The organism is Mesorhizobium sp. M4B.F.Ca.ET.214.01.1.1 (assembly GCF_004791545.1).
GTDB lineage: Bacteria > Pseudomonadota > Alphaproteobacteria > Rhizobiales > Rhizobiaceae > Mesorhizobium > Mesorhizobium abyssinicae.
Map to the genome: position 1 here is coordinate 166,678 of NZ_SRUX01000012.1, position 54,291 is coordinate 220,968.

Here is a 54,291-nt window from a genome sequence, read left to right on the forward strand (position 1 = left end):
ATGCGTCATGAGTTGGGAGCTGCCGCCGCTAGGCGCCATCCGCGTGTTTGAGGCCGCGGCGCGGCTGGGCAGTTTCACCAAGGCGGCCGAAGAACTCGGCATGACCCAGTCGGCGGCCAGCTATCAGATCAAGGTGCTGGAAGAACGCGCGGGAACGCCGCTTTTCATAAGAAAAACAAGACAGATCGCCCTGACCGAGGCCGGACAGCAGTTGGCGCCGCACGCATCAGGCGCATTCTCGGCCCTGGCCGATGCGTGGGTCGCGACCAAGGGCGGCGCGACCGGCGTGCTGTCGGTGACGACCATGGAGACCTTCGCAACGAACTGGCTGGCCGTATGGCTTGGAACATTCCAGTTGATGCATCCCGATCTCGCCGTGAAGGTGAACACATCGCCCCGCCTGGTCGATTTCACGCGCGAGGACATGGATGTCGGGATCCGCACCGGCACCGGAAAATGGCCCGGCCTGACGGCGCACTATCTCTTCAAGGCTGACTATACGCCGATGCTCAGCCCGCGACTGGCCGAGAGCGTGGGCGGCATCCACCGTCCCGAGGATCTCTACAAGGTGGCGCTATGCTGCGCCGACGATCCCTGGTGGAAAATCTGGTTCGAGGCGGCCGGCGTGCCGTTCGAGCCCGATCGCGTCATCGCGGGTCCGACGCTGGGGTCGCAGGCCTACGATGCAATGGCAGCGCTGACCGACCAGGGCGCCGCGATCCTCACCCGCAACATCTATAGCGCCCTGCTGGCCAAGGGACAGCTGATCCAGCCTTTTGAAGTGCTTGGATCCGATGGCGACGGCTATTGGCTGGTGCATCTGGAAAGCCGCCGCAATGCACCCAAGATCAAGGTGTTCCGCGACTGGGTGCTGGCCCAGACGGCCGAGATACGCGAGCGCGAAAGACGCGAGGCAAGGTAAGGCTAGGGTCAAGCTCGAGGATGACGACCGCGCGGGGTGCGACTCTCCTCCTCTCGGGGGAGTCGGATCAATCCTTGAAGGTGATGCCGTATTTCGCGGCCTGTTCCTTCGGCATGTCCGCAAACGCCTGGCGCACGGTATAGCCGCCGTAAACCTCGCCGCCGTTCTTGACCATCCAGTCCTCGACGTCGGCTTCCGCCACCGTCATGCGGTCGCCCATCTTGTATTTGGTGCCGTTGACCGGCTCGTCGGCGAGCAGGCCGATGAAGGTGCCGTCGCCCAGGCCGGTGAGCTGCATCCAGATGTGCTCGGTGGCGCCGTTCTGGGTCAGCGGGAACTTCACCGTGTAGGTGCCGGGCGTGCCGGCGGCCATCAGCTCGTGGAAGCGCGGCAGCGTCGAGTGGCCCTTGTTCTTGGCGGCCTGCATCGCCTTGTCTTCGGTGGAATAGGCGACGACGTTCTCCGTCATCGCGCGAGGCGCCGTCTGCGAGGCGCCCGGCGCCGCGGCCGGAATGGCCATCGGCTTGTCGCTCCGCCCGTGCCCGAGCGCATTGAAAAATCCGTAGCCGACAGCGGCCACGAAGACGATTGCCAGAACCGGATTGCGCATCGACCCCTCCATGCCCATTCATGCCGGGCCGCGCGGCGTTGCGCGCGGCATGCATGATCACGCGGATGTTACCAGCCGGGCATTGCAGGACCACTAAGGAAAAAGGTGAGTGGATCCTTAGCAAATCGCTGAAAATGCCGCCGGGGGATGGGGACGACGGCGGCCTGCCGGTAGTCGCGCCAGCCGGAACGCTCAGTCCGCGTCGGCGACGGTCGTCTGTCCGCCGGCCCATGCTCGCCAGGCGCGCTCGTCGCCATGGAAGACGTTGAGGTCGATGCGGCCCCTCACCCCGTGCGAAAGGCCGGAGCCGGAATACTGCCAGAACACCCATTTGCGGCCGGGATAGACCTTTGACGGATGGCGCGCCACGGCGCGCAGCCAGAACGGATAGTCGGGGAAGGCGCCGCGCAGATTGTCGCGATAGAAGTCGGGGCTGGTGTAGATGATCGGACGCTGGCCGTAATAGCGTTCAAGCTTGTCCATGAACACCTGCATCTTCTCCAGCACCGTGTCGCGCGACGGCCGCCGCTTGCAGGACGACTCGCCGTTCCATTCGACGTCGATCACCGGCGGCAGCGCGCCCTCGACCCGCGGCACATTGCGGATGAACCAGTCAGCCTGCTCGCCGGCGGTGCGGCACCAGTAGAAGAAATGATAGGCGCCGCGCTTCAGCCCGGCAGAGTCGGCGTTGCGCCAGTTGGTCCTGAACATCGGGTCGAGATGATCGCCGCCGTCGGTCGCCTTGATGTAGGCGAAGTTGGCGCCCTGGGCGCGCAGCTTTTCCCAGTTGACGTTGCCTTGCCAGCGCGAAACGTCGACGCCGTGCACGGCAAGGTGCCGGGGCGAGGCGCGGCCGAAATTGATCGGCTTGGCATCGCGGAAGCCATAGCGGGTGACGGGACCGGCCAGCATCGCGGGCGCCGCCCGCGACAGACGCTTCGGCGGCGCCATAAGGGCTGCCGGCTGGACCGGCGGCTCGACGCTGTCGGGCAGGTTCGGCGCGGGGAACGCGACCGTCTCTTCCTCGGCAAGACTGAACGGAGGCGCATTGTCGTCGGCCACCGGCTCCGGTGGCCGCATGCGCGCGTCGCCTGCCATCGATGTGGTCTCGAACGTCGTTTCCGTTTCGGCCGTGGCCTCGGCCGCCGCGACGGGCGCGCGCGGCCTGACGACGGAACTGGTGGTTTCGTTGGACGGCACCTGCAAGGCGTCCATGCCCGATGTGGACGAGCAGCCGGCAAGGCACAGCGATGCAAGCACAAAACTGACGACGCCTGAGAACCGCATCTGGACCTGTACACAAAACAAAACAGGCCGAGGGCGGATTGCCACCGGCAGATCCGATTCCTAACGAGAAATTACCAATAAAGTTTGAATCAACTTGTTAGGGATAAATGGCGGCTCGCCGGCGGCATCATCGGAATGTCCTCGGGGCAACGGTGTTTCCCACATCCTGCTTGACAAGCCTCGCCATGATATTATCCTCCACTAATCTTACATCGTAAGGTTAGGCTTTCGGGAGGAGAAGCCATGTCGTCCGCCCTGTCGGAACTGGAACCCGTCATAGTGCCGGTGCCGCATCCGCCGGCCATCGCGATCGAGGATGTGTCAGGCGATTTCAGCCGCGCCATCGAGCGCGCCGAGGTCAGTGCCTGGCTCGACCTCTACGCCGCGGCGCCGGCCGATTTCGCCGCGCAGCAAGGGCTTTCGATGGCGGCAGACGGCGACCTCGCCTGGACGACCTGCACGACGATCCCGTTCATCCATTTCAACTGCGTGAAGAATCTCGGCGTCGACAGCCCGGCTACCGAAAGCCAGCTCGACACGCTGCTGGCGCATTACCGCGCTGCCGGCATTTCGCGGCCCTGGTTCTACGTCAATCCGCACACCGAACCTTCCCGGCTCAGATGCTGGCTCGAAGCGCGCGGCCTGCAGCGCCAGGGCGGCTGGGAGCGTATCTATCGCGAAGCGGAGCCACTGCCATCCGAGCCGCTCTTCGCGGCCGACGGGGTTGCTGTCGAGCGCGTTACGAAATCAACGGCGGCGGAATGGGCCGGCTTCATCGACCGTCAGTATCGGCTGGCGACCTCACCCTGGCTGCTGGCGCTGGTCGGCCGCAAGGGCTGGCATCATTACATGCTGAAGCGGGACGGCGCGGTGGTGGCGGTGCGCTCGCTGTTCATCGGCGCCGACGGCGCGGCCTGGAGCGGCATCGACGCACCGGTGCCCGGCATCATGGCGCCGAGCTTCGATCTCGACGCGGTGCTTGGCGAAGCGCTGGTCCGCGACGGCCTGGCGGCCGGCGCGAAACTGTTCGTCGCCGACATCGAAGCGCCGCATGAGGAGCGCGACGGCCCTGCCTATCGCAACTATGCGCGCCTTGGCTTCAGGATCGCCTATTTCCGCAGCCATTACAGCTATTTGCCGGCTACTTCCAACTAAAGGATTCAGCTTGTTCTTGGAATTGCTTTAGACCCGCAGCCATTGCCGGAAACAGTTCTTGGCGACCATGTGGGCCGGCGGCACCATCGGCTGGCCGGCGCGCATGTCGTCAGCCGCGCCGCCGCGAGCCCTCTCGAGCAGGGTGCGAAGCTCCGCCGGCTGCACGCGGTCGCGCTCCATCACGAGCCGGACCATCGGGTCGTTCAAAAGCTCGTCCAGGGTGTTGATGCTCTCGCTCATCCGTCGCCTCCTCGAATGCCGGCCCGCGCACGATAGATAGGCAGCCAATGATGGCCCGCCAATGACGCTTTGCCGGCTATGTCGTGAATCGAAGATGAAATTTTTGTGCAGGACTGCGTCGAAATGAGTCAGGCCGGTGGCAGGCCCTCATATTGCGGCAGGCCGTCGTCCAACCGTACCCAGGGCTGCTTCGAGGCCGTCCAGAAATGCATGTCGGGCTTGAACAGGGAAGGATCGTCGAGCGAGCCCGAGGTGATGCCAAGAATGCCCCTGGAATCGCGCCTGGAAAACAGCGTCGCACCGCAGGCCGCGCAAAAGCCGCGCTTGAGGTCCGGCGAGGAGTTGACGGTCGCCACTTCGCCCTCGACGGTCACGTCGTCGATGCGAAACAGCAGCCGCGCGTTGAACGCCGCGCCGATCGCCTTCTGGCAGATCCGGCAGTGGCAGACGCGTTCGTTGATCGGCGCCACCTCGGCGCGGTAGCGCACCGCTCCGCACAGGCAGCCGCCCTGATATTTCGTCATCGCCGGTATCCGTTCGCTCGGGAAGAATGCCGGAACCGTAGCCGGGCGGGTCGCTGCGTCAATTCAAAAGCTTTTATGGAATGCCATCGTTTGCGATGATGCGACCGGCGCAGATGGCAGCGCGTCCAAAAGCACGCGGCCGCCTCCAGGGAGACGGCCGCATGAGATTGCCGACCCGCTATTCGGTTGCGCCGAGCATCTCGTCCCAGCTCTTCACCTTAGTCACACCGTCGAGGAAGGGCAGTGCGGTGGCGGGCAGTTCCGGCGCGAAAAAGATGTCGTAGTGGGTGCGGTTGGGGATGATCGCCAGCCGGTTCTGCGACAGGTTCTCGCGCATCCAGCCGGCATCCTTCTGGCCGCCGCCGAGCATCTGGAAGAACTTGATCTCGTGCTCGGGCTTGTACATGTCGCTGTCGCCGTAGACGAGCATGACCGGCATGTTCAGCTTCGGCACATCGGCCGAGAAGTCGCGCTCGTTGCGCATGAAGTTGCCGAGCGTGTCGAGCAGTCTCGGGAAATCGTCCGGATGCGGCGCCACGGCGACGTAGGATTTGTACATCGGCGTATCCTTCATGAACGGGGCCGCCGCCGCGCTCACCTGCGCCTGCTGCGGGCGCATCTCGTCGTAGAAGCCGTTGGTGGCATAGCCCGTCGACACCATCACCAGCCGGCGCACCGCCTCCGGGTGCTGGACAGCCATGCGGAAGGCGACGCCGCCGCCCAGCGAATAGCCCATGACGTCGACCTGGTCGTAGCCAAGCGCCTTGACGATCGCCGCCATGTCGTCGCCCATCGCTTCGACACTGAACGGCCGCTCGCCAAGCGCGGTGCGGCCATGGCCCTGCAGATCCACGGCGATCACGGTGCGATGCGCGGCGAATTGCGGCAGGACCGGCGCGAACATGTCGGTGGAACCGAGGCCGCCATGCAGCAGCAGCAGCGGCTCGCCCTTGCCGTAGATGGCGTAGTAGTAATTCAGGCCGTCGATCGGCAGCAGGCCGGATCTCTCCGGCTTCACAGCGGCTTTGGTGGCAGCGGTCATGGCAGGCTTTGTCTCCTCGGATTGTGCATCTGGCGCGGTAATCAGGGCCACGGCCGAAGCGAGCATGGCGAAAAACAGGTTCTTGGGCATTCGGTCTCCTCCAGTTGTGCCCCAAGGACGCGACGGCAGAGCGCAAGCCGACATGGCCGCGAGAAAATTTGCAGCAGATGTGAAATTGGCTAGTGGCGCTTGGCCTGCACCAGATAGGCGTCGATCTCGGTCTCGCCGAGCCATTTGGCGGCTTCCAGCCGGTGCAGGCCTTCAACCAGAATGTGGCGCTTGCCGTCATGGCGGACCTGGATCGGCATTTTCATACCGTTTTCGAGAATGTCCTCGGCCAGATGGCGGACGGTTTCCGGGTGGAGCGTCTTGCGGCGCGCGGCGGGCACATAGATGTCGTCGACCTTGACCTTTTGCACGCGCAGCATCTTGGCTCCCGGCGCTGAAAATTCGCCCTGACATGAGATAGTCTGTTTGCCGGATATGGCCAAGGGCAAGCGGATGCTGGCCCGATCGTTTCCAATTGACGCTTGGCCGGCCAATGGTCTCAATGGCGGCCTGTTGGTTTCAGGTGTTCATTGACGCGACTGCCGACCGAATTCCCCGATTTCGGGCTGACGCCCGAGCAGCGCCGCGAGGCGGTGCGTGGCCATTACTACGAATGGCCCGGCATGGACGGCGCGCGCGGCGAGATCTGGTGCTACAGCGACCGTTTTTCGTACCGCCCCGGCGAAACGGTGGCGTTACATGTCAGCGCGACGGCGCCGCAATTCGGCATCACGATTGTTCGCGACGGCGGCGCCGAAACAAGGGTGTTCGAAAAAACCGGCATCGCGGCGCGCTGGCAGGAGACGCCCGACCAATGTTCGGTCGAAGGCTGCGGCTGGGACACTTCCTTCGAGTTCCGCATCGGCGATGCCTGGCCGTCCGGCGCCTACCGCGTCACGCTCACGGCCGAGGGCCGCGACGGCACGCCGATCCAGAGCCATCACCTCTTCATCGTCACGCCCCTGCCCGGCAAGAAACCCGGCCGCTTGCTGCAGGTCGCGGCGACGGGAACCTGGCTCGCCTACAACACGTGGGGCGGCTCCAACCACTATCAGGGCATCACCGGCCCGAACCGGGACCAATACGCCACGATGGTGTCGACGCAGCGTCCCTGGTGCCGCGGCTTCGTCGTGCTGCCGAAGGAGGCCCCGCGCGTACCGCTGGAGATCGCGGTGCCGCCGAAGACCGTGCCGCGATATCCGCACATGGAATGGGCCTTCGCCACCGGCCATTCGAAGAAATACGCCTCGTCCGGCTGGGCGAGCTATGACAGCCATTTCTTCCGCTTCACCGAGCGCGCCGGCTACGCGATCGATCTCGCCAGCCAGCACGACTTGCACTTTGCGCCCGATATCCTCGACGGCTATGACTGCGTCGTCTTCGTCGGCCATGACGAATACTGGACCTGGGAGATGCGCGACGCGGTCGACGCCTATGTGGAGCGTGGCGGCCACGCGGCACGCTTTGCCGGCAATTTCATGTGGCAGACCAGGTTGGAAGACGAGGGGCGGCGGCAGGTCTGCTACAAATACCGGGCGCGTGCCGAGGACCCGGCCTATCGCGGCGGCGACGTGACCCGCGCAACCAACTCCTGGGAAGCGCCCGAGATCGGCCGGCCGGGTTCGGCAACCTTCGGCCTCAATGCCACCAGGGGCGTCTATGCCGGCTGGGGCGGCTGCGCGCCGCGCGGCGTGCGCGGCTTCCCGGTCTATCGCCCCGAACACTGGGCCTTCGCCGGCACCGGCATCTATTACGGCGACCTGCTCGGCGCCGACAGCCATGTCTACGGCTATGAGGTCGACGGGCTGGATTTCGAGATCCGCGGCGGCCTGCCCTACCCGACCGAGCAGAGCGGCGCGCCGGACGGCCTGCAGGTGCTGGCGGTCGGCATGGCGAGCCAGGTCGAGGAAAGCGCGGACATCCCGATCGAGGACCAGTTCCTCACCGACGAGGATGGTCGCTTCACCGCCGAGACGCTGTTCGGCGAAGCCAGCGACGCCAATCTCGACAAGGTCAAGCGCGGCAACGGCATGATCGTCAATTTCCCGCGCGGCAAGGGCGAAGTGTTCCATGCCGGAAGCTGCGAATGGGTCGCCGGCCTGCTAAGGCAGGACGCGATGGTCGAGCGCGTGACCAAAAATGTCCTCGACCACTATCTCGGAAAGTCCTGACATGCCGAAACCGCAAGTCCAGAATGCAACTGACGCCGAAGCGCGGCCGCCGTCGCATCTGTTCTATCTGTCCAGCCTGCGCCGGCCGCTCGTCGAGCGTGCCGAGGGCATCTATTTCTGGACCAAGGACGGCCGCCGCTTCATCGACGGATCGAGCGGACCGATGGTCGCCAATATCGGCCATTCCAACCGCAATGTGCTCGACGCCATGAAGCGGCAGATGGACAAGACCACCTTCGCCTATCGGCTGCATTTCGAGAACGAGCCCGCGGAAGAGCTGGCGCGGGAGCTGGCCGGCAAGCTGCCCGCCGGCATGGACCGCATCTTCTTCGTCTCCGGCGGCTCCGAGGCAACGGAATCCTGCATCAAGCTTGCCCGGCAATGGGCGGTTGCCACCGGCCAGCCCAAGCGCTGGAAGGTGATCGCCCGCTTCCCTTCCTATCATGGCGGCACGCTGGGCTCGCTCGCGGTCACCGGCGACGATGCGCTGGCCGAGACTTTCCTTCCGATGATGCGGGCGATGCCGACGGTGCCGGCGCCGACGGCTTGGCGCGACCGCGACAACCTCTCGCTGGAACAGCGTGGCATCCGGTATGCCGACATGCTCGAAGAAAAGATCCAGGCCGAAGGGCCGGAGAGCGTGGTCGCCTTCATCATGGAACCGGTCGGCGGGGCGGCAACGGCCGCTCTTGTCGCGCCCGACAGCTACTATCCGCGCATCCGCGAAATCTGCGACCGCTACGGCATCCTTCTGATCCATGACGAGGTGATGAGCGGCGCCGGCCGAACCGGCAAATTCCTCGGCGGCGACCACTGGAACTGCAAGCCGGACCTGGTCGCGCTGTCGAAGGGGCTGGGCTCGGGCTACGCGCCGCTCGGCGCGCTGGCCGCACCGAAGCGGCTGGTCGAGCCGCTGCTTGCCGCCGGCGGCTTCCAGCATGGCCACACCTATGCCGGCAATCCGCTCGCCTGCGCCGCCGGGCTCGCAGTGCTCGGCGAGATGGATCGTCTCGACCTTATCGCGAACGCCGCCGCCATGGGCGACGTGCTGATCGGCGAACTGAGGGCGTTGCAAAAGCGCTTTCCCTTCATCGCCGACGTGCGCGGCAAGGGCCTGCTGCTCGGCGCTGAGATGGTTGCCGATCCGGAGACGCTGACGCCGATCGCGCCGGGCAAGAAGGCGACGCAGCGCCTGCTCGACCTCGCTTATGAACGCGGCCTCATCATCTACGGCCGCAAGGTCAAGGGCGGCGTCGACGGCGACAATTTCATGGTCGCGCCACCAATGATCATCACGCGCGAGCAGATCGGCGAGATGATCGCCATCATCGGCGACTCGCTGGCAGCGCTCGCCGCCGAACTCGACCTGCCGGTCGAAAGCTGAAGGGGTAGAACAAGATGGCGACGAGAAAAGTCATCATAACCTGCGCCGTCACCGGCTCGGTGCATACGCCGTCCATGTCGCCCTATCTGCCGGTCACGCCAGACCAGATCGCCACGGACGCCATTTCCGCCGCCGAAGCCGGCGCCTCGATCCTGCATCTGCACGCCCGCGATCCGAAGGACGGACGGCCGACCGCCGACCCGGAAGTGTTCATGCAATTCCTGCCGCGCATCAAGCAGGCGACCGATGCGGTGATCAACATCACCACCGGCGGCTCCTCATTGATGACGCTCGACCAGCGGCTCGCCGCACCGCTCCGGGCCGAGCCGGAAATGTGCTCGCTCAACATGGGCTCGATGAATTTCGCCATGTTCCCGATGCTCGACAAGCCGCGGGAGTGGCAGCACGAATGGGAGCCGAAACTGCTCGAGGCTACCCGCGACACGATCTTCAAGAACACGTTCGCCGACATGGAGACGGTGCTGGAAAAGCTCGGTAAAGGCTGCGGCACGCGCTTCGAGTTCGAATGCTACGACGTCGGCCACCTCTATTCGCTGGCGCATTTGCGCGATCGCGGCCTGGCGTCTGGGCCGCTGTTCCTCCAATTCGTGCTCGGCATTCTGGGCGGCATTGGCGCCGATCCCGACAATCTCATCCACATGAAGCGCATCGCCGACAAACTGTTCGGCGACAGCTACCAATTCTCGGTTCTCGCCGCCGGCCGCCACCAGATGCCGCTGATCTCGATCGCCGCCGCCATGGGCGGCAATGTCCGCGTCGGGCTGGAGGACAGCCTCTACGACGGGCGGCAACTGGCGAAGTCGAATGCCGACCAGGTGCGGCGCATACGCTCGGTGCTGGATGGCCTGTCGCTGGAGGTCGCGACGCCCGCGGAAGCGCGCGCAATGCTGGCGCTGAAGGGCGGCGACCGGGTGGCGTTTTGAAGTGCGGGGGGTGAGATGATAGCGCCCAGCCCTACCCCCCTCTGGCCTGCCGGCCATCTCCCCCTCAAGGGGGGAGATTGGCAGCTTCGACGTGTCTGCCTCTTCTCCAGCTTTGGCGATTGGCGAAAGCCTCGGCGACATCCGATCTCCCCCCTTGAGGGGGAGATGTCCGGCAGGACAGAGGGGGGTGCCTTGGCGCCCCGTCTATCGTGAGCAAGGCAATCACCCTTCGCCCGGGCACAATCGACGACGTCGACACCATTTACGCCGCGCTTCTCAAACTCGGCACCCATATCGGCGCGCATCAGGAGATCACCTCGACAGCGGATGACCTCCGCCGCTACGGCTTCGGCGAAAAACCCGCCTTCTCCACCTTGATCGCCGAGGTCGACAGCGAATTCGCCGGCCTCTGCCTGCACTTCCCGATATTCTCGACCTGGATGGGGCGTCCCGGCGTCTATGTGCAGGACCTCTATGTCGAGGACCCCTTTCGCGGCCGCCGGATCGGCGAAAAACTGTTGCGGCGCGTGGCGAAGGAATGCCGTGCTGCAGGCGGCGTCTATCTCAGGCTCTCCGTCGACACGGACAACGAAACCGCCAAGGCCTTCTATGAAAGGCTGGGCATTGGCTGGTCGAGCTACGAACAGACCCAGAAGATCGTCGGCGACGCCTTCTTCGCCTTTGCGGATGCACCAGAGGACAGCGCATGAAAACCTATTATGCCGAGGAACAGAAGCGCCACGATCCCAAGGCTTTTCTCTCCAGCGGCGCCCAGCAGCCCAATCCGGAAAAACCCGAGCGCATCGAGAGATTGCTGGCCGGCGCGAAAGCCGCCGGTTCGGCGATCGAACGGCCGCGGAACCATGGGCTGGGTCCGGTCGCGGCGGTGCACACGCCCGAATATCTCGACTTCCTCGAGCATATTTTCGAGCGCTGGCAGCGTATCGAAGGCGCCTCGGCGGAAGTGATCCCGAACATCCATCCGATCGCCCGTGGCGGTTCTTATCCTGCGTCCGCCGTTGGCCAGGCCGGCTACCACATGGCGGACACAGCGTGCCCGATCTCGGCCGAAACCTGGAACAGCTCGCTGTGGAGCGCCTGGAGCGCCGTGGAGGCGGCCGAAGCGGTGATGGCGGGCGCGTCTTCGGCCTACGCGCTCTGCCGTCCGCCCGGCCATCATGCCTTCGTCGACGTCGCCGGGGGATTTTGCTTCATCAACAATTCGGCGGTCGCGGCGCAGGTGCTGCGAAGGAGCGCGGCACGGGTGGCGATCCTCGATGTCGACCTGCATCACGGCAACGGCACGCAAGGTATCTTCTATGCAAGGCCGGACGTGCTCACGGTGTCGCTGCATGCCGATCCGGTGCGCTTCTATCCGTTCTTCTGGGGGTATGCGGACGAGCGCGGCGAAGGCGCCGGCCTCGGCTACAATCTCAACCTGCCGCTGCCGCGCAAATCCGGCGACGCTGCGTTTCTCGAAGCGCTCGCGACCGCCTTCCGGCGCATCCGCGCCTTTGCGCCGGAGGCGCTTGTCGTGGCGCTCGGGCTCGATGCTTTCGAGGGCGACCCGTTTGGTGGCCTTTCCGTCACGACGCCCGGCTTCTCGCGCATCGGCGAGGCCATCGCCGGGCTCGGCCTGCCGACGGTGATCGTCCAGGAGGGCGGCTATCTGTGCGACGCGCTCAGTGACAACCTCACTGCTTTCCTGACCGGCTTTGGCGGCAAGCAGCGATGAGCAATTCCAGGAAAAGTGCGTAGCGGTTTTCCGTCCGGAATTGCGTGAAGGCAACGTGGCTCAGGCTCGCTGCTGCCTCAGCATGGCCACGACTCGGCGCACGCCTTCCAGCGTCTCGTCGATCTCGCCCGCCGTGTTGTAGTGCGCGATGCCGATGCGCACGACGCCCTCGCCGGCCGGAATGCCGAGCTGGTGAACGATCTCCCAGGCATAGTTGTGGCCTGACCAGAGGAAGATATTTTCGGCGTTCATCTGCCGCACGATCGTCTCCGGCGCGATGACCTCGACGGTAAAGGACACGGTCGGCACGCGCTCGCCGATCCGCGCCGGATCGGTGATGCCGTGGATGGTCAGGCCGGCAATGCCAGACAGGCCGTCGATTAGCTTTTGCGCCAGCGTGTTCTCGTAGGCGATCGACACTTCGAACGCCCTGGCGATCCGCTGCCGCCGCGAGCCGCCCTCGCCCGCCGCCGCGCCGAGATCGGCGAAATAATCGACCGCCGCGCCGAGACCGGCCATCAGTTCGATCTGCGGCGTGCCGAGCTCGAAGCGTTCCGGCAGGCCGTTGGACGAGCAGCGGCATTTGTAGGGTTTCAGCGCATCAATGAGGTCGCGGCGCCCCCACAGGATGCCCATATGCGGGCCGAAGAATTTGTAGGCCGAGCAGACGAGGAAATCGCAGCCGAGCGCCTGCACGTCGACCAGGCCATGCGGCGCGAACTGCACGGCATCGACATAGACCAGCGCGCCTGCCTGCTTGGCTACGGCCGTCAGCGCCTTCACCCGATTGATCGAGCCGGTGAGGTTCGAGGCATAGTTCAGCGCCACGAGCCGCGTCTTTTCCGAGAGCAGCGCACTCAACGCCGCTTCCTCGACCTGCCAGCTTTTCTCGTCAAACGGCAGGAAGCGCACGACGAGGCCAAGGTCCTCGGCAAGCTGCAGCCAGGGCGAGACATTGCCCTCATGATCCATGCGGGTGACGATGATCTCGTCGCCTGGCTTCATCGCGCGGCCGAGCGTGCGCGACATGTGGTAGGTCAGCGTCGTCATGTTGGCGCCGATGATGATCTCCTCGGCGCTCGCGGCACCGAGGAAATCGGCCATTGCCGCATGCGCGCCGTCGACCACTTCCTGCGCCGCCAGCGTCGTTTCGAAGAAGCCGCCGAGATTGGCGTTGGTGGTAAGCAGGCAGCGCGACACGGCGTCGGCCACCGCCTGCGGCACCTGCGTGCCGGCCGGGTTGTCGAGATAGATGCGGCGGCGGTCCTTGTCGGTCAGCGACAGCGCCGGAAATCTTCCCCGCACGGTTTCGATTGGAAAGTTCATTGCCGTCCCCTCCCTTTTGTTATCGTTGGACAATTCTGGTCAAGGGCACGGATTGCCGACGCGCTGATGAACCCCATCGATCGCCTTCTGCATCTCCTCGGTCCATCTGACCTCGGCCGAGGACAACGCCGTTTCCAGCTGCCAGATCGCCGTCGCGCCGATGATGTTCGAGGTGACGAAGGGTCTGCTCGAGACATAGGCATTGGCAAACAGCGCCGGCTCCATGCCGAAGGAGCGCGCCAGCTCGTTGTATTCGAGCAGGACTTGCGCCGCATTCGGCGTCTCGTAGCGCTGGCCACGGTTGAAAAGCTGCGAGCGCGAGCCTTGCGGGCGCGCGCCATGGTCGTATTTGCCGGTCAGATAGCCCTGCGCCAGCGGCGAATAGGGCAGGAAGGCGATCTGCTCGCGCTCGCAGACCTCGGCGAGGTTCACCTCGAAGGTGCGATTGACGAGGCTGTAGGCGTTCTGCAGCGAGACGGGCCGCGGCCCGACGCCCTTGTCGGCCTCGCCAAGGAAGCGCATGACGCCCCAGGAGCTTTCGTTCGACAGGCCGAAATGGCGGATCTTCCCGGCCTTCACCAGTTCGTCGAAGACGCCAAGCGTCTCGGCGATCGGCGTCTCGCCTGCCGGCGCGCCTTCGGTGTCGGCGCGTCGCGCCACCGCGCCGACGCGCGTCGGGTTGGCGCCCCAGGGAATGTCCCGTTCCGGCCAATGGATCTGGTAGAGATCGATGTAGTCGGTGCCGAGCTTGGTCAGCGACTTCTCGACGGCGTCGAAAATGTCGGCGCGCGCCAGCTTCGACGGGCGGTCGCCGCGAAACCAAATGTTGCCGGTGCGACCGACCACCTTCGAGGCGATGATCACCTTGTCGCGATTGCCGTTGGCCTTCATCCAGCTGCCGATGATCTTCTCGGTCCGCCCCTGCGTCTCCGCCTTGGGCGGGATCGGGTACAGCTCGGCCGTGTCGATGAAATTGACGCCGCGCTCAAAGGCCAGGTCCATCTGCGCATGGCCTTCGGCCTCGGTGTTCTGCTGGCCCCAGGTCATCGAGCCCAGGCAGATTTGAGACACAAGAAGATCGGTCCGACCGAGACGGCGTTTATGCATGGGAATTTCTCCGGCGGGGAACTTTTTTGCGCGAAGCGCAGGAGGAAATCCGACCATAAAGCAAAGGGCGGGTGTTCTCCAAGCCCGGCCCGGACGACTTTTGCGTGAACTTGTAGAGGGCTAGCGCCGGGCTCCGGCCACGGCGCGCCGCTTGGCTTCATCGATCAGCATGTTGGCCACCTGCATGCGGATCATGGCGCGCTGGCGCAGATGCGGGGCAACGCGGTCCGGGTGGTTGGCGAAAGCGAAGCTGCGCCGCATGCGGCCGAGGTCGGCGCTCTTCACCGGATGATCGAGGCCAAGCTCGGCGGCGATCGCGTCGGGGTCGATCGGCGGCAGTTTTTCCTCCGGCCTTGCCTGCTCGCCGGCCAACGCCAGCTTGGCCTGATCGAGCAGCGCGGCGAATTCGGCGGCGAGATCGGCGCCTGCCTCCCGGTATTCGGCCGCGAACGTCTCGCCGGCAACCTTGATGCGGCCGGAATGAAGCTCGTCCGCCACCGAGAGATAGTCGAACGGAATTGTCGGCCGCGCCGCCGCCTCATCGCCTGCCTCGGCCTTGTCGGAGGCAACGAAGAGATCGTCGAGCAAGGACGCGAAATCCCGCTTGGCTCCGGTGCCGATGTCAGCCTCCCGTCTCGTCAAGCACATATGTGAGACGGTCGCACCATAGAGCTTGCTCGTTAAAAATGAATGCCTTCGACGTTAACCAGTTTAGCCGTTCGCCAGCGCCATAGCAAAAAAGCCGGACTGCATTTCATGCAGCCCGGCAAGGTCGCCAGGAGTGGCGAGGAAAAAGCCGGCCATGGGCCGGCACCACGCCTACGTTCGACAGACCGTAAAAGTTTCAAAAAAAATCGATTGTGACGAAAAAAATCGTCCGGGCATGGCTGCCATGCAATTGCTGCACTGCACAATTTTAATATTCGCCCTATATGTTTGAGTCGGGAGGACCAACTAGGGGCCATGGATCATGGGGTTCTTCACCGAAATGTTCGCGCGGCCGCGGCCGCAGGACCATCAGCGCTACCGCGCAGCCTTGGCGCTGCTGCATTCAATGAGCAATGCCGACCGCGCCGACATCGGCATCAAGCCAGCCGATTTCCCGCGTATCGCGCGCGAAATGTCCACGCGCTGAGTCTGTCCAGCAAGAGGTTTCCCGGCAGCACCGGGAAACCTCAAGACTTTCAACGTCCCAGAAAAACCGCCTTGCCGAGTGGCACGCCGTTGTGCCGCAGGATGTCGTAGGCGGTGGTCACGTGGAAATAGAAGTTGGGCATGGCGGCGTGGAGCAGGTATAGCAAGCCCGGCATCGAGACTTCCCGCCCGCCGAGCCGGAGTTCGATCGTGCGCTCTTCCGAGTTATTCAGGTCGGCTGCCGAAAACGTCGCCAGATGATCGACCGTCTTGGCGATGCGAGCCTGCAGGTCGGCGAAACTCGCTTCATTGTCCTCGTATTTCGGCACCTCGCGGCCGGCGAGCCGCGACGGCGCGCCCTTGGCGTGATCGGTGGCGATCTGCACCTGCCTGGTCAGCGCGAACATGTCGGGGGCCAGCCGCGCGGTCAGAAAGACCTGCGGGTCGATCTTGCGATCGGCCGCGTTCTGTTCGGCCAGCGACAGCACATTGGAGAGTGACTTCAGCCTGGCCGAAAACACGGGCACCGAGGCGTCATACATCGAAATCGTCATCTTGCTTTCTCCCAGTCGAGCGACGGGAGCTAGCGCTTCCACAAGCGATTCTTCAAGCGTCACCGCGCCGCCGCAATCACCATGCTAGGTGTTTCCATCTGGAGTGGAGGATCCCGATGAGATGCGCCTTTCTTGCAGCGACCGCCTTCTTCGCCATCGCCGTAACGGGCCAGCAGGCGCTCGCCGCCGACCCACCCTATATCGACGATCGCTCGGACGCTGCCGCTGTCATCCGCTCGCTCTACAGCGCCATCAACCGGCATGAATTCGCCCGCGCCTGGGGCTATTACGGCGATACCAAGCCGGCAAAGGATTTCGACGCGTTCGTCAAAGGCTATGACGGCACCGATACGGTCGAGGTGAAGACGGGCGCGGTATCCGACGAGGGTGCAGCCGGCAGCATCTACCACAATGTCCCGGTCGCCATCCAGGCGACCGACAAGAAGGGCGAGGCCAAGGTCTTTGCCGGCTGCTATACGCTGCGCCAGGTCAACCGCCAGATCCAGGAACCGCCGTTCCAGCCGATCGTCATCGACAAGGGCGCACTGAAGCCATCGACCGCCGATTTCGAAGAGGCCGTGCCGGCAAGCTGCGGCGACGGCCCGCCGCCGCCGAAGAAGGACGAGGCGCTGGAGCAGGCGAAGCAGGCGTTCGCTGCCACCTATGCCGGCCAGTGCGACAAGGAGCTGTTCGAGCAGGAGCCCGAGCTGTTTTCGATCAAATACAAGGACAAGAGCGCGGCCGAAGGCGACCCCGAGCGGGAAACGCGGCTCTTCCATTTCGCCTGCTCGGCCGCCGCCTACAATGAAAGCTCCATCTACTACATCTACGACGACGTCTCGGGCGTCAGGCAGTTGCAGTTCGCCGAGCCCGAAATGGACATCCGCTACGCGAACAACGACAGCGACGGCAAGGTGGAGAGCATGCACGTCGTCGGCTTCCAGGCGACAGGCTGGGCCGTCAATTCCGCTTACGACGACGCCACCAAGACGATCACCACGTTCAACAAGTGGCGCGGCGTCGGCGATGCCTCGTCGTCGGGAACCTACCTGTTCCGCAACGGTGATTTTTCCCTCGTCCAGTACGACGTCGATGCATCATACGATGGCGAGCAGAACCCGCAGGCCGTCGTCGACTACAACACCGCGCCCTGAGGCAATCCCGGTTTCACGTCACGGCGCCTTGGAGAGCATCCAGTTGAGCGTGCCGCGCCAGTCGGTCATGCGGATCGGCGTGCCGTGCGTGCCGGTCTCGAAGCGGACGAAGCGGGTCGGATAGGGATAGGCTTTTGACTTTGCAATGATGGAGCGGAAGAAGGCTTCCTGCTTTTCCACGGGAAATACCGGGTCCTTGCTGCCCTGACCGAAGAAGACGGGCACATGGCGCCTGAAGGCGGGACTGGCGAGAAAGCTTTCGTCCCACAGCGAACCGAGCAGCAGCAGCCCGTCGATGCGTCGTCCGGTGTCGTTGCGCGCGGCAAGCTTCCAGCACAGCGATCCGCCCATCGAGCCGCAGGCGACGAAAATCTTCGCGCCCGGGGACTTCTCGGCGTAGTGATCGATCAGCGCCGCAACCTGGGCGGCGCCCTTGTCGCCGAAATCGGGGAAGTCCGGCGACAGATAGAGGCCGCCATTGGCGGCCATCAGATTCTTGAGGCGGTTGAAATTGCCACCGAAGGTAAAGTCGTCGACACCTTGCTTTCGGCTGCCACCCTGCCCGTGCAGGTAGAGCACGATGATGCCGGCGCCCTCGGTCTTGCCGACGGCAACATGCCTGACATCGCCCGCGTCCGTCTTCAGCATCAGGTCCTGCTGCAGCTTGCGCACGCCGGTGTCGGTATATTCGCCATGGACGCGCTTTTCCGGCACCTCGTCGCGCTGGTTGATGTCGCGCATCTCGCGATAGTCGATGACGGTGTAGGCGCCATTGTCGCCGGACGACAGCGTCGCCGGATAGGCGAACAGATCGTCCTTGTAGGGTTTTAGCTCGAGCGCGCCGGCATCAACAGCGGACAGCGAAAGAGCGATCGAGGTTAACAGCATGCGGGAGACTTGAAAGCGATTGGCCATGCCGCAGGCATGCGTGCTTCGGCTTCGCTTTGTCAATCCTGCAGCACGCCGCCGGCGCCTTCCAGCGCCTCGCGCGTATCGACGTCGACCGAGGCGGCGTTGCCGATCTCGACATCGACGACATCAAGGCCCCCGGCCTCGACCAGGTGGCGCGCGCCGGTGTCGCCTTCGAGATGGGCGATGGCCCCGAACAGCGAACGAGGCAGCAGCACCGGATTGCCGCGCCGGCCATCGTGCGCCGCGCGCACCACCGAGCGGCCGCCGGATCTGCGGAAGGCTTCGATAAGCCGGTCGAGATCGGCGGAGGACACGCCGGGCATGTCGCCGAGGACGATCATGGCGCCGGCGGCATCGGCCGAAACCTTGGCGATGCCCGCCTTCAATGACGAGGACAGGCCGTCGGCGAAATCGGGATTGTCGGCCAGGATGACATCGAGACCGCTTAAAGTGGCGAGCACCCGCTCGCGCTGATGGCCAGTGACGACAATGGTGCTGGATGCCCTGGAGCCCAGTGCTCTCTCGGCGGCGCGGCGGACCAACGGCTTGCCGTCGAACAGTGCCAGCAGCTTGTTCGGCCCCCCCATGCGGCTGGAGCGGCCGGCTGCCAGAAGCACGATCTCGACCTTCGGCCCGGCTCCCTCGCGCTTTGGCGACGGTTCGCGCGGCTGCGGCCGGGTCGGTATCTCCATCAACAGCCCGCCGACGCCCATGCCGGCGATGTCGCCGGCCGTCACGTCGAGGCCGGCGATCAGCCGGTCGAGCACCCAGTCGAAGCCGTTCTCCTTGGGGCTGCGAGCGCAGCCCGGCGCGCCGATGATGCGCTTGCCGGCAAGCGTGCCGAGCACCAGCAGATTGCCGGGATCGACCGGCATGCCGGCGCGGACCACGCTGCCCCCCGCGTGTTCGATCGCTGCAGGGACGACGTCGGCGAAATCGCTCATCGCGGAGGCGCCGAAGATCACCACCATATCGTTGTCACGGACGAGCGCAGCAGCCGCTTCCGCGACGGGCGCGACCTCGTGCGGCGTGCGGCGCTCGGCGGTTAGATGGCTGCCCGAGCGCGTCAGGCGCGCTTCGGTGATGCGCAGCGTCTTGTCGAGCACGCTCGGTTTGACGCCGGGCAGCATTGTCTGGATGACGCCGATCCGCATCGGCCGATAGGCGTTGACGGCAAAGATCTCGCCATCGGCGCAGATCCTTGCCACCCGATCGACCAGGCTGCCGGCGACGGCGAAGGGAATGATCTTCACCGTCGCAACCATCTGGCCTTTCTCGACCGGCGCATGCTGCGCCAGCGTGGCGATGGTGATGGTCGGATCGACGGCATTGATGGCGTCGATCATCGCGCGGTCGACGGTGAAGACGCCGGCCGCCTCGGCGTGCAGATTGACCCGGCCGGTCGCGGCGGGCCTGGCCTCCACGTTGCGATGGCTCATGCCGGCGGCGATCCGTTCCGCCGCCGCGTCCTCGCCGAGATCGTCGGGCGCCAACACGGCCGCGACCACCTCTGAAATGCCGGCCGCTTTCAGCGCCGACAGATCATCGGCGCTCAGCCTGTGCGCCTTGCGGAAGCGCCGCTCTCCGGCCTCTGTGGCGTGCGCCAGCACCGCGCCTTCCGCCTCATCGATCGGAACCGGACCGAATTTCACGCCACGGCGCCTTTTGCTTCGAGGCCGCGCGAGCGGAAGGCGTGGATGGTCTGGGCGAGCACCGCGACGGCGATCTCGGCCGGACTTGCCGCGCCGATATCGAGGCCGATCGGCGCATGGATGCGGGCGATCTGGTCGGCGCTGGCGCCGAGCGCCAGCAGGCGTTCCACGCGCTTGGCATGCGTCTTCCTGCTGCCGAGCGCGCCGACATAGAAGCACCTGGCGTCGAGCGCTGCCTTCAATGCAAAATCGTCGATCTTGGGGTCGTGGGTGACGGCGGCGAGCGCCGTGTAGCTGTCGAGGGGCTGGCGCGCCAGCACATCCTGCGGCCATTCGGCATGCAGCACGACATCGGGAAAACGCTCCGGCGTGGCGAAAGCGGTGCGCGGGTCAATAATCTCGACGGGGTAGCCGGCGATCCTGGCCATCGGCGCCAGCGCCTGGCTGATATGGACGGCGCCGATCACCACGAGGCGGGGCTGCGGCAGATGCGCGTTGAGGAAGAAGGTGCGCCCTTCCGCCTCGACAGAGCCGGAATTACCGGTGCGAAACGCCCTGGCGATCGCCGCTCCCAATTCGCCGGCGACTGGATCGCCCTCGCGCACGATGCGGTCGCGACCGTCGCCGAGGTCGGTGACCAGGATCGCCGCGCGGCGGGCGCGGCGTTCGGCATTCAATGTTTTCAGCACATACGGGTCCATGGCACCCTAACCAAGCCGCTCGACATAGACCTTGATGCGGCCGCCACAGGAGAGACCCACCTGCCAGGCGGTCTCGTCGGCGACGCCGAACTCCAGCATTCTGGCCTTACCCGAGCCGATGACATCGATCGCCTCGGTCACCACCGCGCCCTCGACGCAGCCGCCCGAGACAGAACCGTGGAAATTGCCGTCGGCGTCGATGACCAGATGGCTGCCGACCGGGCGCGGCGCCGAACCCCAGGTCTCGACCACGGTCGCGATGGCGACATCCTTGCCGTCCTTCATCCAGCCCTCCGCGATGATCAGGGGATCGCGGGCCTCATCGAGATAGATGCTGTTTTCCATGACTGCTTCTCTTGGAGTCTGTTTATGATCTGGGCAGTTCGCGCAAATGCATGCTCAATCAATCACTGCGAACGCGTCAACCTCGATCAGATAGTCGGGGGACAGGCTCGCCACGCCAAGCACCACGTCGGCTGGTTTGTGATCTCCGAACAGCTCTACCCGAGCCTTTTCGATGATCGGCAGACATTCGTCGCGATTGTAGTTGACGACATAGATCGTGATCCTGCTGACCTGCGAAGGCGCCGCACCGGCGGCGGCGAGTGCTCGGCCGAGATTGGCAAACACCTGGCGCGCCTGCGTCGCAAGATCGCCACGGCCAACAAGCTTGCCATCCAGGTCTTCTGGCTCCTGGCCCGAGATGAATACCAACTTGCTGCCTGTCGCAACGACAACCTGGCTATACGTCTGCGGAACTGGCAGGTCCTTCGGGTTGATGCATTGCAGCGGCATTCATCGGGTCTCCTGTATGGTGGTCTCAATTTTCTGGGAGTCTGTTCTTCCGATGGATAAACATATGGCTATGCGGCGTGCCTGTCGCCAGCCCGCAGCCACCGACGCGGATCGACCGAAGCGGCCGGCCGCTGGTCGAGCGAGGCGCAGAGATCAGCCAACGCCTCGAGATTGTGCACCGGGCGGAACTCGTCGACATGCGGCAGCATCGCCTTGACCCCGCGGGCGCGCGCCTCGAAGCCGTCGAAGCGCAGCAGCGGGTTCAGCCAGATCAGCCGCCGGCAGGATTTGTGCAGCCGCTCCATTTCCTCCGACAGGCCGGCGATCTCGTCGCGCTCCAGCCCGTCGGTGATCAGCAGCACCACGGCCCCCTGCCCCAGAACGCGTCGCGACCACAGGCGATTGAACTCGGCCAGCGTGTCGCCGATGCGGGTGCCGCCGGACCAGTCCTTCACCGTCGCCGAGCTCTCGGCGAGCGCGGCGTCGGGATCGCGATGGCGCATCTGCCGCGTCAAATTGGTCAGGCGGGTGCCGAAGACAAAGGCATGCACGCGCCGGCGCTTTTCCGTCAGCGCGTGCAGGAAATGCAGGAAGATGCGCGTGTACTGGCTCATCGAGCCGGAAATGTCGGCAAGCACCACCAGCGGCGGGTGGACCTCGCGGGCAGAGCGGAATTTCGGCAGGATCAGCGCGCCGCCGGTGCGGGCGGCCGAACGCATCATGGCACGCGGATCGATGCGCCTGCCCTGCGCGTCCGCCCTGAAGCGGCGCGTGCGGACCATGTCGAAGGGCAGTCGCAAGGCGGCGATCGCCTGCTTGGCCTCGGCCAGCTCGGCGGCGTTCATCTGGGCAAAGTCCTTGCCGCGCAACACCTCGTTGCCGGAAAAGGTGAAGCGGGCATCGACCTCGATCTCCGGGATTTCCTTGGCCGGCTGGTTTTTCTGATGGCCCTCGAACATCGCCTGGCTGACGCGGGTCTCGGCCGCGCGCGGTTTCTGCTTCTCGCTGGTATCGAGGGCGACAGGCGAGAACATCGCCAGCATCTTTTCGATCAGCTCGCGCGATTTCCAGAACAGCCGGAAAGCTTCGTCGAAGACCGGATGGTCCTCATGCCGGGAGACCAGCACTGCATGCAGCGTCCAGTAGAAATCGTCGCGCGATCCGATGCCGGCGGCAAGCACCGCCTCGATCGCATCCTTGACCGAAGCCGGTCCGACCCGCATGCCGGCCTTGCGCAAGGTACGGGCGAAATAGACGATGTTGTCGGCGAGGCGCCCGTCCTGCGTGGCCTCAGCGGGATCGGGGCGCGGCGACTTCATCGGCCTATTCCGCAGCAGCGAGCTCGGCCTTGACCTCGTCGAGGATGCGCCGGCCCTCGCCCGCGCCGATGCGGGCGATGTCGTCCTGGTACTTCAAAAGCACGCCGATCGTGTCGGAGACCGTTTCCGGATCGAGCGCGACCTTGTCGAGCTCGGTCAGCGCACCAGCCCAGTCGATGGTTTCGGCGACGCCCGGCGCCTTGAACAGCTCGACCTGGCGCAGCTTCTGGATGAACGACACAACCTCGGCCGAAAGCCGGCTGTTGGCCCGCGGCACCTTGCGGCGGACGATCTCCAACTCGCGCTCGGCATTGGGATAGTCGACCCAGTGGTAGAGGCAGCGCCGCTTCAGCGCGTCATGGATCTCGCGCGTGCGATTGGTGGTGATGATGACGATCGGCGGCTCCTCCGCCTTGATCGTGCCGAGCTCCGGCACCGTCACCTGGAAGTCCGAGAGGATTTCGAGCAGGAAGGCCTCGAAGGCCTCGTCGGTGCGGTCGAGCTCGTCGATCAGGAATATCGGAGCAGCGCCCGCCTTGCCGGTCAGCGCATCGAGCACCGGGCGGCGGATCAGGTATTTTTCGGAGAAGACGTTGCGCTCCATGTCGGAGCGCACGACCTTGCCGGCTGCCTCCTCCATGCGGATCTCGATCATCTGCGCGGCGTAGTTCCACTCGTAGACGGCGGAGGAGACGTCGAGCCCCTCATAGCATTGAAGGCGAATCAGCCGGCGGCCGAGCGCATCGGCCAGCACCTTGGCGATCTCGGTCTTGCCGACGCCGGCCTCGCCCTCGAGGAAGAGCGGCCGCTTCATGCGCAATGACAGGAAAAGAACGGTCGCCAGCGAGCGGTCCGCCACATAGTCCGCGCCGGTCAGGAGATCGAGCGTCTCGTCGATCGTCCCCGGCGCCGGGCGCGGTTTCAAGCCGGTCATTCCATCTCCGTGGAGTCAGCCATCAAGGCACCTACAAGGCGCGATAGCCGCGATCATGATAGATCAGCGGGCGCAAATTATCGCCGATGCGCAGGCCTGTCACCTTGCCAAAAAGCACACGGTGGGTGGCGAGATCCTTGGTGTCGATCAGCTCGCAATCGAACACGGCAAGCGCGCCTTTCAGGGTCGGCGCACCGGTCGAGATCACGTCCCATTCGCCAAGCGCAAACCGTTCCTCGACCGGCAGGCCGGTCATGCCGGAAAAGCCGACCGAGAGCGGCTCCTGATGCGAGGCCAGCGTGTTCAGCGCGAACCTGCCATTCGCAACGAAAGGCTCGTTCTTGGGATTTTCCCGGTTGAGGCAGACGAGCACGGTCGGCGGCGTGTCGGACACCGAGCAAGCGGCGATAACGGTCGCGCCTCGCCTGCCGGCCGGACCGTCGGTGGTCACCACATGGACCTGGCCGGCAAAATGGGCCATCGCGTCGCGATAGGCCTGCGGCCCGATGTCGTTCTTCTTCAGCACAGATGATTTTCCTCAGAACCCATCGTTATATATGGCGGCATATTGCATGCCACAAGCGAAGTGCTTGACCCATATCCGGAAATTCGCGTTGCACCGGGGCCGGCCAGCCTTTAGGTCTTGGCGAAGCGGATGCCGGCAACCCTACCGCCGGCACGGGAGGAATGCTTCGCTCACATGCGACCCCTGATGACGACATTGGCGGTGCTGGCCTCGATTGCTTTCGCCGGCAATGCGGGCGCCGAAGACCTCGTCGTCGGCGTCGCGGCGCCGCTCTCCGGCCCGTCAGCGATCCTCGGCAAGCAGGTCGAAGCCGGCGCCGTGCTGGCGGCCGACACGAACGGCGCGACGATCAAGACGGTCGACGATGCCTGCACCGCCGACGGAGGAGCCGCCGCGGCGCGCGACTTCGCCGCCACCAAAGTCAATGTGGTGGTCGGTTTCCTCTGCACCGAGGCGATCGAGGCGGCGCTGCCGATCCTGAAGGAGGCCGGCATTCCCGTCATCACCGTCGGCGTGCGCACCGAAAGCCTGACCGACCGGCGCGCCAAGACCGGCTGGCCAGTCTACCGGCTGGGCCCGCGCGGCGACGACGAGCGCTACGCCGTCGCCAGGATACTCACGCGTCTGTGGCAGAAAGAGCTGTTCGCCATCATCGACGACGGTACGATCTATGGCCGTGAAATCGCGGAGACTTTGCGAGCCGCGGCCGAGCAGGCGGCGCTGAAGCCGGCGTTCGTCGACACGTTCCGGCCGCAGCTCGACAACCAAATCGGACTGATCGGCCGGCTGAAGAAGGCCGGCGCGACCAAAGTATTCGCCGGCGGCGACGGCGACGACATCGCCATCATGGGGCGCGATGCCGCCCAGCTCGACGCCGGCATCACCTTTGCCGGCGGTGAAAATCTGCGCACGCCGGCCGGTGACGTGCGCTATGCCATGGGCACGTTGATGATCGCGCCACCCGAATGGGCCGCGGTCGCCGATCCCAAGGTGGTGCAGACCTTCACGGACAAGAACATCGTGCCGGAAGGCTACACGCTGCCTGCCTATGCCGCGGTCGAGATCGCCAGGGCCGCAACGGCGGAGGCGGCAAGCTCGGGCAAGCCCCTTGCCGAAGCGCTCACCGGGCATGAGTTCACGACGGCGATCGGGCCCGTCCGGTTCGACAACAAGGGCGATCTCAGCCAGTCTCCGTTGCGTGCCTTCCGCTTCGACGGAACACGCTTCGTGCCGCTGGAGGCCAACTGATGTTTCACAGCGGCCCGCGCAACCTGATCACCGATGTCGCCGGCCTCAAAGTCGGCAACGCCGCCGACGCCAGGCTGAAGTCGGGCGTGACGGCATTGCTTTGCGACGATCCGTCGGTGGCAGCCGTGCAGGTGCTGGGCGGCGCGCCAGGCACGCGCGAGACCGACCTGCTGGAGCCGCAGAATTCGGTTCACGAGATCCATGCCGTGGTGCTGTCGGGCGGCTCGGCCTTCGGCCTCGACGCCGCTTCGGGGGTGCAGGCGGCGTTGCGCGAAAGGAATATCGGTGTCGAAGTCGGCGGCTTCCGCGTGCCGATCGTGCCGGCTGCGATCCTGTTCGACCTGCGCAATGGCGGCGACAAAGGTTGGGGCCGCTACCCGCCCTATCGCGAGCTCGGCTACCAGGCGGCACAAGCGGCGGAGGCCGACTTTGCATTGGGCACGGCAGGCGCCGGCATGGGTGCGCTGACGTCGGGCCTCAAGGGTGGACTGGGTTCGGCCTCTACCGTGCTTGAAACGGGCGTCACCATCGGCGCGCTCGCCGCCGTCAACCCGACCGGCTCGGTGACGGTCGGCAGGACCCGCCACTTCTGGGCGGCGCCTTTCGAGATCGGCGACGAGTTCGGCGGCCTCGGCTACCCTTCGCCGATGCCCGCTGAGGCCAGGCGGATCCTGCTGAAATACCGCGACAAGCAGTTCGGCGGGCAAGCGGAAGCCGGCGGCAACACCACCATTGCCGTCATTGCCACCGACGCCGTTCTGACCAAGGCCGCCGCCAAACGGCTGGCGATTTCGGCACATGACGGCTTTGCGCGCGCCATCTGGCCGGCGCACACGCCGGCAGACGGCGATCTGGTTTTCGCGCTGGCGACCGGCAAGAGCGGCGTCGAGCTTAGCGCCGACGCGGCCATCGATCTCTACGCCGCCGCCGGCGCCACCATGGCGCGCGCGATCAGCCGCGGCGTGCATGCCGCAACAGCGGCCGAGGGCGATCTGTTTCCGGTGTGGTCGTCGCGCTGAGCCGGCGGATCAGGTGGGATCGGACTTTTCTTCCTCGAAGCTCACCGCGACATCCGAATTGGCAGACAGCCAGACCTTCTTGCCGTCGACCTCGGCGACGAGGCTCAGGGGAATGTAGTGGTGGTGACCCTTGTGCGAGCCCATGCCGCTGTCGGCCTTGGTCAGCTTGATCCGCTGGCCGTCGACCTTGTCGACAGTGCCGATGTGAACGCCGTCGGCGCCGATCACTTCCATATGCTCGCGAATCTTGCTGGTGTCGATCATTGTGGTTCTCCATTGAAGCTGCCGACAACAACAATCGACGGCCGGATTGGATGCATTGCCGCCGGAGGGCACGTCCTGTTCACCATGACGTGATAGGCATGATCCAATCCTGCCGGCTGGAGCGACAAGTCCATGCGAATTCCCGTTCTGATTTGCACATGGCTGCTCGCGCAGCTCGCCACCGTCGCCACGGCCGACGCCGGCGACGTCGCGGAGCTGGAAATCCTCGGCTTCAGCCAGGATGGCGGCGTCTTCGCCTTTGAGGAATTTGGCGTGCAGGATGGATCGGGCTTTCCCTATGCCAACCGCTACTACATCGACACCAGCGGCGACAGCTTTCTCAAGGACACGCCTATCAGGGTGCGCCTCGACGACGAGGCCGCGACGCTCGACCAGGCACGCCTGCAGGCGCGGCAGAAAGGTGAAGCCATTGTCGGCCAGGCGGAACTCGCGGCCAATCGCGGCATCACCGCTGGCTTCAACGCCATAACCGAGCTTTCCGCCGATCCCTACCGCATGGCGGTCAATCCGCGCCCGATATTCTCTCCGGTCGACGAGCCGCTCGAGTTCCGGCTGGACGAAATCCCCTGGAACGACACCGAGGGCTGCCAGAGCCAGGGCGAGATCAACGGCTTTCGCCTGCTGCGCATCGAGGCAAAGGATGGCGGCAAAACGGAACTGGTGCACGAGGACAAGTCCATCCCGAAAAGCCGCGGTTGCCCGAACGGCTACCGCATTGGCGCTGTGCAGACGTTCTCGATGCAGGGCTTGAGCGCCTATGCCGTGCTGATCGCAGTTCGGCAATACGGCTTCGAAGGTCCCGACTTTCGCTGGATCGCGGTGACAGGCCGGCTGTGACACCGCTCTCCCAACCCACGGCGCGCAGTCGCATCGGCGACCATTTCCGGGCCGCCCTGCCCTCGGCCCGCACCGCGTTTGCCGGCGCGCTGGTCTGGGGCCTGACGATGGGCGCCAGCGCGCTCGTCAATCTCCTGCTCTACGACTGGGAGACGCCGGCAAAGATCCGCTTCGTCACGCTCATTTATGCCGCCGGCGGCGCGCTCGCCTTCCCGGTCGGCCTGTTCCTGGCGCGGCTCGTCTCACGCGGCCGGCACTGGGAGGTTGCCTTCGCCGCCGCTTTCGTCGCGCTGCTGGTCGCTACGCTCGCCTTCACCGGTGGATTGTTCGCGCTGCAATACCGCTCCTACTATGCCGAATGGCACGCGCCGGCCTTCACCATCCGGTGGGCGTTCGAGTTGGTGTTCACCATGCTGACGGCGCTCTACCAGTTCGTCGTGCTCGGGATCCGGCTCTATTTTCCGCTGGGATTCATTGCGCTGGTGGCCGCCGGCATCTGGTTTGCGCGGCAGCGGCGTTGAGCATTTCGTCGGCCTCTGTTAGGAGGCGGGCGACAAGCCCCCAAGTCAGGACCGATTGATGATCCCTCGCTATTCCCGGCCGGAAATGGTCGCCATCTGGTCGCCAGAGACCCGTTTCCGCATCTGGTTCGAGATCGAGGCGCATGCCTGCGACGCGCTGGCCGAGCTCGGCGTCATCCCGAAGGAGGCGGCCAGGACGATCTGGGAAAGGGGCGGCGCGGCGAAATTCGACGTCGACAAGATCGACGAGATCGAGCGCGTCACCAAGCATGACGTGATCGCCTTCCTCACTCACCTCGGCGAGTTCGTCGGGCCGGATGCCCGGTTCATCCATCAGGGCATGACCTCATCGGACGTGCTCGACACCTGCCTTGCGGTGCAGCTCACCCGCGCCAGCGACATCCTGCTTGCCGACATCGATGCACTGCTGGCGGCTTTGAAGCGCCGCGCCTTCGAGCACAAGGACACCGTCACCATCGGCCGCAGCCACGGCATCCATGCCGAGCCGACCACGTTCGGCGTCAAGCTGGCGCAGGCCTATGCCGAATTCTCGCGCTGCCGCGAGCGGCTGGTGCATGCGCGGGAGGACATTGCGACCTGCGCCATCTCCGGCGCGGTCGGCACCTTCGCCAACATCGAACCTTATGTCGAAGAGCATGTGGCGCAGAAGCTCGGGCTGAAGCCGGAGCCGGTGTCGACGCAGGTGATCCCGCGCGATCGCCACGCCATGTTCTTCGCCACGCTCGGCGTCATCGCCTCGTCGGTGGAGCGGCTGGCGATCGAGATCCGCCACCTGCAGCGCACCGAGGTGCTGGAAGCGGAGGAGTATTTCTCTCCGGGGCAGAAGGGCTCGTCGGCAATGCCGCACAAGCGCAATCCGGTGCTGACCGAAAACCTCACCGGCCTTGCCCGCATGGTGCGTTCCTTCGCCATGCCGGCAATGGAGAATGTGGCGCTCTGGCACGAACGCGATATCTCGCACTCCTCGGTCGAGCGCATGATCGGACCGGACGCCACCGTGACGCTCGATTTCGCGCTGTCGCGGCTCACCAGCGTCGTCGACAAGCTGCTCGTCTATCCCGACAACATGCTGAAGAACATGAACAAGTTCCGCGGCCTGGTGCACTCGCAGCGCGTGCTGCTGGCGCTCACCCAGGCCGGCGTGTCACGCGAGGACGCTTACCGCCTGGTGCAGCGCAACGCCATGAAAGTGTGGGAACATGGTGCTGATTTCCTTGAGGAATTGCTGGCGGATAGGGAAGTGACCGCAGCGCTCCCCGAAGCCGATATCCGCGAGAAATTCGACCTCGGCTATCATACCAAGCATGTCGACACGATCTTCAAGCGGGTGTTTGGCGAGGCGTGAGGCAAGCGTCCTTCTCCCCGTCACCATACGGGGAGAAGGTGCCGGCAGGCGGATGAGGGGCGGCGCCGACTTCGGCGATGATCGCACCCATAGGCGCTGCGGCTGAACGGACAATCTCGCAAACTTGGCGCTGCCCCTCATTGCCCTGCCGGGCATTTCTCCCCGTATAGTGACGGGGAGAAAGGGGCTGTCGCTAACGCCTCATCACGCCTTGCCGGGAATGGTCCTGATCACCGTGCCCCACGGATCCTCCCTGGACGTCTCGCCGGCCACGTTGTCCGAGCGCATCTCGACCCAGGCGAGACCCGAACGGGCCGGATCGCGGCGGCCGGAGCCGGCGCTGCGCCAGGCATTGGCGCCGATGTGGTGGTGGTAGCCGCCCGACGACAGGAAGACGGCCTGGCCGCCGTATTTCGCCACCGTGTCGAAGCCGAACTCGTCATGCCAGTAGGCTTCGGCATCTTCCGGTCGGCCGACGCGCAGATGCACATGGCCGACGATGGTGTTTTCCGGAGCGCCCTGCCAGCCGGCATCGCCTGCCGGCACGCTGGCAACGACGGCGGGAAGGTTCAGACGCTCGGTCGCCATGGCGATCTTGTCGCCGTCCCATTTCCAGTCCTGCGGGCTACGGTCGGCGTAGATCTCGATGCCGTTACCCTCGGGGTCGGTCATATAGAGCGCTTCACTGACCAGATGGTCCGACGCGCCCTCGATGGCGATCCGGTTGGCCGCGGCGTGGTTGATCCAGCGGCCGAGATCCGCACGACTGGGCAGCAGGAAGGCGGTGTGGAACAGGCCGGCGCTGCGCGGATCGTCGGGCTTTGCCGCGGCATCGGGCTCGAGCACCAGCAGCGGCCGGTTGGCGGCGCCGAGCGTGATCACGCCATCGGCGCGGCTCAATTCCTGCAGGCCGACAACGGCGCGGTAATAGGCGGCGAGCCCTTCGGCATCGCGCGCCTTCAGGCCGACGCGCGACACGCTGACCGGCGTGGTCCCGGCAAAAGGCAATTCACTCATCATCGTCTCCGTTCGGGCGCCCGCCGAAACTCCCAAAGCCAGGAGCCCCACGCCGCCGATCATCCTACGTCGTGTCAGCCCCGAAATCCGGTCCTTCACGGCCATCTTGTCCTTGCCACAAATCGTCGATCTCGATCGTTCACACAAGAGAGCAAGGAGCGAACATGGTGTTCACTAAATTGATCGTGACCGTCGTTCGGCACGGTTGCGCGAAAGGGCGGCGCTCGCTACATGCGCGCCATGAAAGTCAAGGACGCAGATATCCTCATCGTGCCGGGCTACACCAATTCCGGCCCCGAACACTGGCAGACCCGCTGGCAGTCGAAACTGTCGACGGCGCGCCGGGTCGAGCAGGCGGAGTGGTCGAAGCCGGTACGCGAGGACTGGACCGCGAATGTGGCCAGGGCGGTCAACGAGGCCGAGCGGCCCGTGGTGCTCGTGGCGCATTCGCTTGGCGTGGCGGCGGCGGTACAGGCCATCCCGCAGTTCCAAAGGCCGGTGGCCGGCGCCTTCTTCGTTGCGCCGCCCGACGTCGCCAATCCGGAGATCAGGCCGCGGCACCTGATGACCTTCGGCCCCTATTCGCGCGAGCCGCTGCCCTTTCCGTCGATCGTGATCGCCAGCCGCAACGACCCGTTCTGCGCCTTCGACGTCGCCGAGGATATTGCCGGCGCCTGGGGCTCGCTGTTCATCGATGCCGGGGATGCCGGCCACCTCAACGCGGATTCCGGCTTCGGCCCCTGGCCTGAAGGCTCGATGACCTTCGCCAAGTTCCTGACGGAATTAAGGGAACCCTGAGCTGTAGCCGCTCGGTGGCGCTCAGGATCCGATGGAATCGCGCATGCTCTTCAGCAGGGTCTTGGCGCCCAACGAAATCAGCGTGTGGTCCGAGCCCATGGCGAGCAGCCGGTAGCCCATCGCCACGACGCGACCGGCAACCGCCGGCTCGATGACGTAGATGGCGGCGTGCTTGCCGGCCTTGCGCGTGCGCTCGGCGATCGAGGCTACCGTCTCCATCATGCTTTCCAGCGTCGAATTGACGGTGGTGCCGTTCGACCAGGCGATCGAGAAATCCGACGGGCCGACGAAAATGCCGTCGATGCCGGGTGTCTCAATGATGCCGTCCAGCGCCTCGAACGCCGCCCGCGTCTCAACCATCGCAAACGCCATGGTGCGCTGGTTGGTGTCGCGCAGCCATTCGGCATGATCGCCCCTGCCGTGGCGCGGAAAGGCATAGGTCGGCCCCCAGGACCGCTCGCCGACCGGTGGATATTTCATCGCGGCGGCGAATAGCCTGGCGTCGGCCACGGAGTTCACCATCGGCGCGATCACCGCCTCGGCGCCGAAATCGAGCGCCCGGCTCGCCATGTCGAAGCGGCCGACCGGAATGCGAACCAGCGCCGGCTTGTTGGCGGCCAGCACCGGCACCAGGCCGCGCAGCACGCTGTCCTCGTGATGGCCGCCATGCTGCATGTCGAGCGTGACGGCGTCGAAGCCCTGCTTGGCGATGATCTCCACCGTGAGCGCATCCGGCACTCCGGACCATGCGGTGAACAGCGTTTCATCCGCCGCCAGGCGTGACTTCAGGGACATCGGCTCTTCCTCGTTACCTCGTTAACAATCGCAGTTTCAGCCGGAAACGACGACAAAGGCAAAGAAAAACCGCCCGGCTGTGACGGGCGGTCGATTGGTCCAGTCAGAGCATGACGCCGAAAAGCGTGAAGCGCGTTTCGGGCAACACCATGCTTATAGGATCAGGTGTTCTTGATCTGCTCGATCGCCTCGGCCATCAGTTCGTCCATGGTGCGGCGGATCTGATGGTCGGACTGGGCAACGCCGGCGTCGTCGAAATCCTTGCGGATCTTGCGGAAAACGTCGTGGTCGCCGGCTTCCTCGATGTCGGCGACGACCACCTGCTTGGCATAGGCCTCGGCATCGTCGCCGGATTTGCCGAGCTTCTCGGCGGCCCACAGGCCGAGCGCCTTGTTGCGGCGGGCAGAGGCCTTGAAGCGAAGCTCCTCGTCGAAGACGAATTTGCGCTCGAAGCCCTCTTCGCGGTCTTTCATGCTGCTCATGGCATCCCTCCGGTCAAATCCGATTCGCTTAGGCGTAAATCATGTGTGTTCCCGAAGCACAAACCAAAAGGCCGCGGGCCGGTCAATATGCTACATCACTTGCTGCGCTGCGGCATTTCATTCCCGAAAGCGGTTGATTCGAAGGATTTGCCGATTGAGCAAACAATGCGATTGGGATAGACACCGGCATTGAACACCGCCGTTGCCATACTAATTTAGGCAGACGGACAGGAACTGGTCGTTTGCCGCCTGCCCGGAAATCCAGAGAAAAAATCAGATGAAAAATCGCCGCCGCATTTATGAAGGCAAGGCCAAGATCCTCTATGAGGGACCTGAGCCGGGGACGCTGATCCAGTTTTTCAAGGACGATGCGACCGCCTTCAACAAGAAGAAGCATGAAGTGGTCGATGGCAAGGGCGTGCTCAACAACCGCATTTCCGAGCACATCTTCAACCATTTGAATCGCATGGGCATTCCGACCCATTTCATCCGCCGGCTCAACATGCGCGAGCAGCTGATCAAGGAAGTCGAGATCATTCCGCTCGAAGTGGTGGTGCGCAACGTCGCCGCCGGCTCGCTCTCGAAACGCCTCGGCATCGAGGAAGGCACGGTGCTGCCGCGCTCGATCATCGAATTCTACTACAAGGCCGACGCGCTCGACGACCCGATGGTGTCGGAAGAGCACATCACCGCCTTCGGCTGGGCGAGCCCGCAGGAGATCGACGACGTGATGGCGCTGGCCATCCGCGTCAACGACTTCCTCTCCGGCCTGTTCATGGGCGTCGGCATCCAGCTCGTCGACTTCAAGATCGAGTGCGGCCGCCTGTTCGAGGGCGACATGATGCGCATCGTCGTCGCCGACGAGATCTCGCCCGACTCCTGCCGGCTGTGGGACGTGGCCACCCAGGACAAGCTCGACAAGGACCGTTTCCGCCGCGACATGGGCGGCCTGGTCGAGGCCTATCAGGAAGTCGCCCGCCGCCTCGGCATCATGAACGAGAACGAGCCGCCGCGTCCCACGGGTCCGGTGCTCGTCGCGTCGTCCGAGCCGCCCAAGGGCATGAAGCACTAACTGCCAAACCGGGCTTGCCGGTAACGGCGAGCCCGGCGCCAGCCTTACTGATTTCTCAGGAGTATCGATGAAAGCCCGTATCACCGTCACCCTCAAGAACGGCGTGCTCGACCCGCAGGGCAAGGCGATCGAGCATGCGCTGTCCGGGTTGGGTTTCGATGGGGTCGGATCGGTGCGCCAGGGCAAGGTGTTCGACGTCGAACTGGCCGGGACCGACAAGGCCAAGGCCGAAGCCGATCTCAAGGCCATGTGCGACAAGCTTCTGGCGAACACGGTGATTGAGAACTACGCGGTGGAGATCGCCTGACAATGAAATCAGCCGTCGTCCTTCTGCCTGGCCTCAACCGCGACCGCGACATGATCGCGGCGCTGACCAAGATTTCCGGACAGGCGCCGGCAACCGTTTGGCAGACCGACACCGAAATCCCCGACGTCGACCTGATCGCCATTCCCGGCGGCTTCTCCTTCGGCGACTATCTGCGCTGCGGGGCGATCGCGGCGCGCATGCCGGTGATGCGGGCGGTGGCAGAAAAAGCGGCCAAGGGCGTGATGGTAATCGGCGTCTGCAACGGCTTCCAGATCCTGGTCGAGGCCGGCCTGCTGCCCGGTGCGCTGATGCGCAATGCCTCGCTGAAATTCGTCTGCCGGCAGGTGAAGCTCGAGATCGCCAACGCCAACACCATGTTCACCCGCCGCTATCAGCCGGGGCAGATCATCCGCTCGCCGGTGGCACATCACGACGGCAACTATTTCGCCGACGCCGAGACGCTCGCCCGCCTCGAGGGCGAGGGACAGGTGGTGTTCCGCTATGCCGAAGGCACTAATCCCAACGGCTCGATCAACGACATTGCCGGCATCATCAGCGAGAAGGGCAATGTGCTCGGCCTGATGCCGCACCCGGAAAACCTGATCGAGGCGGCGCATGGCGGCAGCGACGGCCGCGCGCTTTTCGAAGGCGCCCTCGGCATCGCCGCTTGATTATCTTCTAGGACATTCCTTTCGGAACGCGGGGGCGGCCTGACCATGAGACTGACGATTGTTCGCCTTGCTCTCCTGGCTGCCGCCGGGCTTGCGCTCGCCTCCTGCCAGTCGAGCCCGAAGAACACGCCGGCGCCCTCGGGCAAGAGCGCCTCGCTGCTCGCCATGGAGCAGGTGGCGATATCGGCGCACAAATGCTGGATCGCCAGCAAGGATCCGGCCTTCAAGCCCTACCAGATGGCCAATGAGCTGAATTCGTTCAGCGGCACGCCGCGCTTCCTGCTGGTGCCGGCCAAGCATTATGGCGGCAAGCCGCTGCTGGTTGTGCAGGCGCAAGGCAATTCCAGCCGCGTCGATGTGTTCGGCCCGCTGATGGCTGACCCGCTCGGCGCGCGCATCGGCTCCGATATCGCCCGCTGGCAGGCGGGCAACCCGTCCTGCGCCGCCGCCGCCTGAGGCGATGGGCCGATTCCTGCAGAAGGCGGGACTGGCCGTCGGCCTGATCGGGCTCCGTCCTGCAGGCTAGCATCACCATCCCGGCGTCGATGCAAGCCGGCCGCAGCTTCCTCGGCTCGGTCGTCTTCCTGTTCAGCTTCTTCACCATCCTGACCAATATCGGGGCGGTGCTGGTGCACACGTCGCTGCTGTCGCCGTCAGGCTATGCGTGGTTCCCGGCCTTTGCCGGATCGCGGCTGCGGGCGGGCGTGGCGGTGGCGATCAGCCTCGTCTTCATCGTCTATGCGACGGTGCTGGCGCGGCTGTGGCAGCCGCAAGGACTGTTCCTGCTCTGCGATATGCTGCTGCACTATGTGACGCCGGCGCTGTTCGTGCTGTGGTGGCTCATCGCCGGCGCCGACGGCACCACGCGCTGGCGCGACATCTCCTGGTGGATGGTCTACCCGCTCGCCTATCTGGCCTGTGTGCTGCTGCGGGCGCCGATCGCCGGCGAAGTCCCCTACCCGTTTCTCAGCGTGGAGAAGAACGGCGCGGCCAGCGTCGCCGTTTCGGCGCTGGCCACAACCGGACTGTTTCTGCTCTTGTGCGTCATCGCCGTCGTCGCCGATCATTGGGTTGCCCGGCTGCGGAAATAGTGTTCGGCGCCATCCGAATCCTTCGAGGGCGTGAACTCAATCCCAGAACGGCCGGAGGCCTTCGCGATGCGCATCGCAGCGCGATACGCCGATATCCTTGAGCTGCTCGTCCGTCATCTCCAACAAGGCCAGGCGGCCGCGGCGGCGATCCAGCATCCGGTCAATCTGCCTCATGACGGAGCCGAGCACAAATACGAGGCGATCCACGAAGCCATTGCGAGCCCGTGACTTCGTGCGCCCATCCAATCCGGTGCCGATGTAATGAATTGTGTCGGTTGTATCCATCTTCGTTCTACCTTGCCTCGATTGTATCCTATCAATCGCAGACTTCATATGGATTGACTCATCGTGCGGCACAATATAGAAAATTGTCACCATGACAAATTGGCTTCCAGACCTCTCTTCCGGCTCAGGCCCGCTGTATCAGCGTCTTGCTGACAGCATTGAATCAGATATCGACAAGGGCATCATTGATGTCGGTGCAAAACTGCCACCGCAGCGTGACCTCGCTTATGACATCGGCGCCACCGTCGGTACGGTCGGCCGCGCCTACCAGTTGCTGCGCGAACGCGGCCTGGTCAGCGGCGAGGTCGGACGCGGAACCTATGTGCTTGCGCAGCGCGCCGAGAACCCGAAGGTCGAGCTGGAACCTGCCGCGCAAGGAACGCGCCCCTTCGATGCACCGAGCGGCAAGCTGCGCTTCGACAGCACCGCAGCGCCCGATGTCGGCCAAGGCGCAATCATTGCCGAAATTCTGGCCCGCACGGCTGAGGACCATCCCCACGACATTTCGAGCTACACGAGGGATTTTCCCGGGCGCTGGTACGAGGCGGGAAGCCGCTGGCTGTCGCGCAATTCCTTCCGCCCTTCGCCCGATTCAATCGTGCCGACGCTTGGCACTCATGCGGCGGTGATGGCGGCGATCGCGGCGCTCACCATGCCTGGCGACTACGTCGTCTTTGAGCATCTCACCTATTCGCAGATTTCGCGCAGCGCCGGCCTGATCGGGCGTCGAACGGCACTGGTTGCGACCGACAATGAAGGCGTCGACCCCGAGGACTTCGAACGCGTTTGCGCGCAGAAGCATCCCAAGGTGATGTTCCTGATGCCCACCGCGAAGAACCCGACCTTGGTGACGATGCCAGCGGAGCGGCGGCAGGCGATCGCGCAGATCGCGCGCGAATACAATGTGGCGCTAATCGAGGACGACCTTTACGGCGACCTGACCGACGATCCAACGCCGTTGCTGGCCGAATATGCCCCCGAGCGCACAATTGTCGCCGGAGGCCTGTCGAAATCGGTTGCCGCCGGCGTGCGCGGCGGCTGGCTTTCCTGCCCGCCAGCCTATCGCCATCGCATCCGCGTCGCGCACAAGATGATGACCGGCGGCCTGCCCTTCCTGCTGGCCGAGGTCGGCACCAGGCTGGTGATGTCCGGCCAGGCCGGCGATATCCGCAAGCGCTGCATCGCCGAGATCCAGGCGCGCATCGCCATCGTGCGCGAGACGCTTGAAGGCTTCGACTTCGAGGCGAGAGACAATGTCCCCTTCGTCTGGCTGACCTTGCCGGACCCGTGGCTCTCCGGCACGTTCAAGAATGCCTGCCTGGCGCAGGGCGTGCTCATCGACGATGAGGACGAATTCAAGGCAGGCCGCTCCGAACAGGTCTTCCATGGCGTGCGCTTCGGCGTCTCACAACCGCGGCAGGACAAGGATGTCGCCGGTGGCGTCGCGGTGATCCGGCGCCTGCTCGATGAAGGCCGCGCCGGCTACGACAGTTTTTCCTGAGCTCGGCCACGCCTGATCCCGCAGCCTCCGCCACCTTGTGGCTTTCCGCCGTTTTTCGTCAATCTATGGGGTGTATCGGCCTCAAGCTTGCGATAAGAGGGGACTCGAATTCCCCTCTCCCACGGATAAAAATCGCCGCCCATGACCATCTCCAATTCCGTGCCGATCACCCCGGAACTCATTGCCGCGCACGGGCTGAAGCCCGACGAATATCAGCGCATCCTCGATCTGGTCGGGCGCGAGCCGAGCTTCACCGAACTCGGCATCTTCTCGGCGATGTGGAACGAGCATTGCTCGTATAAATCCTCGAAGAAGTGGCTGCGTACCCTGCCGACGACCGGACCGCAGGTGATCCAGGGACCGGGCGAAAATGCCGGCGTGGTCGACATCGGCGACGGCGACTGCGTCGTCTTCAAGATGGAGAGCCACAACCATCCTTCCTATATCGAGCCGTATCAGGGCGCTGCGACCGGCGTCGGCGGCATATTGCGCGACGTCTTCACCATGGGCGCAAGGCCGGTGGCGGCGATGAACGCGCTGCGCTTCGGCGCGCCGGACCATCCCAAGACCCGGCACCTGGTGGCCGGCGTCGTTTCCGGCGTGGGCGGCTATGGCAATTCGTTCGGCGTGCCGACGGTCGGCGGCGAAGTCAATTTCGATCCTCGCTACAACGGCAACATCCTGGTCAATGCCTTCGCAGCCGGGCTTGCCAAGACGGATGCCATCTTCCTGTCCGAGGCCAAGGGCGTCGGCCTGCCGGTCGTCTATCTCGGCGCCAAGACCGGGCGCGACGGCGTCGGCGGCGCCACCATGGCCTCGGCCGAATTCGACGACAAGATCGAGGAGAAACGGCCGACCGTGCAGGTCGGCGACCCCTTCACCGAAAAATGCCTGCTGGAAGCCTGCCTGGAGTTGATGGCGTCCGGCGCGGTCATCGCCATCCAGGACATGGGTGCCGCCGGCCTGACCTGCTCGGCCGTCGAGATGGGCGCCAAGGGCGATCTCGGCATCGAGCTCGATCTCGACAGGGTGCCGGTGCGCGAGGAGCGCATGAGCGCCTATGAGATGATGCTGTCGGAAAGCCAGGAGCGCATGCTGATGGTGCTGCGCCCCGAGAAAGAGAAAGAGGCCGAGGCGATCTTCCACAAATGGGGTCTCGACTTCGCCATCGTCGGCAAGACCACGGACGATCTGCGCTTTCGCGTCATCCACCAGGGCGACGAGGTCGCCAATCTGCCGATCAAGGATCTCGGCGACCAGGCGCCGGAATATGACCGGCCCTGGGTCGAAGCGAAGAAGCCGGCGCCGCTCGCCGCAAACGATGCGCCCAAGGCGGATGTCGCCGACGCCTTGCTCAAGCTGCTGGGCGGGCCGGACCTCTCCTCGCGCCGCTGGGTGTGGGAGCAATACGACACGCTGATCCAGGGCAATTCGCTGCAGCTTCCCGGCGGCGACGCCGGCGTGGTGCGCGTCGAGGGCCACGCAACCAAGGCGCTCGCCTTCTCATCGGACGTGACGCCGCGCTATTGCGAGGCCGATCCCTATGAGGGCGGCAAGCAGGCGGTGGCCGAATGCTGGCGCAATCTGACGGCTACCGGCGCCTTGCCGCTCGCGGCCACCGACAACCTCAATTTCGGCAATCCGGAACGGCCGGAGATCATGGGCCAGCTGGTCGGGGCGGTGAAAGGCATTGGCGATGCCTGCCGCGCGCTCGGCTTCCCGATCGTTTCCGGCAATGTCTCGCTCTACAACGAAACCAATGGCCGCGGCATCCTGCCGACGCCGACCATCGGTGGCGTCGGGCTGATCACCGACTGGTCGAAGATGGCGCGCATCGGCTTTGCCGGAGAAGGCCAGATGATCGTGCTGGTCGGCGCGCCGGCGACCTGGGGCAGCCATCTCGGCCAGTCCGTCTATATGCGCGACATCCACGGCCGCAGCGACGGCCCGCCGCCGCCTGTCGACCTCGAGCATGAAAAGCGCGTCGGCGACCATGTCCGCGCGCTGATCGCCTCCGGCGTCGTCACCGCCGCGCACGACCTTTCCGATGGCGGCCTTGCCGTGGCGCTGGCCGAAATGGCGATGGCGTCGGGCATCGGCGCCACCATCCCGGGCCTCGTCGGCACCGATCCGATCCCGGTGTTCTTCGGCGAGGACCAGGGCCGCTATCTTCTGACGCTGTCGATCGATCCGCAAAGCAAGGAATGGGACGCCATTCGCGAGGGACAGAGTAAGCTCGGCATCTTCGCGCCCTGGATCGGCTCGACCGGCGGCCGCGATCTGAAACTCGGCGAGGCCCGGGCGATCCCCGTGAGCGAATTGACCGCCGCCCACGAATCCTGGTTTCCTCGCTTCATGGCAAACGAGGTCGTGGACCCATAATATTATGCTCGGGATGGCGTTCTGGTCGCCTTTGGAGTGGTGCATCCGCCGTCCCGGCCATATCTATGAGCTCAGTACCTGATAGGGAAAACCCGCATGGCAATGGACGCGCACGACATCGAACGGCTGATCAAGGAAGGCATTCCGGACGCCAAGGTGACGATCCGCGACCTGGCCGGCGACGGCGATCACTACGCCGCTGAAGTGGTGGCCGAGAGTTTTCGCGGCAAAAGCCGCGTCCAGCAGCACCAGATGGTCTATGACGCGCTGAAGGGCAATATGGGCGGCGTGCTGCACGCGCTCGCCCTGCAGACCAGCGTTCCGGACTGAGTCCCCTCAGATCTTCACCAGCATCGCCGTCACGTACATGAAGCCGATGCCGGCGGCCAGTCCGGCCATTGCGCCCGGCGCAAGCAGTGCGCGTGTGCCGTCGGCGCGCTGGCGAAGCTGCATCGACACGAGCTCGACGATCACCTGCAGGATCGCTCCGGCGCCGACCGCCAGCGCCAACGCCGACCATTGCGGCGCATAGGCGAGGCTGCCGATCCACAGGCCGATGACAGCGGGGCCGCCGGCCAGCAGCGTCAGCGCGGCAAAGGTCCTGAGCGGCGGGCGCTGCTTCAGGATCGGGGCGGCGATGCCGATACCCTCGGTGATGTTGTGCAGGGTGAAGCCCAGCACCAGGAAGGTGCCAAGCCCCGCCGCGCCCGACGCGAAGGCAGCGCCGATCGCCAGCCCTTCACCGAGATTGTGCAGGCCGATGCCGAGCGCGATGAAGGTGGCGAGCGCCAGACCGGTCGGCGCCCCGCTTCGCCGGCCCGCCGCCATCAACAGCAGGAAGCTGACGGCGGCGGCAAGCACGATCATGGTCGGCCCCTGGAACAGGGCAGCGGCTTCGCCGGCAAGTTCGAACGCGTCCTCCAGAGCATCGACAAACAGGAACGCGAGCAGGCCGACGGTCAGCGACAGGAGGAAATCCATGCCGCTGCGTCCGACGCCGCGCAGCGCGGGGTAGAACATCAAGCCGATCGCCACGGGCAGGATGCCGACAAAAGCGCCGAGCACCGCCTGCGCGACAAGGCTGAGCGAATCGCGCGTTGGGGTCGGGACGGCCACAGCGATCTCGTGTGTGAATGTGGTGCCGGTGCTGGTCACGACGTTGACCGCATGCGCCTCCCCCAGCACCCAGGGATATGGCAGGGCGATCCATGCCGTCGAGCCGCGCGCGATTGGGCCCGGCGGATCCTGCGTGAACTGCCAATAGGCATCGTCGACCTGGACCTGAGCGATCCTCATCGGTTCCGACCCGCCGGCGCGGACGAGGATTCGAATGCCATCGTTTCCAAGGATTGTCCGCTCGAAGGTGATGTTCTCGACTGGCGGCGCGCCGTTGCGGAAGCTCGACAGCGGATCCGAAGAGACCAGCCATGCGATGGCCAGCCCGAGCACGGCGAGCGGCAGCGCGATCCAGAGCAGATAGGCCCAGGCTGGTCGCGCTGCACGCGTATCGGCGGAAGGCTGGCTCGTATCGGTCACGACAGAGCCTCCACGACGTCGAACATGCCTGACCAGCCGAGCTCGGTGAATTCCGACTGGTGGGGGTGGAACATATAGAGGCCCGGCTCGTGCTCGCGGAAGTGGAACTCGAGGATGCCGCGCTCGGCCTGGCACTGGGTGATCAGATCGACGGTCTTCAGCGTCGGGGTGAGCGTCGTGCCCTGATTGTAGTAGTCGAAGAAATTGGCGTGCAGGTGGAAGGAGTTGATCGGGTCGAACTCGACGACATTGATGAGATAGATGCGGACAGGCTTATCCTTCAGCACCCCGATCGGCTTCTTCGCGTAGGCGTGGGCGACCGTGTTGACGGCGTAGACCTCGTTCTCGTTGTCGAAATTGGTGTCGAAGGCGTTCATGACCATCACGAACTCCTGCCAGCCGGCATTCTCAGGCGTGCCGAGCAGGCGCGAGCGGGCGACCGCGTCGTGTTCCGGATGACGGGCCGGGTCGGGATCGATGACGAAAGCGCCGTACATGCCCTTCTGGATATGCCGCTTCAACGGCAGCGCGTGGCAGTGATAGAGGTGACAGCCGAACGGCCTGGCATCGAACTCGTAGACGAACTCCTCACCCGGTCCGATCAGGCCGGCGCCCGGGACACCGTCCATGCGCGCGGCATGGATGCCGTGGAAATGCATCGAATGCGGATGCGAGCCCTGGTTGCGGAAGACGATCCGCAGCCGCTCGCCTTCGGTCGCGCGCAGCGAAGGTCCCGGCACCCGGCCATTATAGGTCCAGGCTGGAAACATGATGCCCGGCGCGATCTCGATCTCCTTGTCTTCCGCCGTGACTTCGAACGTGCGAAGCGTGCGCCCGTCCGGCAGCGTCGATACCGTCCCGGTCTCCCAATCGTTGACCAGCTTCACCGGGTCGAAGCCGTTTCGGGCGTCGTCGACCTCGCCGACCGTGATCATCGCTCCATGAGCGGACAGATGCGCCGGCTGGCCTTCGGCAGCAGCTGCCGCCGGCATCTCGTGACCGGCATGGCTTGTCTGCCCGCGCGCCGCGCTCGCCACCACCGCCGTGCCGCCTGCAGCCGCGAGGCCACCGGCCAGAAGCAACCTTCGATCGAACTTGCGCTCCAGCAGGGATTTCGTCTCGCTCATGCCAGCATCCTCCATATCGCGGGGAGCATAGCGGATGCTTCAAGATTTAGCTATAGCTATATTGTTGTGGCCGCTGCTTTGGCGGAGGAGACAAGCTCACGGCTTCTTGGGGGTTACTGCGCCGTCTTCCTGGCCGACACCGCGATGATCGGGCCAGCAGGGTATTTTCCGCCGACGATCATCCTGTCGCCGTCCGACAGCGCCGAGACCACGCCGTCGAGGAACAGCGCGTTGCGACAGGAAAGCCCGTCGCGGAACAGCCGCGCGAAGCTGCCGAGGCTGACTTCCGAGCGCGAGATCGCCAGCACGACGGTACCGCCATCGCGCACGCCAACCCCGTTGCGGACATAGCGCGAGGTGCCGTTCTGGTCGAAGCGAGGATGCAGCGCGCCGTCGATCACCAGCATCGGGCCCGACTGCGTGGCAAAGACGGAATCGGGTTTGGCGCCGGCATAGGCGCTGCTTTCCATCACCGCGGCCTTGCCGTCCCTGCCGATCAGAAACACGCCGTTCGGCTTCAGGAAGAAATTGCCCTTGGCGTCGGCAAGGTTGAGCGGCGCTCTTTCGCTGCCATCCTCGACAAGCAGCCCAACCGGCGTCAGGTCCTCGTGGTACATGCCGCCATTCATGGCAAGCAGGACTGGCCGCCCCAGCCCCTTCATCGCCTTGTCGAACATCTCCAGCGAGCCGTAGGGTTTGCCTTCAGCGCCGGCGTGGAAGAGGCCGACGTCATAGGAGTTGAGATCGATCTCGCAGACGACATAGGGGACCGCCTCGAAGCTCAAATCCCGGCACGGAGCGGGCAGTCCGCCGATGACGAGCGGCGGGCGTTCCCGCGGCCTCAGCCAAAGGGCCGCGGCCAGGGCGACGAGCAGGACGCCGATCAGGATCGTCGCGAGATGGCGCTTTTTCATTACGCTCCGGGAGGATTGGCAGCTAGGGACTTGGTGCAGCGTCAGGCCATCTTTTGCGCCATTTCGGCGCCAGCAAGGCAAATACCTTGTTTCGGTCAACCTATGGGTTTATTTGATGGTTATGTTTCGAGCCTGACTCCCACAGGCGTGAAAGGATTATCCATGAGCGGTATCAACGACTACATCGACAGCGAAGTGAAGAGCAACGACGTGGTGCTCTTCATGAAGGGCACGCCCGGCTTCCCGCAGTGCGGCTTCTCCGGCCAGGTGGTTCAGATCCTCGACTATATCGGGGCCGACTACAAAGGCGTGAACGTGCTGACGTCGGCCGAACTGCGCCAGGGCATCAAGGAATATTCCAACTGGCCGACCATCCCGCAGCTCTACGTCAAGGGCGAGTTCGTCGGCGGTTGCGATATCGTGCGCGAGATGTTCCAGGCGGGCGAACTGCAGACGTTCCTCGTCGAAAAGGGCGTCAGCGTCAAAGGCGCTGCCTGACTGAACGCGCCTGCCGGCGCCTGAGCGCCGGCGCTGGCTTCCGGGGCCGCCCCCACCTCGGCACTTTGGTTCTCGATACCGGGAACGAGACGGATCGATGCGCCGGTCAACCGGCGCAGGTTCGTTTGGAAGATCGGATCTTGCGGTGGACAAGCAGGCAGTAGCGCAGCAATCGGCAACCAGTTTGCCCATTCCGCGCTGGGAATTCATCGCGCTCTGCGCGGCGCTGATGGCGCTCAATTCTTTGGCGATCGACATCATGCTGCCGGCGCTGCAGCAGATCGGCGCCTCGCTCGGTGTCGAAAATGAAAACCACCGGCAATATGTCATCACCGCCTACATTCTGGGTTTTGGCGGTGGCCAGCTCCTGTTCGGCCCGGTCTCCGACCGCTTCGGACGGCGCGCGCCGCTGGTTGTCGGGCTGGTGATCTATGTCCTGGCGGCGGGTGCCGCAGCCATCGCCCCGTCCTTCGCTACGCTGCTCGCCTGCCGGGTGGTGCAAGGCATCGGTGCGGCTGCCACGCGCGTCATCGCCGTCTCGATCGTGCGCGACACCTTCGAGGGCCGGCGCATGGCAGAGGTGATGTCGCTGATCTTCATGGTGTTCATGGCCATTCCCGTGGTGGCGCCCGGCATCGGCCAGTTCATCATGCTGTTCGCGACCTGGCACGTCATCTTCATCACCATGGCGGCGGGCGCGCTGATCGTATCGGCCTGGGCGCTGCTGCGTCTGCCCGAAACCCTGCATCCGGAATACCGCCGGCCGCTGACGGTGCACGCCATCGTCGGCGGGTTCCGCATCGTGCTCACCAACCGCATCGCGCTCTGCTATGCCTTTGCCAGCACCTTCATCTTCGGCGCCATGTTCGGCTTCATCAATTCGGCGCAGCAGATCTATCTCGACGTCTTCCACGTCGGCGAACTGTTCCCGCTGATCTTCGCCGGCGTCGCCGGCGTGCTCGCCTTCTCGAACTATCTCAACTCGCGTCTGGTCGGCCGCGTCGGCATGCGCCGGCTGTCGCAGGGCGCGCTGCTGCTCTTCCTGACCATCAGCCTGGCCTGGCTCGTCGTCTCGCTCGAAATGCAAATGCCGCTCTGGCTGTTCGTCGGCTTCTTCGCCCTCGCAATGCTTCCGTTTGGCGGGCTCGGCGCGAACTTCAACGCACTCGCCATGGAGCCGCTCGGGCAACTGGCCGGCACAGCCTCGTCGATACTCGGCTTCATGCAGACCTTCCTCGGCGGCATTCTCGGGACGCTGATCGGGCAGGCCTACAACGGCACGGTGACACCGCTCGCCGCCGGCTTCTGCAGCGTCTCGGTGGCGGCACTGCTGATGATCCTGCTGGCAGAGCGCGGCAGGTTGTTCCAGCCGCACAATCCGCCGGTCTGATGCGTGTTACCGACGCTTCCGAATTGCGCCCGCCCCTAGACTAGCTTGCACCTTCGACAGTTGCGGTGAAACGAGGGGCAAGCATCCGCCCCGCGACGGCTCCGCCCATGCTGTCTGAAAACGGCAGCGGCAGAGCCTCGTCGAGCGCCTTGAGGATGGACGTCACGAAAGCACGGTTCAGCGCTTGGTCGGTTCCCAGATCGGAATAGGTGGCGCGTGGCTTGCCGATGAGCGTGCCGTTCCGGCGAAGCGAGAACCGCAGTGTCAGGGACATGCCGGCAGTTCCAGCCGGTGGCTTCCAGCAGGCATAGATGGCGTCCGACATCTCCACCAGGGTGTCGATGGGATCGGAACTGTGACAAGGGCGGCGCTGCTGCGCCCCGGCTTCGCAGGGGGCCGCAACCACGGCGATGACCAGGGCTGCTGCGAGGATTGCCGACCAAGGTCTCATCAGCGGTTCTCCGGACTACGCGAAGCCTCCGGCACCCGCCGGCTTGGATCGGGCCGCGGCTCCTGCCCCTACTCCGCCCAAAGCTCGCGGCGCAGTTCCTGCCAGCTGTCCTTGTCGGGGGCGACCAGGATGCCGCCGTCGATATGCGAGGGCAGATAGGCGCTGCCGTCGATCCGCGCCGCGTAGCCACCCGCTTCCTGGTGGATCAGCACGCCGGCCAGGTGATCCCACGGCATCAGCTTGTTGTAGACGACGAAATGGGCGTGGCCGCTGGCGAGCAGCCGGTATTCGTGCGCCGCGCAACGATAGCCGAATTGCGACAGCGCCTTGGTCTGGTTGCGGGCGAGCCGAGAGCGCTCGGGTTCCGGCAGGTATTGCCAGGAGACGGCGCCCGTCATTTGCGAGATCGGCACGGCCGCCGCGACGCGCACCTTCTCCAGCGCGCCATGAGCGTGGCGGATGTGGCTGCCTGCGCCTTTGGCGCCGATCAGCCAGTCCTTGCCGACGGGGTCATGGATGATGCCGGCGACGGTCTCGCCCTTGACGACAACGCCCAGCATGACGCCGAACAGCGGCACGCCGGAGGCGAAGTTGAAGGTGCCGTCGACCGGATCGATGACAAAGGCGAGCTCGGCATCGCCGAGACCGCCGAGCAGCGCCGGATTGTCGGAGCAGGCTTCCTCGCCGACGATCATGGCCGAGGGATAGCGCTCGCGCAGCCTTGCCGTGATCACCCGCTCGGCATTGACGTCGGCCTCGGTCACCAGATCGGCGGCCGATGTCTTCTGGCGGACGTCGCCTTCGCCCAGCCGGCGAAAGCGCGGCATGATCTCGGCAATGGCCGCGTCGGAGAGGAGACCGGCAAGCCAGTCGATGGCGCTATCGTCAAATGTCATGGGGATCGTCTTACCTGTCGTTGAGGGCGGCGAAGTCGAACAGCTTCCTGTCGAGCAGATGCGAGGGCCGCACATTCGTCATGGCGCGGATCATCGTGTCCTTGCGGCCGGGCATGCGCTTTTCGATGTCGTCCAGCATCGCCTTCATGGCATTGCGCTGCAGGCCTTCCTGGCTGCCGCAGAGATCGCAGGGGATGATCGGGAACTTCATCGCGTCGGCGAATTTCTCGAGATCGGCCTCAGCGTTATAGGCGAGCGGCCGCAGCACCATGACGTCGCCCTCATCGTTGAGGAGTTTCGGCGGCATGGCGGCAAGGCGACCGCCATGGAACAGGTTCATGAAGAAGGTTTCGAGGATGTCCTCGCGGTGGTGACCCAGCACGAGAGCGGCGCAGCCCTCCTCGCGCGCGATGCGGTAGAGATGGCCGCGCCGGAGCCGCGAGCAAAGCGAACAATAGGTGCTGCCTTCGGGCAGCTTGTCGGTGACCACCGAATAGGTGTCCTGATATTCGATGCGATGCGCAATGCCGTTGGCGTTGAGGTAGTCCGGCAGGATGTGTTTCGGGAAGTTCGGCTGGCCCTGGTCGAGATTGCAGGCGAGCAACTCGACCGGCAGCAGGCCGCGCCATTTGAGGTCGAGTAGCAGAGCGAGCAGACCGTAGGAATCCTTGCCGCCTGACAGCGCCACCAGCCAGCGCTCGCCGGGCTTCACCATGGCGAAGTCCTCGATCGCCTGGCGCGTCAATCTGAGGAGCCGCTTGCGCAGCTTGTTGAACTCGACGGAGGACGGCACGTCGGCGAACAGGGGATGGAAGCCGCCCTCAGTGTCGTCGCCGACCGGCTCGAGGGATTTGACGTCTGGCAGCATATTCATGGCGCATCGGCCCCAGGGACAAGTGTCGGCGCCCGGATTAGCGCATCGGCTCGGAAATCGAAATCGATTTCTGCGGCGCCGGCATGGCGGCTCGGCAAACAAAAAGGCCGCCCAATGGGCGGCCTTTCGATGGATTGCTGAAGCAACCGATCAGCGCGAATAGAATTCGACGACCAGGTTCGGTTCCATCTGCACGGCGAACGGAACATCCGACAGGCCGGGGATGCGCGCGAAGGTGGCGGTCATCTTGTTGTGGTCGGCTTCGATATAGTCAGGCACATCGCGCTCGGCGAGAGCGACCGATTCCAGCACGATGACGAGCTGCTTCGACTTCTCGCGCACCTCGACGACGTCGCCCGGCTTGCAGCGATACGAGCCGATGTTGACGCGCTTGCCGTTGACGTTGACGTGGCCGTGGTTGACGAACTGGCGGGCGGCGAAAATGGTCGGCACGAACTTGGCGCGGTAGACGACCGCGTCGAGACGCGACTCGAGCAGGCCGATCAGGTTCTCCGAGGTGTCGCCCTTGCGGCGGTCGGCCTCTTCATAGACCTTGCGGAACTGCTTTTCCGAAACGTCGCCATAGTGGCCCTTCAGCTTCTGCTTGGCGCGCAGCTGCAGGCCGAAGTCGGAAAGCTTGCCCTTGCGGCGCTGGCCGTGCTGGCCGGGGCCGTATTCACGCTTGTTGACCGGGGACTTCGGGCGGCCCCAGATGTTCTCGCCGAGACGGCGGTCGATCTTGTATTTCGCGGATTCGCGCTTGCTCATCGCATTCCCTTTCAAAACAATACACCCGGAACCTCATGCTCCGAGTGAAGGAAACGCGCCCTCCTCTGGCCTCCGTTTTCGAGACCTGACAGGGTTCTCCACGCAACGCGACGGAAAACCCACGGGACACGTCAGTTAACAAGGCCTAGGAAGAAACAATCGAACTTCCGTCTGCCTCGCCCATAAAGAAAACCACCGGGCATTGCGGCCCGGTGTTGGCGCGCTGATTAAACGGAGATTTAGGCGGTGTCAAGCTTGTGCGTGGCTCTGCGGGCCAATCACCGAGAGCCCGCGGCCCCGCAGGCGGGTTTTTGCTTTTCTTCCCAAGCGCAGCGAGATCAGCTCTTCGATTTCTTCTCGGGCAAGCCCTTGCGCCTGGTCTCCGCGAATTCCTCGAGCTGCTTTTCGCTCATCGATTCGTACATTCCCTTCGAGGCGCCCTTGAGCTCGCTCTTCTTGGTGTCACCGCGCTTTGCCGACAGCGCAGCGCCGGCGGCCTTTTGCTGAGCTTTCGATGTGGCAGGCATGGTCGTTTCTCCCAATTGACTATGGGAGGGAACGCAGCCGCCCAGCCGATGTTCCTGCCGTCACGGGATCGTCAGACCAAAACCCTGCATCAGCCGGCTGACCGCGAAATCCGCCTTGCCGGAGGTGAAGACGGCAATGTCGGGCTCGCCTTGCGAGGATCCGTTGACCGGCGGGAGCAACGACATGGCGCGGCGGGCTATCGCTTCGGCCGGATCGATCCAGTCCACCGGCCAGGGCGCGGTCTTGCGCATGCGGTTGACCAGGAATGGATAGTGGGTGCAGGCAAGCACGACGATGTCGGTATGCTGCCCATCGCGTTCGATGAAGCAGGGCGCGATCTCGGCGCGCACGGCGTCCTCGTCGACAAAGCCCTCGCGCATGTAGACCTCGGCCAGTCCGGCCAGATTGTCGCTGCCGACCAGGCGGACATGGCATTTCTGCGCCCATTTGCTGATCAGGTCGCGCGTGTACTGCCGCTTCACCGTGCCCGGCGTCGCCAGCACCGAGACCAGGCCGGAGCGGGTGCGTTCCGCCGCCGGCTTGACCGCCGGCACCGTGCCGACGAAGGGATGGCCGGGAAATCTTTCGCGAAGCGCATCGATCACCAGCGTCGAGGCGGTGTTGCAGGCGATGACGGAGATCGCCGGCGAAAACCGGTCGAGCAGCCTGGCGAAGAGATCGAGTATGTGCGTGCGCAGCGCCGGCTCCTCCCAGGCGCCGAAGGGAAAGGCCGCGTCGTCGGCGACATAGACGAAGCGCCGGTCGGGCATCAGCACGCGCGCCTCGCGCAGCACGGTCAGGCCGCCGACGCCGGAATCGAACATCAGGATCGGCCGGTCAGTCATTGTCTGTGCCCTTGCCGCCCAGCGGCGCGTCATTATCGTCGCCATTGGCGTTGGGCGCCTGGCCCGCTTCCGCCTTGCGGGCGCGCGCGGCAGCGGCGGGCAGCCGTCTCGGATCGTCGCCGGGGGAGCCATCGCCGCGCGGCATCGCCGGCGAAAATCTGTCCAGCGACGAGATGATGCCCCTTAGCACCTTCAGTTCCGGCTCGGCGAAACCGGCGCGCGTCAGCACGGCACGCAGATTGTCGACCATCTTCGGCTTCTTCCCTTCCGGGCGGAAATAGCCGCGCGCCTCCAGCGCGCCTTCGAGATAGGTGAACAGGCTGTGCAACTGCTCCTTGGTCGCCGGCACGAGTTCCGGTCCGGAGAAGTTGGTCTGGGTTTCGTCCTCCAGTCCCGACTTCATCCATTCATAGGACATCAGAAGCACGGCCTGGGCGATGTTGAGCGACGAGAAGCCAGGATCGACCGGGAAGGTAACGATCTCGTCGGCGAGCCCGACTTCCTCATTGTAGAGGCCGAAGCGCTCGCGGCCGAACAGGATGCCGGTTCGCAGCCCGGCACGCTGCCGCGTCCTCAGCGCCCTGCCCGCCTCGACCGGTCCGCGCACGGCCTTGAAGCCGTCGCGCTCGCGCGCCGTGGTGGCGAAGACGAAATTGAGATCGGCGACCGCCGTGGCGAGATCGTCGAAAACCCGCACCGCATCGATGACATGGTCGGCGCGGCTTGCCGCGGCGCGCGCCTTCTCGCTCGGCCAGCCATCGCGCGGATTGACCAGCCTGAGCTCGGCAAGGCCGAAATTGGCCATGGCGCGCGCGACCATGCCGATGTTCTCGCCAAGCTGCGGCTCGACCAGTATGATCGCCGGGCCGGCTGCGATGGGGGTGTCTCGGGATTGTTCGTCGGCTGGCATGGACGTCAATGAACTGCTGTTTGCGGCATTTCGGCGACCCCTGCCATATTCGGCGGCGAAAATGAAGCTTTCGCAAAGAATGGCATCAAGCGGCACCGCCGATCGCCGTTTGCGCGCTCAAAAAGCCTTTGATATACGCTCGGCATCCCCGGCCGAACGCCATGCGGGCAAGGCCGTTCCGATCCCCAGCAACGAGGCATTCTTTCCATGGCGAAGATCAAGGTGGCGAACCCGGTCGTCGAGCTCGACGGCGACGAGATGACCCGCATCATCTGGCAGTTCATCAAGGACAAGCTGATCCACCCCTATCTCGACATCAAGCTCGACTACTACGATCTCGGCATCGAGCACCGCGACGCCACCAACGACCAGGTGACGATCGACTCGGCCAACGCCATCAAGAAATACGGCGTCGGCGTGAAATGCGCGACGATCACCCCCGACGAGCAGCGCGTCGAGGAATTCAAGCTGAAGAAGATGTGGAAGTCGCCGAACGGCACGATCCGCAATATCCTGGGCGGCACCATCTTCCGCGAGCCGATCATCATGAAGAACGTGCCGCGCCTGGTGCCCGGCTGGACCAAGCCGATCATCGTCGGCCGCCACGCCTTCGGCGACCAGTACCGCGCCACCGACTTCCGCTATCCCGGCAAGGGCAAGCTGACGATCAAGTTCGTCGGCGAGGACGGCACCGTGATCGAGCACGACGTGTTCGACGCGCCGGCCGCCGGCGTCGCCATGGCCATGTACAATCTCGACGAATCGATCCGCGAGTTTGCCCGCGCCTCGCTGAACTACGGCCTGCTGCGCAACTATCCGGTCTACCTCTCGACCAAGAACACCATCCTCAAGGCCTATGACGGCCGCTTCAAGGACATCTTCCAGGAAGTCTACGAGAAGGAATTCGAGGCCGAGTTCAAGGCGAAGAAACTCTGGTACGAGCACCGGCTGATCGACGACATGGTGGCCTCCAGCCTGAAATGGTCGGGCGGCTATGTCTGGGCCTGCAAGAACTATGACGGCGACGTGCAGTCGGACACGGTGGCGCAAGGCTTCGGCTCGCTCGGCCTGATGACCTCGGTGCTGATGACGCCAGACGGCAAGACCGTGGAAGCGGAAGCCGCGCACGGCACCGTCACCCGCCACTATCGCCAGCACCAGAAGGGCGAGGAAACCTCGACCAACTCGATCGCCTCGATCTTCGCCTGGACGCGCGGTCTCGCCCACCGCGCCAAGCTCGACGACAATGCCGAGTTGAAGCGCTTCGCCGAGACCTTGGAAAAGGTCTGCATCCAGACGGTGGAGTCCGGCTTCATGACCAAGGACCTGTCGCTGCTGATCGGTCCCGACCAGCCCTGGCTGTCGACCACCGGTTTCCTCGACAAGATCGACGAGAACCTGCAGAAGGCCATGGGGTAAGAACCCAAATTTCGACATGCCGAAGGCTCCGAAAGGAGCCTTCGCTTTTTGGGCAGCAACGCGAGCGGAAGCAAGGGGCTGACGATGAGCAAGCCAATCCTCTACGGTGCCGACTATAGCGTCTATGTCCGCATCGCACGGCTGGCGCTGGAAGAGAAAGGCATCGGCTACGACCTCGTGCCGGTCGACGTCTTTGCCCCGGAAGGCGTTCCGGCCTGGTATCTCGAACATCATCCGTTCGGCCGCATTCCGGCTTTCGAGCATGACGGCTTTCGCCTGTTCGAGGCGAGCGCGATCGCCCGCTATGCCGACGAGGCCTTCGCAGCCGAAAGAGGCGCGCAGCCGGGCAAGGATGAACCAGATCATCGGCCTGCTCGACGCCTATGGCTACCGCGCCATGGTCTGGGATGTCGCCGTCGAGCGGCTGGAGCAAAACCCGCCCGACGAGGCCCTGATCAGCAAGGGCCTGTCGCAAGCGGAGGCTGTGCTGCGGACACTGTCGGCGCTGAAGGCCGACGGGCCGTGGCTGCTGGGGTCGCAACTGACCCTTGCCGACCTGCATGCAGCCCCAATCATCGGCTATTTCGTCAAGGTCGCAGAAGGGCGTGAATTGCTTGCCCGATTTGCCGACATCAGCGACCGGTATGCGCGCTTCGCTGATCGCGCGAGCTTCGCCAGGACCGAACAGGCGGGCTGATGCGCGCCGTCCATGTCAGCTATGCGACGCCGAACCTGTCGCAGGCCGGCAAGCTGCTGCTGAAGAGCGCGCGCCGCTTCGGCCTCGACAGTCATCTCTATACGCCGGACCACCCGGTGCTGGTCGACCTGGCGCGAAAATACCCATCGATCATGGCCGCGCCGCGCGGCGCCGGCTACTGGCTGTGGAAGCCCTTCATCACGCTGGACATGATGAACCGCGTGCCCGACGGCACGCCGGTCCTCTACAGCGACGCCGCACTGACCTTCATCGCCGACCCCGCGCCTCTGATCGCGCTTTCCAGCCAGCACCCGGTATGCCTGTTCAAGATGGGCGGGCGGATGCTGCAGGGCGCCTGGACCAAGCGCGACTGCTTTGTCGAAATGGATGCCGACCGGGAGGAGTTCTGGTCGCTGCCGCAGCTATGGGCCGGCATGCAGCTCTACCGCGCCGGGCCGGAAGCGAGGGCTTTCCTCAAGCTGCTCACGACAGCCATGGCGAGCGAGGTTCGGCTGACCGACATGCCGAACATCCACGGCCTTCCCAACCTGCCCGGTTTTGTTGAGCATCGGCATGATCAATCGGTGCTGACGACCCTTGCCAGGCAGCAGCGCGCCGCCATTTTTCGCAGCCCGTCGCAGGAGTGGCACGATCCATCGGCGCCAGCGAGCGAGACGCCGTTCGGCCAAACGGTGTTTGTGCACCGCAGGCGAAACCTCCCCTATTTCAGGTGGGTTTACAGGCGCCTGCGCCAGAAATACACGGGCGGCCAAGGCTTCCTTTGATCATGCCGGTCTCTCGCGAGGGCCCGGCGGCTCTCAAGCTTCTGCACCATGAGCCGAGTGCCGTTCAGTCAGGCAGATAGATTTCGGCTTTCATGAAGGTCTTCGCGCGGCCCGTGATCCGCACGCGGTCTCCGGCCAGCTCGCACAGCAGGTGGCCGCCGCGCTGCGAGCACTGGAAGGCCGACAGCTCCGTCTTGCCGAGCTTTTCGGACCAATAAGGTATCAGCGTCGCGTGGATGGAGCCGGTCACCGGATCTTCGGGAATGCCCGCGCCTGGCGCGAAGTAGCGGGACACGAAATCATGGATCTCGCCGCGCGCGGTGACGACCACGCCGAGCGGGTGGAACGTCGCAATCCCGGATAGGTCCGGGACAAAGCAGCGCACGGCGGTCTCGTCGGCCAGTTCGACGAACAGGTTCTCGAAGTTGCGGAAGCTCGCAACCGGGCGCGCCGAAACGACGTCCTGAAGCGCGGATGCCAGCTCGGCGTCCACGGGCTGCGGCGGAAAGCACGGCAGATCGAGCTGGTAGGCGCCGCCGCGCCTGGAAACCCCGAGCTCGCCCACCCGTGTGGCGAAGGCCATGTCGCCGGCGACATCGTGTTCCTGGGCCAGCACATGGGCGGTGGCCAGCGTGGCGTGGCCGCAGAAGTCGGCTTCATGGACCGGGGTGAACCAGCGCAAATCCCAGCCCTTGCCGTTCGGCCGCGCGAACGCGGTCTCGGCAAGGTTGTTTTCGTTGGCGATGGCCTGCATGACATGTTCCGGTAGCCAGTCCTCGAGGATGAGGACGGCGGCCGGA

The 54,291-nt window shown here is 64.7% G+C and carries 60 protein-coding genes and 2 pseudogenes (1 of these 62 only partly in view); 28 read left to right on the forward strand and 34 right to left on the reverse strand.

Annotated elements, in window-relative coordinates:
• The first annotated feature begins 7 nt into the window (after window positions 1-7).
• Window positions 8-922 carry a LysR family transcriptional regulator gene (locus EN857_RS23345; protein ID WP_127285450.1) on the forward strand — a complete coding sequence of 305 codons (915 nt, stop codon included), beginning with the start codon at window positions 8-10 and terminating at the stop codon, window positions 920-922.
• 67 nt (window positions 923-989) lie between these two features.
• Here EN857_RS23345 and EN857_RS23350 read toward each other — a convergent pair whose 3' ends face one another.
• Both EN857_RS23350 and EN857_RS23355 read right to left on the reverse strand, forming a co-directional pair.
• Window positions 990-1,532, reverse strand: a complete 543-nt coding sequence (locus EN857_RS23350) for a DUF2314 domain-containing protein (protein ID WP_127287014.1) — start codon at window positions 1,530-1,532, stop codon at window positions 990-992.
• A gap of 192 nt (window positions 1,533-1,724) precedes the next feature.
• The gene (locus tag EN857_RS23355) at window positions 1,725-2,819 is read right to left on the reverse strand and encodes a GH25 family lysozyme (RefSeq protein ID WP_127391159.1); all 1,095 of its coding nucleotides are present in this window, start codon (window positions 2,817-2,819) and stop codon (window positions 1,725-1,727) included.
• A 243-nt stretch (window positions 2,820-3,062) separates the two neighbouring features.
• Between EN857_RS23355 and EN857_RS23360 the strand changes: the two genes are divergently transcribed.
• The gene (locus tag EN857_RS23360) at window positions 3,063-3,974 is read left to right on the forward strand and encodes a hypothetical protein (protein WP_127391160.1); all 912 of its coding nucleotides are present in this window, start codon (window positions 3,063-3,065) and stop codon (window positions 3,972-3,974) included.
• 27 nt (window positions 3,975-4,001) lie between these two features.
• Here the strand turns inward: EN857_RS23360 and EN857_RS23365 are convergent, their stop codons facing one another.
• From EN857_RS23365 to EN857_RS23380, 4 genes are all read right to left on the reverse strand, one after another.
• Window positions 4,002-4,214, reverse strand: a complete 213-nt coding sequence (locus EN857_RS23365) for a hypothetical protein (protein WP_127287011.1) — start codon at window positions 4,212-4,214, stop codon at window positions 4,002-4,004.
• A 128-nt stretch (window positions 4,215-4,342) separates the two neighbouring features.
• Complete coding sequence (locus EN857_RS23370; RefSeq protein ID WP_127287010.1) at window positions 4,343-4,738, reverse strand: GFA family protein; 396 nt, start codon at window positions 4,736-4,738, stop codon at window positions 4,343-4,345.
• A gap of 178 nt (window positions 4,739-4,916) precedes the next feature.
• Window positions 4,917-5,870, reverse strand: coding sequence for an alpha/beta hydrolase (locus tag EN857_RS23375; RefSeq protein WP_127391161.1), 954 nt, complete (start codon window positions 5,868-5,870; stop codon window positions 4,917-4,919).
• An 89-nt stretch (window positions 5,871-5,959) separates the two neighbouring features.
• Entirely contained in the window at window positions 5,960-6,208 is a 249-nt protein-coding gene (locus tag EN857_RS23380; RefSeq protein ID WP_126054808.1) for a ParB N-terminal domain-containing protein, read from the reverse strand.
• Window positions 6,209-6,358: 150 nt separating this feature from the next.
• Between EN857_RS23380 and EN857_RS23385 the strand changes: the two genes are divergently transcribed.
• The 5 genes from EN857_RS23385 to EN857_RS23410 all read left to right on the forward strand — a co-directional run bounded on the left by EN857_RS23385 (window position 6,359) and on the right by EN857_RS23410 (window position 12,062).
• The gene (locus tag EN857_RS23385; RefSeq protein ID WP_127391162.1) at window positions 6,359-7,999 is read left to right on the forward strand and encodes a N,N-dimethylformamidase beta subunit family domain-containing protein; all 1,641 of its coding nucleotides are present in this window, start codon (window positions 6,359-6,361) and stop codon (window positions 7,997-7,999) included.
• A gap of 1 nt (window position 8,000) precedes the next feature.
• A complete protein-coding gene (locus EN857_RS23390) occupies window positions 8,001-9,383 on the forward strand; it encodes an aspartate aminotransferase family protein (RefSeq protein WP_127391163.1) in 1,383 nt (460 codons plus the stop codon).
• A 14-nt stretch (window positions 9,384-9,397) separates the two neighbouring features.
• Window positions 9,398-10,327: a 3-keto-5-aminohexanoate cleavage protein gene (locus tag EN857_RS23395; protein WP_127391164.1), complete on the forward strand. Its 930-nt coding sequence runs from the start codon at window positions 9,398-9,400 to the stop codon at window positions 10,325-10,327.
• Window positions 10,328-10,536: 209 nt separating this feature from the next.
• Entirely contained in the window at window positions 10,537-11,037 is a 501-nt protein-coding gene (locus EN857_RS23405; protein ID WP_245478192.1) for a GNAT family N-acetyltransferase, read from the forward strand.
• Window positions 11,034-12,062 carry a histone deacetylase family protein gene (locus tag EN857_RS23410; protein ID WP_127391165.1) on the forward strand — a complete coding sequence of 343 codons (1,029 nt, stop codon included), beginning with the start codon at window positions 11,034-11,036 and terminating at the stop codon, window positions 12,060-12,062. Before EN857_RS23405 ends, EN857_RS23410 begins: the two co-directional genes overlap by 4 nt.
• 60 nt (window positions 12,063-12,122) lie before the next feature.
• Here the strand turns inward: EN857_RS23410 and EN857_RS23415 are convergent, their stop codons facing one another.
• The 3 genes from EN857_RS23415 to EN857_RS23425 all read right to left on the reverse strand — a co-directional run bounded on the left by EN857_RS23415 (window position 12,123) and on the right by EN857_RS23425 (window position 15,083).
• On the reverse strand, window positions 12,123-13,388 hold the full coding sequence (locus tag EN857_RS23415) for a cysteine desulfurase-like protein (RefSeq protein ID WP_127391166.1): 1,266 nt from the start codon (window positions 13,386-13,388) through the stop codon (window positions 12,123-12,125).
• Between the two features lie 39 nt (window positions 13,389-13,427).
• Window positions 13,428-14,495: an aldo/keto reductase gene (locus EN857_RS23420; protein WP_127391167.1), complete on the reverse strand. Its 1,068-nt coding sequence runs from the start codon at window positions 14,493-14,495 to the stop codon at window positions 13,428-13,430.
• Window positions 14,496-14,615: 120 nt separating this feature from the next.
• Window positions 14,616-15,083, reverse strand: a complete 468-nt coding sequence (locus EN857_RS23425) for a hypothetical protein (RefSeq protein WP_127286912.1) — start codon at window positions 15,081-15,083, stop codon at window positions 14,616-14,618.
• Window positions 15,084-15,465: 382 nt separating this feature from the next.
• On the opposite strand from EN857_RS23425, the gene EN857_RS23430 reads away from it, so the two are divergent.
• Window positions 15,466-15,630: a hypothetical protein gene (locus tag EN857_RS23430; protein WP_126054817.1), complete on the forward strand. Its 165-nt coding sequence runs from the start codon at window positions 15,466-15,468 to the stop codon at window positions 15,628-15,630.
• Between the two features lie 49 nt (window positions 15,631-15,679).
• Here EN857_RS23430 and EN857_RS23435 read toward each other — a convergent pair whose 3' ends face one another.
• Window positions 15,680-16,183 (reverse strand): DUF1993 family protein, encoded by a 504-nt coding sequence (locus EN857_RS23435; protein ID WP_127286913.1) that lies wholly within the window; start codon window positions 16,181-16,183, stop codon window positions 15,680-15,682.
• Between the two features lie 116 nt (window positions 16,184-16,299).
• On the opposite strand from EN857_RS23435, the gene EN857_RS23440 reads away from it, so the two are divergent.
• Window positions 16,300-17,337 carry a DUF1176 domain-containing protein gene (locus EN857_RS23440; protein ID WP_135859258.1) on the forward strand — a complete coding sequence of 346 codons (1,038 nt, stop codon included), beginning with the start codon at window positions 16,300-16,302 and terminating at the stop codon, window positions 17,335-17,337.
• Window positions 17,338-17,355: 18 nt separating this feature from the next.
• Here the strand turns inward: EN857_RS23440 and EN857_RS23445 are convergent, their stop codons facing one another.
• The 8 genes from EN857_RS23445 to EN857_RS23480 form a co-directional block, all read right to left on the reverse strand.
• A complete protein-coding gene (locus EN857_RS23445; RefSeq protein ID WP_127391169.1) occupies window positions 17,356-18,225 on the reverse strand; it encodes an alpha/beta fold hydrolase in 870 nt (289 codons plus the stop codon).
• Between the two features lie 59 nt (window positions 18,226-18,284).
• Window positions 18,285-19,901, reverse strand: coding sequence for a molybdopterin-binding/glycosyltransferase family 2 protein (locus tag EN857_RS23450; protein ID WP_127391170.1), 1,617 nt, complete (start codon window positions 19,899-19,901; stop codon window positions 18,285-18,287).
• On the reverse strand, window positions 19,898-20,602 hold the full coding sequence (locus EN857_RS23455) for an XdhC family protein (protein WP_128346780.1): 705 nt from the start codon (window positions 20,600-20,602) through the stop codon (window positions 19,898-19,900). Before EN857_RS23455 ends, EN857_RS23450 begins: the two co-directional genes overlap by 4 nt.
• A gap of 6 nt (window positions 20,603-20,608) precedes the next feature.
• On the reverse strand, window positions 20,609-20,947 hold the full coding sequence (locus tag EN857_RS23460) for an XdhC family protein (protein WP_040593291.1): 339 nt from the start codon (window positions 20,945-20,947) through the stop codon (window positions 20,609-20,611).
• Between the two features lie 54 nt (window positions 20,948-21,001).
• Complete coding sequence (locus EN857_RS23465) at window positions 21,002-21,397, reverse strand: RidA family protein (RefSeq protein ID WP_127394318.1); 396 nt, start codon at window positions 21,395-21,397, stop codon at window positions 21,002-21,004.
• 68 nt (window positions 21,398-21,465) lie between these two features.
• Window positions 21,466-22,716, reverse strand: a complete 1,251-nt coding sequence (locus EN857_RS23470; RefSeq protein ID WP_135859257.1) for a VWA domain-containing protein — start codon at window positions 22,714-22,716, stop codon at window positions 21,466-21,468.
• Between the two features lie 4 nt (window positions 22,717-22,720).
• Window positions 22,721-23,650: a MoxR family ATPase gene (locus EN857_RS23475; protein WP_127394129.1), complete on the reverse strand. Its 930-nt coding sequence runs from the start codon at window positions 23,648-23,650 to the stop codon at window positions 22,721-22,723.
• 31 nt (window positions 23,651-23,681) lie between these two features.
• Entirely contained in the window at window positions 23,682-24,176 is a 495-nt protein-coding gene (locus tag EN857_RS23480) for a flavin reductase (protein ID WP_127286659.1), read from the reverse strand.
• A gap of 174 nt (window positions 24,177-24,350) precedes the next feature.
• Between EN857_RS23480 and EN857_RS23485 the strand changes: the two genes are divergently transcribed.
• Window positions 24,351-25,424: a branched-chain amino acid ABC transporter substrate-binding protein gene (locus tag EN857_RS23485; protein ID WP_128275233.1), complete on the forward strand. Its 1,074-nt coding sequence runs from the start codon at window positions 24,351-24,353 to the stop codon at window positions 25,422-25,424.
• Window positions 25,424-26,443 (forward strand): P1 family peptidase, encoded by a 1,020-nt coding sequence (locus tag EN857_RS23490; RefSeq protein WP_135859256.1) that lies wholly within the window; start codon window positions 25,424-25,426, stop codon window positions 26,441-26,443. The genes EN857_RS23485 and EN857_RS23490 overlap by 1 nt, the downstream gene beginning before the upstream one ends.
• A gap of 9 nt (window positions 26,444-26,452) precedes the next feature.
• Here the strand turns inward: EN857_RS23490 and EN857_RS23495 are convergent, their stop codons facing one another.
• Entirely contained in the window at window positions 26,453-26,707 is a 255-nt protein-coding gene (locus tag EN857_RS23495; protein ID WP_127394358.1) for a DUF2171 domain-containing protein, read from the reverse strand.
• Window positions 26,708-26,839: 132 nt separating this feature from the next.
• Here EN857_RS23495 and EN857_RS23500 point away from each other — a divergent pair, with 132 nt between their 5' ends.
• From EN857_RS23500 to purB, 3 genes are read left to right on the forward strand one after another with little or no spacing between them, the layout of a single operon-like run.
• The gene (locus EN857_RS23500; protein ID WP_135859255.1) at window positions 26,840-27,565 is read left to right on the forward strand and encodes a DUF2259 domain-containing protein; all 726 of its coding nucleotides are present in this window, start codon (window positions 26,840-26,842) and stop codon (window positions 27,563-27,565) included.
• Complete coding sequence (locus tag EN857_RS23505) at window positions 27,562-28,086, forward strand: hypothetical protein (RefSeq protein WP_245499952.1); 525 nt, start codon at window positions 27,562-27,564, stop codon at window positions 28,084-28,086. The genes EN857_RS23500 and EN857_RS23505 overlap by 4 nt, the downstream gene beginning before the upstream one ends.
• 58 nt (window positions 28,087-28,144) lie before the next feature.
• Entirely contained in the window at window positions 28,145-29,452 is a 1,308-nt protein-coding gene (gene purB / locus EN857_RS23510) for an adenylosuccinate lyase (protein ID WP_127310979.1), read from the forward strand.
• Between the two features lie 204 nt (window positions 29,453-29,656).
• Here purB and EN857_RS23515 read toward each other — a convergent pair whose 3' ends face one another.
• The gene (locus EN857_RS23515) at window positions 29,657-30,469 is read right to left on the reverse strand and encodes a VOC family protein (protein ID WP_135859254.1); all 813 of its coding nucleotides are present in this window, start codon (window positions 30,467-30,469) and stop codon (window positions 29,657-29,659) included.
• A gap of 240 nt (window positions 30,470-30,709) precedes the next feature.
• On the opposite strand from EN857_RS23515, the gene EN857_RS23520 reads away from it, so the two are divergent.
• Window positions 30,710-31,267, forward strand: a complete 558-nt coding sequence (locus EN857_RS23520; protein WP_127282360.1) for an alpha/beta hydrolase — start codon at window positions 30,710-30,712, stop codon at window positions 31,265-31,267.
• Between the two features lie 21 nt (window positions 31,268-31,288).
• Here EN857_RS23520 and EN857_RS23525 read toward each other — a convergent pair whose 3' ends face one another.
• Window positions 31,289-32,062, reverse strand: a complete 774-nt coding sequence (locus tag EN857_RS23525; protein ID WP_127392924.1) for an HpcH/HpaI aldolase/citrate lyase family protein — start codon at window positions 32,060-32,062, stop codon at window positions 31,289-31,291.
• A gap of 161 nt (window positions 32,063-32,223) precedes the next feature.
• On the reverse strand, window positions 32,224-32,544 hold the full coding sequence (locus EN857_RS23530) for a DUF1476 domain-containing protein (RefSeq protein ID WP_127282326.1): 321 nt from the start codon (window positions 32,542-32,544) through the stop codon (window positions 32,224-32,226).
• Window positions 32,545-32,821: 277 nt separating this feature from the next.
• Between EN857_RS23530 and purC the strand changes: the two genes are divergently transcribed.
• From purC to EN857_RS23555, 5 genes and pseudogenes are all read left to right on the forward strand, one after another.
• Complete coding sequence (gene purC / locus EN857_RS23535) at window positions 32,822-33,616, forward strand: phosphoribosylaminoimidazolesuccinocarboxamide synthase (protein WP_127282327.1); 795 nt, start codon at window positions 32,822-32,824, stop codon at window positions 33,614-33,616.
• A 67-nt stretch (window positions 33,617-33,683) separates the two neighbouring features.
• A complete protein-coding gene (gene purS / locus EN857_RS23540; protein WP_126054835.1) occupies window positions 33,684-33,923 on the forward strand; it encodes a phosphoribosylformylglycinamidine synthase subunit PurS in 240 nt (79 codons plus the stop codon).
• Window positions 33,924-33,925: 2 nt separating this feature from the next.
• Window positions 33,926-34,594 (forward strand): phosphoribosylformylglycinamidine synthase subunit PurQ, encoded by a 669-nt coding sequence (purQ, locus tag EN857_RS23545; RefSeq protein ID WP_127392923.1) that lies wholly within the window; start codon window positions 33,926-33,928, stop codon window positions 34,592-34,594.
• 45 nt (window positions 34,595-34,639) lie between these two features.
• Complete coding sequence (locus tag EN857_RS23550) at window positions 34,640-35,050, forward strand: hypothetical protein (protein WP_127392922.1); 411 nt, start codon at window positions 34,640-34,642, stop codon at window positions 35,048-35,050.
• A gap of 4 nt (window positions 35,051-35,054) precedes the next feature.
• Window positions 35,055-35,685 (forward strand): annotated as a pseudogene (locus EN857_RS23555) (Pr6Pr family membrane protein).
• Between the two features lie 36 nt (window positions 35,686-35,721).
• On the opposite strand, the gene EN857_RS23560 reads toward EN857_RS23555, so the two are convergent.
• A complete protein-coding gene (locus tag EN857_RS23560; protein ID WP_126054839.1) occupies window positions 35,722-35,970 on the reverse strand; it encodes a DUF1127 domain-containing protein in 249 nt (82 codons plus the stop codon).
• A 91-nt stretch (window positions 35,971-36,061) separates the two neighbouring features.
• Here EN857_RS23560 and EN857_RS23565 point away from each other — a divergent pair, with 91 nt between their 5' ends.
• From EN857_RS23565 to EN857_RS23575, 3 genes are all read left to right on the forward strand, one after another.
• A complete protein-coding gene (locus tag EN857_RS23565) occupies window positions 36,062-37,471 on the forward strand; it encodes a PLP-dependent aminotransferase family protein (RefSeq protein ID WP_127392921.1) in 1,410 nt (469 codons plus the stop codon).
• A 141-nt stretch (window positions 37,472-37,612) separates the two neighbouring features.
• Window positions 37,613-39,853, forward strand: coding sequence for a phosphoribosylformylglycinamidine synthase subunit PurL (purL, locus tag EN857_RS23570; protein ID WP_135859253.1), 2,241 nt, complete (start codon window positions 37,613-37,615; stop codon window positions 39,851-39,853).
• A gap of 96 nt (window positions 39,854-39,949) precedes the next feature.
• Window positions 39,950-40,183, forward strand: coding sequence for a BolA family transcriptional regulator (locus EN857_RS23575; RefSeq protein WP_023674714.1), 234 nt, complete (start codon window positions 39,950-39,952; stop codon window positions 40,181-40,183).
• A gap of 6 nt (window positions 40,184-40,189) precedes the next feature.
• Here EN857_RS23575 and EN857_RS23580 read toward each other — a convergent pair whose 3' ends face one another.
• From EN857_RS23580 to EN857_RS23590, 3 genes are all read right to left on the reverse strand, one after another.
• Complete coding sequence (locus EN857_RS23580; RefSeq protein WP_128346688.1) at window positions 40,190-41,389, reverse strand: metal transporter; 1,200 nt, start codon at window positions 41,387-41,389, stop codon at window positions 40,190-40,192.
• A complete protein-coding gene (locus tag EN857_RS23585; RefSeq protein WP_127391995.1) occupies window positions 41,386-42,516 on the reverse strand; it encodes a multicopper oxidase domain-containing protein in 1,131 nt (376 codons plus the stop codon). The genes EN857_RS23580 and EN857_RS23585 overlap by 4 nt, the downstream gene beginning before the upstream one ends.
• A gap of 113 nt (window positions 42,517-42,629) precedes the next feature.
• Window positions 42,630-43,430: a phosphodiester glycosidase family protein gene (locus tag EN857_RS23590; RefSeq protein WP_127391994.1), complete on the reverse strand. Its 801-nt coding sequence runs from the start codon at window positions 43,428-43,430 to the stop codon at window positions 42,630-42,632.
• Window positions 43,431-43,592: 162 nt separating this feature from the next.
• Here EN857_RS23590 and grxD point away from each other — a divergent pair, with 162 nt between their 5' ends.
• Together grxD and EN857_RS23600 are read left to right on the forward strand one after the other, a co-directional pair.
• Window positions 43,593-43,928, forward strand: coding sequence for a Grx4 family monothiol glutaredoxin (grxD, locus tag EN857_RS23595; RefSeq protein WP_127282336.1), 336 nt, complete (start codon window positions 43,593-43,595; stop codon window positions 43,926-43,928).
• A gap of 145 nt (window positions 43,929-44,073) precedes the next feature.
• Complete coding sequence (locus tag EN857_RS23600) at window positions 44,074-45,318, forward strand: multidrug effflux MFS transporter (RefSeq protein ID WP_127282337.1); 1,245 nt, start codon at window positions 44,074-44,076, stop codon at window positions 45,316-45,318.
• 40 nt (window positions 45,319-45,358) lie between these two features.
• Here EN857_RS23600 and EN857_RS23605 read toward each other — a convergent pair whose 3' ends face one another.
• The 7 genes from EN857_RS23605 to EN857_RS23635 all read right to left on the reverse strand — a co-directional run bounded on the left by EN857_RS23605 (window position 45,359) and on the right by EN857_RS23635 (window position 50,590).
• Window positions 45,359-45,769: a hypothetical protein gene (locus EN857_RS23605; RefSeq protein ID WP_127282338.1), complete on the reverse strand. Its 411-nt coding sequence runs from the start codon at window positions 45,767-45,769 to the stop codon at window positions 45,359-45,361.
• A 68-nt stretch (window positions 45,770-45,837) separates the two neighbouring features.
• Entirely contained in the window at window positions 45,838-46,665 is an 828-nt protein-coding gene (locus EN857_RS23610) for an inositol monophosphatase family protein (RefSeq protein WP_127282339.1), read from the reverse strand.
• Window positions 46,666-46,675: 10 nt separating this feature from the next.
• A complete protein-coding gene (gene ttcA / locus EN857_RS23615; protein WP_187331405.1) occupies window positions 46,676-47,533 on the reverse strand; it encodes a tRNA 2-thiocytidine(32) synthetase TtcA in 858 nt (285 codons plus the stop codon).
• A 156-nt stretch (window positions 47,534-47,689) separates the two neighbouring features.
• Window positions 47,690-48,307 (reverse strand): 30S ribosomal protein S4, encoded by a 618-nt coding sequence (gene rpsD, locus EN857_RS23620; RefSeq protein WP_126054848.1) that lies wholly within the window; start codon window positions 48,305-48,307, stop codon window positions 47,690-47,692.
• Window positions 48,308-48,645: 338 nt separating this feature from the next.
• The gene (locus EN857_RS23625; RefSeq protein WP_126054849.1) at window positions 48,646-48,834 is read right to left on the reverse strand and encodes a DUF3008 family protein; all 189 of its coding nucleotides are present in this window, start codon (window positions 48,832-48,834) and stop codon (window positions 48,646-48,648) included.
• Between the two features lie 60 nt (window positions 48,835-48,894).
• Window positions 48,895-49,680: a glutamate racemase gene (murI, locus tag EN857_RS23630; RefSeq protein ID WP_127282341.1), complete on the reverse strand. Its 786-nt coding sequence runs from the start codon at window positions 49,678-49,680 to the stop codon at window positions 48,895-48,897.
• Complete coding sequence (locus EN857_RS23635) at window positions 49,673-50,590, reverse strand: RNA methyltransferase (protein WP_127282342.1); 918 nt, start codon at window positions 50,588-50,590, stop codon at window positions 49,673-49,675. Before EN857_RS23635 ends, murI begins: the two co-directional genes overlap by 8 nt.
• A gap of 207 nt (window positions 50,591-50,797) precedes the next feature.
• On the opposite strand from EN857_RS23635, the gene EN857_RS23640 reads away from it, so the two are divergent.
• From EN857_RS23640 to EN857_RS23650, 3 genes and pseudogenes are all read left to right on the forward strand, one after another.
• Complete coding sequence (locus EN857_RS23640; RefSeq protein ID WP_127282343.1) at window positions 50,798-52,009, forward strand: NADP-dependent isocitrate dehydrogenase; 1,212 nt, start codon at window positions 50,798-50,800, stop codon at window positions 52,007-52,009.
• 84 nt (window positions 52,010-52,093) lie between these two features.
• Window positions 52,094-52,706 (forward strand): annotated as a pseudogene (locus tag EN857_RS23645) (glutathione S-transferase family protein).
• Window positions 52,706-53,491: a hypothetical protein gene (locus tag EN857_RS23650; RefSeq protein ID WP_127391991.1), complete on the forward strand. Its 786-nt coding sequence runs from the start codon at window positions 52,706-52,708 to the stop codon at window positions 53,489-53,491. Before EN857_RS23645 ends, EN857_RS23650 begins: the two are co-directional and overlap by 1 nt.
• A gap of 64 nt (window positions 53,492-53,555) precedes the next feature.
• Here the strand turns inward: EN857_RS23650 and EN857_RS23655 are convergent, their stop codons facing one another.
• Window positions 53,556-54,291, reverse strand: the 3' portion of a protein-coding gene (locus EN857_RS23655) for a PhzF family phenazine biosynthesis protein (RefSeq protein WP_127391990.1). It continues 44 nt past the right edge of the window; 736 of the gene's 780 nt are visible here — the last part of the coding sequence; its start codon lies off the right edge, out of view — the gene reads right to left on this strand; it ends in the stop codon at window positions 53,556-53,558.

Coding starts and splice junctions, on each gene's coding strand:
- purC (WP_127282327.1), top strand. CDS start 32,822: ATGAAAAATCGCCGCCGCATTTATGAAGGCAAGGCCAAGATCCTCTAT.
- EN857_RS23415 (WP_127391166.1), bottom strand. CDS start 13,388: ATGAACTTTCCAATCGAAACCGTGCGGGGAAGATTTCCGGCGCTGTCG.
- EN857_RS23625 (WP_126054849.1), bottom strand. CDS start 48,834: ATGCCTGCCACATCGAAAGCTCAGCAAAAGGCCGCCGGCGCTGCGCTG.
- EN857_RS23375 (WP_127391161.1), bottom strand. CDS start 5,870: ATGCCCAAGAACCTGTTTTTCGCCATGCTCGCTTCGGCCGTGGCCCTG.
- EN857_RS23485 (WP_128275233.1), top strand. CDS start 24,351: ATGCGACCCCTGATGACGACATTGGCGGTGCTGGCCTCGATTGCTTTC.
- ttcA (WP_187331405.1), bottom strand. CDS start 47,533: ATGCTGCCAGACGTCAAATCCCTCGAGCCGGTCGGCGACGACACTGAG.
- EN857_RS23445 (WP_127391169.1), bottom strand. CDS start 18,225: ATGCTGTTAACCTCGATCGCTCTTTCGCTGTCCGCTGTTGATGCCGGC.
- EN857_RS23395 (WP_127391164.1), top strand. CDS start 9,398: ATGGCGACGAGAAAAGTCATCATAACCTGCGCCGTCACCGGCTCGGTG.
- EN857_RS23350 (WP_127287014.1), bottom strand. CDS start 1,532: ATGCGCAATCCGGTTCTGGCAATCGTCTTCGTGGCCGCTGTCGGCTAC.
- EN857_RS23530 (WP_127282326.1), bottom strand. CDS start 32,544: ATGAGCAGCATGAAAGACCGCGAAGAGGGCTTCGAGCGCAAATTCGTC.
- EN857_RS23525 (WP_127392924.1), bottom strand. CDS start 32,062: ATGTCCCTGAAGTCACGCCTGGCGGCGGATGAAACGCTGTTCACCGCA.
- EN857_RS23475 (WP_127394129.1), bottom strand. CDS start 23,650: ATGACCGGCTTGAAACCGCGCCCGGCGCCGGGGACGATCGACGAGACG.
- EN857_RS23345 (WP_127285450.1), top strand. CDS start 8: ATGAGTTGGGAGCTGCCGCCGCTAGGCGCCATCCGCGTGTTTGAGGCC.
- EN857_RS23575 (WP_023674714.1), top strand. CDS start 39,950: ATGGCAATGGACGCGCACGACATCGAACGGCTGATCAAGGAAGGCATT.
- EN857_RS23370 (WP_127287010.1), bottom strand. CDS start 4,738: ATGACGAAATATCAGGGCGGCTGCCTGTGCGGAGCGGTGCGCTACCGC.
- EN857_RS23635 (WP_127282342.1), bottom strand. CDS start 50,590: ATGCCAGCCGACGAACAATCCCGAGACACCCCCATCGCAGCCGGCCCG.
- EN857_RS23515 (WP_135859254.1), bottom strand. CDS start 30,469: ATGAGTGAATTGCCTTTTGCCGGGACCACGCCGGTCAGCGTGTCGCGC.
- purQ (WP_127392923.1), top strand. CDS start 33,926: ATGAAATCAGCCGTCGTCCTTCTGCCTGGCCTCAACCGCGACCGCGAC.
- grxD (WP_127282336.1), top strand. CDS start 43,593: ATGAGCGGTATCAACGACTACATCGACAGCGAAGTGAAGAGCAACGAC.
- EN857_RS23550 (WP_127392922.1), top strand. CDS start 34,640: ATGAGACTGACGATTGTTCGCCTTGCTCTCCTGGCTGCCGCCGGGCTT.
- rpsD (WP_126054848.1), bottom strand. CDS start 48,307: ATGAGCAAGCGCGAATCCGCGAAATACAAGATCGACCGCCGTCTCGGC.
- EN857_RS23460 (WP_040593291.1), bottom strand. CDS start 20,947: ATGGAAAACAGCATCTATCTCGATGAGGCCCGCGATCCCCTGATCATC.
- EN857_RS23590 (WP_127391994.1), bottom strand. CDS start 43,430: ATGAAAAAGCGCCATCTCGCGACGATCCTGATCGGCGTCCTGCTCGTC.
- EN857_RS23470 (WP_135859257.1), bottom strand. CDS start 22,716: ATGAAGTCGCCGCGCCCCGATCCCGCTGAGGCCACGCAGGACGGGCGC.
- EN857_RS23440 (WP_135859258.1), top strand. CDS start 16,300: ATGAGATGCGCCTTTCTTGCAGCGACCGCCTTCTTCGCCATCGCCGTA.
- EN857_RS23640 (WP_127282343.1), top strand. CDS start 50,798: ATGGCGAAGATCAAGGTGGCGAACCCGGTCGTCGAGCTCGACGGCGAC.
- murI (WP_127282341.1), bottom strand. CDS start 49,680: ATGACTGACCGGCCGATCCTGATGTTCGATTCCGGCGTCGGCGGCCTG.
- EN857_RS23455 (WP_128346780.1), bottom strand. CDS start 20,602: ATGGACCCGTATGTGCTGAAAACATTGAATGCCGAACGCCGCGCCCGC.
- EN857_RS23390 (WP_127391163.1), top strand. CDS start 8,001: ATGCCGAAACCGCAAGTCCAGAATGCAACTGACGCCGAAGCGCGGCCG.
- EN857_RS23650 (WP_127391991.1), top strand. CDS start 52,706: ATGCGCGCCGTCCATGTCAGCTATGCGACGCCGAACCTGTCGCAGGCC.
- EN857_RS23365 (WP_127287011.1), bottom strand. CDS start 4,214: ATGAGCGAGAGCATCAACACCCTGGACGAGCTTTTGAACGACCCGATG.
- EN857_RS23585 (WP_127391995.1), bottom strand. CDS start 42,516: ATGAGCGAGACGAAATCCCTGCTGGAGCGCAAGTTCGATCGAAGGTTG.
- EN857_RS23465 (WP_127394318.1), bottom strand. CDS start 21,397: ATGCCGCTGCAATGCATCAACCCGAAGGACCTGCCAGTTCCGCAGACG.
- EN857_RS23360 (WP_127391160.1), top strand. CDS start 3,063: ATGTCGTCCGCCCTGTCGGAACTGGAACCCGTCATAGTGCCGGTGCCG.
- EN857_RS23605 (WP_127282338.1), bottom strand. CDS start 45,769: ATGAGACCTTGGTCGGCAATCCTCGCAGCAGCCCTGGTCATCGCCGTG.
- EN857_RS23565 (WP_127392921.1), top strand. CDS start 36,062: ATGACAAATTGGCTTCCAGACCTCTCTTCCGGCTCAGGCCCGCTGTAT.
- EN857_RS23380 (WP_126054808.1), bottom strand. CDS start 6,208: ATGCTGCGCGTGCAAAAGGTCAAGGTCGACGACATCTATGTGCCCGCC.
- EN857_RS23495 (WP_127394358.1), bottom strand. CDS start 26,707: ATGATCGACACCAGCAAGATTCGCGAGCATATGGAAGTGATCGGCGCC.
- purB (WP_127310979.1), top strand. CDS start 28,145: ATGATCCCTCGCTATTCCCGGCCGGAAATGGTCGCCATCTGGTCGCCA.
- EN857_RS23520 (WP_127282360.1), top strand. CDS start 30,710: ATGAAAGTCAAGGACGCAGATATCCTCATCGTGCCGGGCTACACCAAT.
- EN857_RS23490 (WP_135859256.1), top strand. CDS start 25,424: ATGTTTCACAGCGGCCCGCGCAACCTGATCACCGATGTCGCCGGCCTC.
- EN857_RS23560 (WP_126054839.1), bottom strand. CDS start 35,970: ATGGATACAACCGACACAATTCATTACATCGGCACCGGATTGGATGGG.
- EN857_RS23435 (WP_127286913.1), bottom strand. CDS start 16,183: ATGACGATTTCGATGTATGACGCCTCGGTGCCCGTGTTTTCGGCCAGG.
- EN857_RS23610 (WP_127282339.1), bottom strand. CDS start 46,665: ATGACATTTGACGATAGCGCCATCGACTGGCTTGCCGGTCTCCTCTCC.
- EN857_RS23500 (WP_135859255.1), top strand. CDS start 26,840: ATGCGAATTCCCGTTCTGATTTGCACATGGCTGCTCGCGCAGCTCGCC.
- EN857_RS23430 (WP_126054817.1), top strand. CDS start 15,466: ATGGGGTTCTTCACCGAAATGTTCGCGCGGCCGCGGCCGCAGGACCAT.
- EN857_RS23410 (WP_127391165.1), top strand. CDS start 11,034: ATGAAAACCTATTATGCCGAGGAACAGAAGCGCCACGATCCCAAGGCT.
- EN857_RS23420 (WP_127391167.1), bottom strand. CDS start 14,495: ATGCATAAACGCCGTCTCGGTCGGACCGATCTTCTTGTGTCTCAAATC.
- EN857_RS23355 (WP_127391159.1), bottom strand. CDS start 2,819: ATGCGGTTCTCAGGCGTCGTCAGTTTTGTGCTTGCATCGCTGTGCCTT.
- purL (WP_135859253.1), top strand. CDS start 37,613: ATGACCATCTCCAATTCCGTGCCGATCACCCCGGAACTCATTGCCGCG.
- purS (WP_126054835.1), top strand. CDS start 33,684: ATGAAAGCCCGTATCACCGTCACCCTCAAGAACGGCGTGCTCGACCCG.